This window comes from Lolliginicoccus lacisalsi (assembly GCF_014841105.1).
GTDB lineage: Bacteria > Actinomycetota > Actinomycetes > Mycobacteriales > Mycobacteriaceae > Lolliginicoccus > Lolliginicoccus lacisalsi.
The window spans coordinates 383,464-439,899 of record NZ_JACYWE010000001.1; the positions used below are offsets into that span (position 1 = coordinate 383,464).

Consider the following 56,436-nt stretch of genomic DNA (forward strand, 5'->3'; position numbering starts at 1 on the left):
CCATCCTGCTGATCACCGCTGTCGTCGCCTACACGGTCGCGCCCACCCCGTCCGTAGCCGAGATGCGCGACTGGGCCGAGGATCTCGGTCCCTGGTTCCTCGCGCTGTTCGCCGTCGTGAACCTCGTCGCGATCCTGTTCCCCATCCCCCGCACCATCTTCACGGTCACCGGCGGCGTGCTCTTTGGCGTGATCCCCGGCATCGTGCTGTCGATCGCGGTGGGCACGATCGCCGCGGTCCTCTCGCTGCTCGCCGTTCGCTCCATCGCCCGCGACTACATCCAGCAACGCATCTCGCTGCGCGAGTTCCACGAGGTCAACGACCGCCTCGCCCGCCGCGGCTGGCTCGCTGTGGCATCGCTGCGCCTGATCGCCCCGCTGCCGTTCTCGGTCGTCAACTACGCGTGCGGCCTGTCCTCGATCAGGATGACCCCGTTCGCCGTCGCCACGATGCTCGGCATGCTCCCGGGCACCACCGGCGTGATCCTGCTCGCCGACGCGATGACCGGTTCGACCAACCCCATCCTGCTCCTCGTCTCGCTCTGCCTCATCGGCCTCGGCGTTCTCGGCCTGCTCATCGACGCCCGCACCGCCACGCCCCGCGCCGCCACCACCTGAGGCCTCCCCACGCTCGAGCCCTGCCGCGTTCGCTGCGCGGTTGCCCCGACCGCGCCTCGCGCGCCAATCCGGGCACGCGGCGCCGCCGCATCACCGACACTGGAGTGCAGGCACCCACGCGCAGGGAAAGGCACCTATCGTGAGCACAACCAGCCCCGGCGGCGCACCGCTGCCACCGCACGCCACTGTTCTCATCGCCGGAGGCGGATTCTCCGGCCTCGGCGCCGCCATCAAGCTCATGCAGGACGGCACCACCGACATCGTCGTGCTCGAGAAGGCCAGCGACGTCGGCGGCACCTGGCAGGCAAACTCGTACCCCGGCTGCGCCTGCGACGTCCCGTCGGTGCTGTACTCCTACTCCTTCGCGCAGAACCCCGACTGGAGCAGCAGCTTCTCGCCCCAGCCCGAGATCTACGCCTACCTCCAGCGCGTCGCCCGCCAGTACGGCGTCATGGGCAAGGTCCGGCTCGGCACTAAGCTCCACGACGCCGCCTGGGATGACACGACGAAATGCTGGCGGTTCACCACCAGCGCAGGCTCGATGACCGCCGACATCTTCATCAACGCCACCGGCCCCCTCTCCGAGGTCGCCATCCCCGAGATTCCCGGTACCGAGGACTTCACCGGGGAGATGTTCCACTCCGCGCAGTGGAACCACGACTACGACCTGCGGGGCAAGCGCGTAGCCGTCATCGGCACCGGCGCCTCCGCGATCCAGTTCGTGCCTGAGATCCAGCCCGACGTCGAGAGCATGGTGCTGTTCCAGCGCACCGCCCCGTGGATCCTCCCCCGCCGCGACCGCACCTTCTCCTCGCTCGAGAAGACCCTGTTCAAGCGCGCGCCCATCTTCCAGAGGCTCGCCCGCTATACCACCTACTGGTACCGGGAGAGCTACGTCATCGGCTTCACACAGGTCCGCCCCGCGCTGCGCATCGCCGAGGCCCTCGGCCGGTGGAACATCCGCCGCCAGGTCCGCGACAAGAAGCTGCGCGAGAAGCTCACCCCGGACTTCCAGCTCGGCTGCAAGCGCGTCCTGATGTCCAACACCTACTACAAGGCCATCGACGCCGACAACAGCGACGTCAACACCAGCGGCATCATGCGCATCACCAAGGACTCCGTCATCGCCGGCGACGGCACCGAGCACCCTGTGGACTGCATCATCTGGGGCACCGGGTTCCACGTATCCGACACCGCTATCGCCGAGCACGTGCGCGGCCGCGACGGGCAAACCTTGGCGGACGCCTGGCACGGCAGCCCCGAGGCCTACCTCGGCATCACTGTCAACGGATTCCCCAACTACTTCCACATGGTCGGCCCCAACACCGGGCTCGGCCACAGCTCGATCGTGTTCATCATCGAGGCACAGCTGCGCTACATCCTCGACGCCATCAAGCAGCTCCGCGACAACAACCTCGCCACCCTCGAGCCCCTGCCCGAGGCGCAGGACGAGTGGATCGACCTCGTCCAGAAGAAGTCCCAGGGCACCGTGTGGCTCGAAGGCGGCTGCAATAGCTGGTACATCGACGACAAGGGTCGCAATTCGACCCTATGGCCCGGATACACCTTCACCTACCGCAAGCTCACCGCCAAGGCAGATCCAGAGAAGCATCTCGCGGAAGCACGGGTGTAGGTGCTGCGGCTGGGCTCGGCGGCTGGGCTCGGCGGCTGGGCTCGGTGGCTGGGCTCGGCGGCTTGGCTCCAGTCAAGATCTGCGAGCTAATGTCACGCTGGGGCGATCGTGTCGCGGCGTGGCGAGTGACATTAGCTAGCAGATTCTCGAACGCACCAAGCGCCGAGCCAGCTGGGCATCCTCGTGCGATGCGGACAGCTGGCTCGGCGTGCTCGTTATCGCGCCCCGGCTACTCCTTGGGCGGCACCGGCATTCCTGGGATTCCCCCACTGAGCTCGGTCAGGCTCCCGGCAACGGACTTCTGCGCCTCCGCCTCCGCGGCCCGCACCGCAGCCGTGATCTCCGGATCGGTCGTGGTGTCGAACCCCTCCTCGATGCCCTCGGCGTCGTCCTCGGGCCGCGGCAGGTCCTCCTCGACCGGGCTCGGCTCGAAGCGGAACACCCCGTCCTTGCCGGGCGCCCCGAGCTGCTTCGCGAACGCCTGCAGGGTTGCGTTGTAATCGCTCGGCACCACCCACACCTTGTTGGCGTCGCCCTTGGCCATCTCCGGAAGCGTCTGCAAGTAGCGGAACGCGAGCAGCTCCGGGGTGGGGCGCGCCTTCTTGATCGCCGCGAACGTCTTCTCGATCGCCTTCGCCTCGCCCTGCGCCCGCAGGTACGCGGCGGCACGATCACCCTGCGCGCGCAGGATCATCGACTGCCGCTCGCCCTCGGCATCGAGGATCGACGCCTGCTTCTGGCCCTCCGCCTGGAGGATCCGCGCCTGCTTGTCGCCCTCGGCGGTGCGGATCGCGGATTCCCGGTGGCCCTCGGCAGTGAGGATGGTCGCGCGCTTCTCGCGATCAGCCTTCATCTGCTTCTCCATCGACTCCTGCACGGAGGGCGGCGGATCGATCGAACGCAGCTCGACGCCGCCGACCTTCAGGCCCCAGCCAGAGGTCTTCTCGTCGAGCGCGCCGCTGAGCTGCTGGTTGATCACATCGCGGGAGGTGAGCGTCTCCTCCAGGGTCATGCCGCCGACGACATTGCGCAGCGTGGTGGTGGTGAGCTGCTCGACACCGCCGATGTAGTTGTTGATGCCATACACCGCAGCCGAGGGATCGGTGACCCGGAAGTACACGACGGTATCGATCATCAACCGCAGGTTGTCCTTGGTGATGGCGGACTGCGGCGGGAAGGACACCACCTGCTCGCGCGTATCCACCCGCGCTCGAATCGTGTCCGCGAACGGGATGAGGAAGTTCAGCCCCGAGATGGTTCGGGTGTACTTGCCGAAGCGCTCGACGACTGCTGCCTCGGCCTGCGGGATCAGTGCCACCGACTTCGCTAGCAGCACCACCGCGAACAGGACGAGGACAAGGACGACAGCAAGAAGGGTGGCTTCCATCAGAGTTGCCTCCAAACGATGGCGGTGGAGCCCGTGATCTGGGCAACGTGCACTTGCGTGCCGGGCGGATAGGACTCCGTCGGGTCCAGCGGGCGCGCGGTCCACAGGTCACCGGACAGCCGCACTTGCCCGCTGGTGGCCGTGATCTCCTGCGTGACAGTTGCCGAACGGCCCTCGAGCTCGGCCACGGTGCCCTCGACCGAGGGTTCCGAATGCAGCTTGCGCATCAGGATCGGGCGCACCACTCCCAGCAGCGCGACCGAGCTGCCCAGGAACACCGCTGCATCGACCCACAGCGGGAAATCCGTCACAGCGCTGAACCCAGCAGTGGCGAGAGCTCCACCCGCGAGCATCAGCAGGAAGAACTCACCAACGACAAGCTCGGCGAGCGCGAGGAGCGCTGCGCCGATGAACCAAAGAAGTGCGGTCACACTCTCCATCTAAGTGGTGGTGGACCATTCCAGCAACCGCTGGAGCCGTGCGGGCGGGCGGAGAATGCGGGAGTGTGCGAGAAACGACAGGTCCTGGCGGCATCCCTGTCGTTTTTCGCACGCGCGCGGGCAGGCGCCGTGGGCCTACTCTCCCGGATCGGTGACGAAGTCCACGAGCCGCTCCACGGCCCCGATCAGGTCTGACTCGAGATCGCGGAAGGAGCTGACCGACGATCGCACGTGGATCCATCCATCCTGCGGCGTGCCCCAACCGAGGGCATCGCAGATCCCGGTCTTCCAGTCCTGCCCCATCGGGATCACCGGCCACGCTGTGATGCCCACAGCGCGGGGGCGCACCGCCTGCCAGATGTCGACGAAGGGGTGACCGGTGACCATGACGTGCGGCCCGAGGTTCTGCGTGAGCCGCGCCTCCTTCGAGCCGGCGACGAGGTGATCGACGAGCACGCCGACCTTGCGCTCCGGGCCGGGGCCGAACTCCGCGAGCCGCTCGCCGAGATTGTCCAGCCCGCTCAACGGCTCGACGACGACTCCCTCGATGCGCAGGTCGTGGCCCCACACCTTCTCGACGAGCTCCGCATCGTGCACGCCCTCGACCCAGATGCGGCTCGCGCGCGCCGTCCGGGCACGGGCATCCTCCACCCGCACCGAGCCCGAAGCGGTGCGCCGCGGCCCCGGCGGGCTCGTCGCGACAGGCTTGGTGAGGGTGACGCGGCGGCCCTCGAACAGGAACCCGCCCTCGCGCATCCGGAACAGCCTCGTGCAGCGGGCCGCGTCCTCGAGCCGGACGAAATCCCCATCATAGGTGCGCTCGAACCCGACGATAGCGCCGCAGTATCCCGAGACGGGATCCTCGACGACCAAGCCCTTCTCGGCAGCCATCGACGGGTAGTCGGGCTTCCTCCGGCGCGCGTGGCCCGCCAGGATGTCTCCCGCGTATCTGTTGTCCACCACGACGCCACACGCTAGCGGCCCGGCAGGAAATGGTGGAGGCTGCCACGCCGATCTATGCTGGTTTGTCATGTCCTGCCCCAGCGCTTCCCTAGCCGTGTGGGCGTCGCACTGGCTTGCCGGTGGCGCCGCTCCCGATGATGTCGTGGACGCGCTGCACCTATGGGCGCCCCTGCACTTTGTCACCGCGGGCGAGCGCGTGGCGGGCGAGAGGCTCGCGGGAGCCCCGGTCGCCGAGGAATGGTTCGACGAGTCCGATGGCTCTGTCGTGCACCTCTTGCGGATGATGCGCACCGTCGGCGGGAGCTTCACCGTGGCGCTGCCGGTTCCTGGCGACGTACGGGGAATCCCTGCTGGTGGGGACCTCGCGGCCGCTGCCCTCGAAGCCGGGGAGGCCGTCCTCATCGACTCGGCAGCCGGCGCGGTCGGCCTGGTTCCTGCCGAGGCCGGGGACGAGGCGCTCACGTGGACGGTCTATCCCCTTGCCTCCGGGTTGCCCCATGCGGACGCGATGCCTCTCGGCGAGGCCGAGTACCTGCTGCGCCAGGCCACGCGTGATGCCGCGGCCGCGCTCGCCACGATGCAATTCACCGATCTCGCGGGCCCACGGGAGGTCCGCCCGCTCATCGTCGAGGCACTCGCGGACCTTTCGATGCATCGCTTCCCCGATGCCATCCCCCCGCGCGCGGCCCGGGTGCTCGATACCGCCAACGAGGTCGATGCGATCCTCCGCGTCGCCGGCGAGCATGGCGCCCTGCAATCACTGTCAGCGACGGGCATCTCGCATCGCGACGAGGTGCTGCGCCCCCTCCTCGATACCGTGCGCCAGGCCCGCGTCGCGGCTTTCACCGCGTGCGTGGCACCGCCGCGGGGATAGTTTTCGTCGCCCACACCGCCGCCACAAGTGTGCGGTTTTGCACCCCATTCCGCGCTTGGGAGGGTGCAAAACCGCACACAAGCGGTGGGGCGGGGCGGCAAAGAGGGCGGCACTAAGCCGGAGCGCAGTCCTACCCGCCAGAGCCAGAGCCAGCTCAATGCCCAGGCCGCCGAGGCATCTCGCAGCAGCCCACCGCGCAGGGTGCGCCGTTGGTGCTGGAGCCGCGCTGCGGGGCGCTGCCGGAGCGGGTTGGCTCGCGATCGCTCAGCGCCTCGTCGATGAGGTCGGCGATCATTGTGGTGAATCGCTCGTCCGTTCCAGGGGTGGCGGCGCGGGCGAAAGCGACGCCGAGCTTGTCGGCGGTCTCGCGGGCCTCGGTGTCGAGGTCCCACACCACCTCGAGGTGGTCGGAGACGAAGCCGACGGGGCAGACGATGACGGCGGTCTCGCCACGTGCGGCGAGGGCCTCGATGTGGTCGCAGATGTCGGGCTCGAGCCAGGGGATGCGGGCGGGTCCCGACCGGGATTGCCACACCACATCGAACTCGTTGCGGCCAACTGCCCCGGCGCACAGCGCGGCAGCCTCGTGGACCTGCCGGCTATAGAGGTGTCCGCCTTCCTCGGGAAGGCCCGCGGCCGCGTCGGCGCTCTCGGGAACGGAGTGGGCGGTGAAAACCAGCCGTGCTGTCTCGCGCAACGGCGCGGGGAGCTCGTCGCGGGCGGCGCGGATGGCGTCGGCGAATGCCTCGATGAGCAGGGGGTGATCGAAGTAGTGCCGCAGCTTGATCAGTTCGATCCCGGCATGAGCGGCCTCGATGGCCCGCGCGATGTCCTCGTGGTACTGCCGGCAGCCGGAGTACCCGCCCCATGCCGAGGTGGGGAAGACCAGCGCCCGCCGGATCCCATCCTCGAGCATTCGGGACACAGCGTCCTCGGCCATCGGGTGCCAGTTGCGGTTGCCGAAGTACACCGGCAGATCGTGGCCGCGCCGCTTGAGCTCGTGCTCCACCCTGGCGATGATGTCGCGGTTGAGGGCGTTGATCGGCGAGACGCCCCCGAAGTGCAGGTAGTGCTGCTCCACCTCGTCGAGGCGCTCGGGGGGCACATTGCGGCCGCGGGTCACGTTCTCGAGGAACGGTCGCACGTCCGCGGGCTGCTCGGGGCCGCCGAAGGAGAGGTAGAGCAAGGCATCGAAGTGGCCTGCGGAGGATTCTTCCATGCCCACCAGTATCAGAATGCCTGCGTGCTCGCGCCACCATCGACGTAGATCACGGTGCCGGTGGTCTTGGGCAGCCAGTCCGACAGCACGGCGCACACGGTCTGCGCGACGGGAGTGGGGTCGTCCGCGTCCCAGCCGAGCGGGGCGCGCTCGTCCCACTTCTCGTTGATCTGCCGGATCTCCTCCCCCACACCGGTGGCGGTCCCGGCGATCGCCTTCGCGGCGAGCGTGCGGACCGGGCCCGCAGCGACGAGGTTGGAGCGGATCCCCTGCGGACCGAGCTCGCGCGCGACGTAGCGGTTGATCGATTCGAGGGCAGCCTTGGCCACTCCCATCCAGTTGTAGAACGGCATCGCGTTGCGCGGGTCGAAGTCCATTCCCACGATGGAGCCACCGGCCGACATGAGGGGCTGCACGGCCTTGGCGAGCGCCGCGTAGGAGTAGGCGGATACCTCGGTGGCAACGGCGCCGTCCTTCCACGGGGCATCGAGGAAGGGGCTGCCCAGGCAGGACGGGGGCGCGAAGCCGATGGAATGCACCACGCCGTCGAGGCCATCGACGTGCTCGCGCACGCGGTCCGCGAGCGTGGCGAGGTGCTCCTCGTTCTGCACGTCGAGCTCGATGACTGGGGCGGGCTTGGGCAGGCGCTGCGCGATCCGCTCGATCAGCCGCATCCGCGCGAACCCGGTCAGGATCACCTCCGCGCCCTGCTCCTGCGCCGCCTTGGCGACGTGGAACGCGATCGATGAATCGGTGATCACACCGGTGATGAGTAGGCGCTTGCCTGCGAGCAGACCGCTCATGTGTTCCTCCAAGTAGGGAATGGGATGGTTGCCGAGCCAGGGGCCCGTGCGATCGGGCTGGCTCAGTGCCCCATGCCGAGGCCACCGTCAACGGGGATGACGGCGCCCGAGACGTAGCGCGCATCGTCGGAGGCGAGCCAGCTCACCACGCCCGCTACCTCCTCGGGCTGCCCGGCGCGCGCCAATGGCACCGCTCCCGTGATCATCTTCTTGTGGTCGTCGGCGAGGTCAGCGGTCATGTCGGTCTCGATGAAGCCCGGCGCCACGACGTTCGCGGTGATGCTGCGGGAGCCTAGCTCGCGGGTCAGTGACCGCGCCATGCCGATGACGCCAGCCTTGGATGCCGCGTAGTTGATCTGGCCGGGGCCGCCCGCGAGCCCCACCACGGAGCCGAGGAAGATGAACCGGCCGAACCGTGCCCGCAGCATCGCGCGCGTCGCGCGCTTCGCGACGCGGAACGCGCCCGTGAGATTTGCATCGATGACCCGCTCGAACTGCTCGTCGCTCATGCGCATCAGCAGGGTGTCGTCGGTAATGCCCGCATTGGCGACGAGTACCTCGACGGGCCCCTGGTGCTGCTCGACGTCGGTGAACGCGGCGTCCACCGACGCTGTGTCGGTCACGTCGCACTGCACCCCGAACAGGCCGTCGGGCACGCCCGAGCCGCGATGGGTCACCGCCACCTTGTGGCCATCCGCTTGCAGCCGGCGCGCGATCGCCAGCCCAATACCGCGGTTGCCCCCTGTCACGAGAACCGAGCGCGCGACGAACCCCGAAGACGAATCACTAGACATGCCTGCCAACCTATCGCCTCGCCCGCGGCGGCGTGCCGCCGGCGCGCGAATTGGCCGCTCCCGCTGCCCCGGATTCTTGTCAGTGCCGAGGTCGACAATGAGGTCATAGAGGGCGTGGGCTTGCAAGGAAGCTGGTGAGTCATGGAGCGGTCGAAGCGTTCCCCGGCTGCGGGACTGGCGCGCAGGGGCGAAGGAGCCATCGGCGCGATCGTGCTGCTGGTGCTGGCCGGCACGATCGTCGCGATGGGAGCGGGCGCGGCACGGGAGTGCGTGCTCGTCCGCGACCAGGACCTTCCTGGCTATGTGACGGTGTCGATGCGCGTGGAGACCAGCGCGGGGGTGGTCATGGATGCAAGCGGCGGTGGTGGCCCGGGGTCGCGCGTGCTGAGGGTCGATGGCATGACCTATGTGTTGGCGGACGAGCCATTGCGGGCCTGGACGCCGGACGGCACGCGGGGGCTGGCGCCCGGCGGACCCGCCAGCGCGGGGGATGTCCTGGACTTGCCGGGTGGGTCTAGCGGGACGCGGCCGGGGTTCGATCCGCACCGCATCGTCCGCGTGGTCGAGCAGGAGGTGCCCGAGCCAGCTGCTCGCGGCGGGGACTTCTGGGCTTATGAGGTCCGGCCTGTTCCCATGGACGAGGCATTCGACGAGTTCGCGGTGGCGGTCCGTCTCGATGCGGGCGCGGTGCGGGCGACCATGCCGATGCTGGATCGGGTCAACCCATTCCTCGACGGGTGCGTGACGGTTGTTGGATCCACTCCGGCAGTTTCCGGCGCATTCGATGGGGCCACGGTCTCGGTGAGCAGGCTCGATGCGCAGTTCGACCTGGTTCGCGGTGTCTCTCACGTCAACGCGCTAGTGAGCAGCGAGTGCTTGGCCTGCGGGGGGCTCAACGTTCCGCTGAACGGCGGTCCGGACGTGTCGTTACGGATACTGCCTGCTGGCAGTGGTGCGGACCGCGAACCGGGGCGCCAAGCGCGCTCAGGCGCCAAGCCACCGCTCGAGTGGTCGCGCGCTGCGGTGGAGGTCTCGATCGGGCGCCTGTTGACCGTCTCGTCCGGCCCTGGCGAGGTTGCATCTCCGGCTGGTCCGGCGAGAATCCTCGACGACGCCTAGCACTGTTGCCACCCTGCTTTGGTCCGAGCCACGCGTCTCGCGCCCCGCGAGCTGCCACCCTTGAGCCATAGCAACCACGGTTGGTGCCCAGCCGCCACGGATATTTCGGTGGCAGGAGCGCGCAATGGTGGCAACAGCCCGGTAAGGGTGGCAGCTGGCCGCCATAGCGCTCGCAGGTGCCCAGGCCAGCCAGGACCAGCCGCCAGCCAGGACCAGCCACCAGCCACCAGCCACCAGCCAGGACCACGCTAGCCCGGCCAGACGACGCGCCTAGTCCGCCCGCCCACAAGCTCAGGGGATGCGGCGACTCACGACGAGCGCGATGCCCCCAGCGATGGCGATGAAGAGCGTGCCGAGGATCAGCCAGGGCTGGCTGGCATCGCCCCGCCGGATCTCGTAGCCGATCTGCGACTCGAGGGTCTCGTAGACCGCTGCGAGCTCCTCCTGCGAGGCCGCGGCGTAGAACTCGCCGCCACTCATCGCGGCGATGTCCTGCATCGATGCCTCGTCGACGGGCACCGGGATGACCTGGTCCTCGATGACGACGGATCCGATCATGGTGCCGAAGGAGATGGTCGAGACGGGGATGTCGCGCTCGCCGGACAACCGTGCCGCGGTGAAGGCGCCGCGGGGCGCGTCGAGGTCGGCGGGGACGGTTTGCTTGCCGTCGGAGATCAGCACGATGTGCGCCGGGGGTGGCTCGTCCTCGCCGGGGATGATCGCGGCGATGCTCTCGATGGCCTGCAGCGAGGTGAAGATCGCCTCGCCGGTGGCGGTTCGCTCGGAGAGCTCGAGCCGATTGATCGCGCTGGCGACCGGCGCCCTGTCCGTGGTGGGCGGGACGAGCACGGACGCGGTCCCGGCGTAGCTGACGAGTCCGAGATTGAGCCCCTCGGGCAGGCCTTCCGCGAAGTCGATGGCGGCCTCCTGCGCAGCGACGAGCCGGGACGGCGTGACATCGGTGGCTTCCATCGACAGGGAGGTGTCGATCGCGAGGATGACGGTGGCGCGGTCGCGCGGGACGCGTTGCTCCTTGGTCGGGGAGGCGAGCGCGACGGTGAGCAGCGCGAGACCGACGAGCATGAGCACCGCGGGGATGTGCCGCTCGGCGTGGGGCCGCCGGGGAGCCACGGTATCGAGCAGCGCGAGGTTGGTGAACTTCATGATGTTGCGCTGGCGGGCCCGCAGCGCGATCAGGTAGCCAACAACGAGGCCTGCGATGACGAGCAGGAACAGCAGCCACCAGGGGCTGTTGAAACCGGTGAGGCTCATAGGGAACCTCCTGGTGGACGCCGGGCGGCACCGGCGGCGGGCGCGGAGAACTGGTGGCGGCGCGCGGCGACGAACCGGACGATGTCGGCGATCCAATCACTGTCGGTGCGCAGGGTCAGGCGCGGGCAGCCACAGCGACGCAGCGCGGTCTCGACGGCGGCGCGCTGTTGCTCGGCAGCAAGGGCGAAATCACGGCGGATGCGGCGCGAGGTGACGATCTCGCGGGTCTCGCCCGATTCGGGGTCCTGCAGCACGACGCGCCCGACGTCGGGCAGGGAGAGGTCACGGGGGTCGATGACCTCGATGGCGAGCAGGTCGTGCCGGTGCGATACGGCCCGCAGGGATCGCTCCCAGTCGATGGGTCCGAGGAAGTCGCTGATGATGACGGCGAGGCCGCGGCGGCGGGGCGGGCGGCGCAGCGCGTCGATGAGGCCATCGAGGCTGCCGCGGGTGCCGGAGGGAGCACGGGGGGTGGTGGCGATGCGTCGCAGCACGACCTGCCGGTGGTGCAGCCCCGACCTCGCCGGGATGCGCGTGGTGGCCGCGCCATTGGAGACGAGCGCACCGATGCGGTTGGCTCCCCCGCCGGTCAGGTAGGTGACGGCGGCGGACGCGGCGATCGCGAGGTCCCGCTTGTCGCTGCCGGCGGTGCCGAAGTCGAGGCTCGCGGAGAGGTCGAGGACGATCCACGTCTCGAGCTCGCGGTCGGCGACGGTCTGCCGGACATGGGGGTGGGTGGTACGGGCGGTGACGGACCAGTCCATCTGCCGCACGTCGTCGCCGGGCTCGTAGGGGCGCGCATCGCCGGGCTCGGATCCCGGCCCCGGGATGAGGCCGAGGTGCTCGCCATGGAGGATGCCGTCGAGCTTGCGCTTGACGGTGAGCTCGAGTGTGCGCAGGGCAGCGGCGAGCCGGGGGTCGCGGAGCTCGCCGCGGGCGAACGACGGGGGCGCGGGATGCTGGCCGTGCTGCTCGCCGGAGGAAGGCGTGTCCATCAAAGTCCTCGTGGCTGCCGGTTCACGGGCGGGCGGACGGTGGCTGTGCCGACTGTTGCTGCGGCATCGCGGGCTGGCCCGGGGCCTGCTGGGATGTCACCTGGGGCAGCCCCACGGTGTGCAGCACGCGCTCGATGATCGTCTCGGTGGTGATGTCGTCCGCGAGCGCATCGAAGCTGAGAACGAGCCTGTGGCGCAGCACGTCAGGGATGATCTCGACGACGTCCTGCGGGATGACGTAGTCGCGGCCGCGCAGGAGGGCGAGGGACCGGGCGGCCGCGATGATGCCGAGGGTGGCGCGGGGCGAGGCGCCGTAGGCGAGCCAGCTCGCGACATCGTCGAGCCCGAGCGAGCGCGGGTCGCGCGTCGCGGTGATGAGGCGGACGACGTAGTCGATGAGCGCGTGGTGGACGAAGACGTTGCTCGCCGAGCGCTGCAGCCGGATGACCTTCTCGGGATCGAGGATCTGCCGCGCCGTGGGAGTGGTGACGCCCATGCGGTAGACGATCTCCCGCTCCTCCTCGACCGTCGGGTAGTCGACGAGCACCTTGAACAGGAAGCGGTCCCGCTGCGCCTCGGGGAGCGGGTACGCGCCCTCGCTCTCGATGGGGTTCTGGGTGGCGAGCACGAGGAAGGGCTCGGGCACGGGGAATCGCTTGCCCCCGATGGATACGTGGTGCTCGGCCATGACCTCGAGCAGCGCCGACTGAACTTTGGCGGGGGCACGGTTGATCTCGTCGGCGAGGACGAAGTTCGCCACGACCGGGCCGAGCTCGGTGTCGAACTGCTCGCGCCCCTGGCGGTAGATGCGGGTACCGATCAGGTCGGTGGGCACGAGGTCAGGGGTGAACTGCACGCGGGAGAAGCTGCCTCCGATGACGGTCGAGAGGGTGGAGACCGCGAGGGTCTTGGCGACTCCGGGAACGCCTTCGAGGAGGACGTGTCCCTTGGACAGCATGCCGACGAGGAGCCGCTCGACGAGCCGGTCCTGGCCGACGATGACGCGCTTGATCTCGTGCGCGGCGCGCTCGAGGAGCTGCGCGTCCTCGCGCGCCGACGCCGCGCTGGGTCCTGCATCCGCCCCGGTCGGCGCGCGCCCGTCTTCCCGGTTGCCTGTCTGCTCGAACGTCACTGTCGCTGACCACCGTTGTCGCTCGTGCCGGGCTGAACCCGGCGTGTCCAGTACTCCGATCCACTATTGCAGGTTCGGCGGTGGAATGCCCGCGCCCTGGGCACGGGAACCTCAGATCATGCGGACAGCGAACGGCAGGAGCCCGGTGCGGTCGAGAGGGGCGATGCGGACGTGGCCGCCCGAGAACGGTGCCTCGAGCACGGTTTCCCCGCCGAGGTAGAGGGCGACATGGTCGCGCCCGCCCTCGCCCCAGAACAGCAGGTCGCCGCGCTGCGCCGCCGCGACCGGCACGCGCGGGCCGGCGTGGAGCATATGGCCGCTGTAGCGGGGCAGCCGTATCCCAGCGCTGGCGAACGAATACACCATCAGGCCCGAGCAGTCGAAGCCGACCTTCTCGTAGTCACGGTGCTCGTCGGCGATGCCTCCGTCGCGGATGCCAGGGCCGGGCCCCTGCGCGCCGCCACCGCCCCAGGCGTAGGGCGTACCGATTTGCGCGCGTGCCCGGTCGATCACGGCATCGATGCGCTGCATCCGGTCCGGCGCGGACCACGGATCCGAGATCTCGATCGCGGAGGCGACGGCGGGCGGGCCCGCCACAGCGGTTGCAGCCAGGGGCCCGGGGAGGAGGATCGCGGCCACGACGAGCGTTGACAATGCCCGCGAGCAGGCGTTAGGGCATTCTCGGGGCATCCGTTGGATCCATTCGTCATGACGTCAGGAATCGCGACGGATCCGGGCAGAGAGGGCCGATGGCGCGGCCGGGGTTCCGGGCGATGTCGCTGCTGACGCTAGGAGGCCACGGCCTGGCACGAACGGCGATTCATCCGCTCGTGCCCAAGCTGAAACATTGGCTTGCCAGATATCACGATCAGCCGGTGCTGATCGCAATTAATCTGTAACGTCGCGCTAGACGAACCGCACCGCGACGGGCTGGATTCCTGACCAGTTGATCGGTGCAATGCGCACGGTAGCGCCCGAGTGCGGCGATTCTACGACCATTCCGTTTCCGATGTAGAGAGCTGCGTGGTGCCTACCGCCAGGACCGTAGAACAGCACATCGCCGGGCTTGCGCTGCGCGAGCGGCACGTGGGTCCCGGCGCGGAAGATGTCACCACTGGTCCGGGGAAGGAATACCCCTGCGCCGGCAAATGCATAGACCAGCAGGCCGGAGCAGTCGAAGCCGATCTTGTTGTAGTCGCCGTGGCGGTCCGCGACGCCACCATCCCGGATTCCCCTGGTGGGGCCATGGATATTTCCTCCGCCCCAGGCGTATGTCACGCCGAGCTGGGAGCGCGCGCGGTCGATGACGATCTGGGCGCGCGTCTGCGCGACCGGTGACTCCTCGCCCACGGGGGGCGTCACTGGCCTCTCCGCGGCCGGCGTCTCTGGTGGCGCTAGCGGGACGGCGGGCGAAAGGGGGCTCGACGGGGCCGGCCCCGGACCGGTGATGCTGCCGAACAACGGGTTGGCGGCGGCGGCCGGAACGGCTGTCAGCAGCAGGGATGCGGTGGCCACGATGGGCCAGACTATTCGCGAAATGCGCACGCGCTCCTCCTCCTGGAACGTATAGGGCAAGCGCGCGGGAAGAATTGCCGCGCGTGCTTGCAGCGCTCGCGGCGTATCCGTTTTTTCTTTCCCATGGACGCCCCTGGGGTGTTCCGCAGCCTGGCGAAACCGGGGATGCGTCCACTGCGCACCACTTGGAAGGTACGTCACTTGAGGATTAAACGGACCATTTTCGAAAGATCACGAGCAGATAACCAAGATTTCGACAATGGATGCGCAAGCGCGCATGAAAGACCCATACCTGTACGCATTATGTTTGCGGCAATGGCCCGGTGCCGCGCCGGTTAATCCAGGAACGCGTTAGCGCTGGGAGAAGTACCCGCGGCGCGTCCACCACCGCAGGGCCGCGATGCCGACCACGAGGGAGAGCAGCAGCACCAGCGTCACCGTGGTCCAGGGGAAGCCCTGCTCGGTGATTCCATCGAGGAACGTCGACGAGGCCGCGACAGGGTCCCCGGGAACGACCTCATGCTGGGCACGCTCAAGAGTGAACCGGTCGACATCATCGCTATAGGTGCCCACGGCCCACGGGCTCAGCGCCAGGACCGTGCCACTGTCGGCGGCACCGATGTCGTTCGCGAGGTCGCGCAGGCCGCTGCCATACACGGGGTGGTACGGGATGGCGACGATCTTCAGGTCGATGCCCGATTCCGCCGCCTCGGCGACGATCCCCTGCAGCGCTTCGACGTCGGCCTCGGGGGCCCACACGTTGTCGTCGGACAGGCCGTCGAGCACCTCCGCGAGATCGAGCCCTGGTGGCACCTGCGCGTGCACTGCACCGATTCCCATGTGATGCCTGATCCTTCCAACCGTGCGAACCGTCCCCGTGAGAGTACTCGACAGCACCGCCGCGGTCCTGCCCGCAACGGCCTCCGGGCCTTCCCGAGCGAGGCCGGCATGCCGTCGCGGCACCCCGCCTGGTTCACAGTACGATCGTACTGTTAGACTATTTCCTGCCACCTCGCAGCGAACCGCACAACGGCCTGGCATCCTCTCAATTGGCGCGTTGTGCAGCAGCCCTGCAGATGGCGCGACCCGCCGGCTCAGCCCAGCTGGCGGAAGACTTATCGACGAGCGGAGCTGACGTGAGCACCAGCATTGATTCCTTTGGAGCGCGCGGAACACTGGAGGTTGGAGACAAGTCCTACGAGATCTTCCGCCTCAACAAGGTTCCCGGCACCGAAAAACTGCCCTACGCCCTCAAGGTCCTCGCGGAGAACCTCCTGCGTACCGAGGACGGGGCCAACATCACCAAGGAGCACATCGACGCGCTCGCTAGCTGGGACCCCAGCGCGCAGCCGAGCGTCGAGATCCAGTTCACCCCTGCCCGCGTGATCATGCAGGACTTCACCGGCGTGCCCTGCGTCGTTGACCTCGCCACCATGCGCGAGGCCGTGACCGCCCTCGGTGGCGATCCTGACAAGGTCAACCCGCTCTCCCCCGCCGAGATGGTCATCGACCACTCCGTCATCCTCGACGTCTTCGGCCGCGCCGACGCGTTCGAGCGCAACGTGGAGCTCGAGTATGAGCGCAACGGCGAGCGCTACCAGTTCCTGCGCTGGGGACAGGGCGCGTTCGACGACTTCAAGGTCGTCCCGCCCGGCACCGGCATCGTGCACCAGGTCAACATCGAGTACCTCGCCCGGACCGTGATGGTCCGCAACGGCCAGGCGTACCCCGACACCTGCGTCGGCACCGACTCGCACACCACCATGGTCAATGGCCTCGGCGTGCTCGGCTGGGGCGTCGGCGGCATCGAGGCCGAGGCGGCCATGCTCGGCCAGCCCGTCTCGATGCTCATCCCCCGCGTGGTCGGCTTCAAGCTGAGCGGCGAGATCCACCCCGGCGTCACCGCCACCGATGTCGTGCTTACCGTGACCGACATGCTGCGCCAGCACGGCGTGGTCGGCAAGTTCGTCGAGTTCTACGGCCAGGGCGTCGCCCAGGTGCCGCTCGCCAACCGCGCGACGCTGGGCAACATGAGCCCCGAGTTCGGCTCCACCGCGGCGATCTTCCCGATCGACGAGGAGACCATCAACTACCTGCGCATGACCGGTCGCGATGACGACCAGCTCGCTCTCGTCGAGGCCTACGCCAAGGAACAGGGCATGTGGCACGACGCGGACCGCGAGCCGGAGTACTCCGAGTACCTCGAGCTCGATCTCAGCACCGTCGTCCCGTCCATCGCCGGACCGAAGCGCCCGCAGGACCGCATCGCGCTCACCGACGCGAAGACCGCGTTCCGCAAGGACACCCACAACTACACCACCGACGGCGACCACGTGGCCGACGCCACCCCGCACACCGACCTCGACGAGGCAATCGAGGAGTCCTTCCCCGCCTCCGACCCGGCCGTCCTGTCCTACGCCGATGACGGCGCGGCGAGCGTTGACTCCGCCGCCAACGGGTCCCATGGCCGCCCGTCCAAGCCGGTGACCATCAAGTCCGACGAGCTCGGCGAGTTCGTGCTCGACCATGGGGCCGTCGCCGTAGCGGGCATCACCTCCTGCACCAACACCTCCAACCCGTCGGTGATGATCGGGGCGGCGCTGCTCGCCCGCAACGCCGTGGAGAAGGGCCTCACCTCGAAGCCCTGGGTGAAGACCAACATGGCCCCCGGCTCGCAGGTCGTTTCCGACTACTACGAGAAGGCCGGCCTGTGGCCGTACCTCGAGAAGCTCGGCTTCCACCTCGGCGGCTACGGCTGCACCACCTGCATCGGCAACACCGGCCCGCTGCCGGAGGAGATCTCGAAGGCGGTCAACGACAACGACCTCACCGTCACCGCGGTGCTGTCGGGCAACCGCAACTTCGAGGGCCGCATCTCGCCCGACGTGAAGATGAACTACCTGGCCTCGCCGCCGCTGGTCATCGCCTACGCCCTCGCCGGCACGATGGACTTCGACTTCGAGACCGATTCCCTCGGCAAGGACACCGACGGCAACGACGTCTTCCTGAAGGACATCTGGCCCGCCCCGCAGGAGATCGACGACACCATCAAGTTCGCGATCAACAAGGAGATGTTCGTCAACTCCTATGCTGACGTGTTCAAGGGCGACGAGCGCTGGCGCAACCTGCCCACCCCGGAGGGCAACACCTTCGAGTGGGGCGAGAACTCCACCTACGTGCGCAAGGCCCCGTACTTCGACGGCATGACGATGGAGACCACCCCGGTCTCCGACATCACCGGCGCCCGCGTGCTCGCCCTGCTCGGCGACTCGGTCACCACCGACCACATCTCCCCCGCTGGCCCGATCAAGCCGGGCACCCCGGCGGCGCAGTACCTCGACGGCCACGGCGTCGCGCGCAAGGACTACAACTCCCTCGGCTCGCGCCGTGGCAACCACGAGGTGATGATCCGCGGCACCTTCGCCAACATCCGCCTCAAGAACCAGCTCCTCGACGATGTCTCCGGTGGCTACACCCGCGACTTCACCCAGGAGGGCGGCCCGCAGGCGTTCATCTACGACGCGTCGATGAACTACCAGAAGGCTGGCGTTCCCCTCGTCGTCATCGGCGGCAAGGAGTACGGCTCGGGCTCCTCGCGCGACTGGGCGGCCAAGGGTACCCGCCTGCTGGGCGTCAAGGCGGTCATCGTCGAGTCGTTCGAGCGCATCCACCGCTCCAACCTCATCGGCATGGGTGTCATCCCGCTGCAGTTCCCCGAGGGCGAGAACGCCAAGTCCCTCGGCCTCGACGGCACCGAGACGTTCGACATCTCCGGCATCGAGGAGCTGAACAACGGCACCACCCCGCGGACCGTGCACGTCACCGCCACCAAGGAAAGCGGTGACAAGGTCGAGTTCGACGCGGTCGTGCGCATCGATACCCCCGGCGAGGCGGACTACTACCGCAACGGCGGCATCCTGCAGTACGTGCTGCGCAACATGATCAAGAACTAGCAGGTCCCGGTCCCCGCAGCAGCCAAGGGCCCGGGCAACCGATCAGCGCATCGGTTCGTCCCGGGCCCTTCGCGGCCCCACCGCGACGATCGAAGGGCTAGTAGTCGTGCCCAGAGTCAGTGAAGTCCACCTTGCTGCCCGGCGGGCCCAGATCCTCGACGGTGCCCGCCAGTGCTTCGCCAAGTTCGGCTACGAGGGCGCCACCGTCCGCAGGCTCGAGGAGACCACCGGGCTATCCCGTGGTGCGATATTCCATCACTTCCGCGACAAGGACGCCCTGTTCCTCGCGCTCGCGCACGAGGATTCCCAGCGCATGGCCGATACGGCCGCGGAGCAGGGGCTCGTGCAAGTAATGCGCAACCTGCTGACCCATCCGGAGGAGTTCGACTGGCTCGGCACGCGCCTCGAGATCACGCGCCGCCTGCGCACCGACCCCGATTTCCGCCTCGAGTGGTCCAAGCAGGCCGCCGAGCTCACCGAAGCGGCCACGCAGCGGCTCGAGCGGCAGCGCGCCAAGGGCCGCATCCGGGATGACATCCCGACGGCGGTCCTGCTGCACTATCTCGACCTCGTGCTCGATGGCCTCGTCGCGCATGTCGCCTCGGGCCAGGCGACCACGCATCTTGATGCGGTGCTCGATCTCGTCGAGGATTCCGTCCGCCGCAAGCCCTCGGGCGGCCAGGTGGTGGACTAGGCGGTGCGCTTGCGTCGGTTGGCGCCGCCGCGCCCGCGAAGCGGCACATCCGATTCCACGAGCATCTTGTGGACGAAGCCATAGCTGCGCCCCAGCGATTCCGCGAGCGACCGGATGCTCGCCCCGGACTCGTAGCGCTCACGGATCTCCGAACGGATCACATCCCGCGATTCCCCAGTAATCCGCGCCCCCTTGCTGATCCCCGCTGATGCTGCCATCTCCTCAACCGCCATTGAGCTCGGCACCGTGCGGTTCACCCGCATACACGCAGGTAAATCACTGATAAATCTCAGCGTAGACAATCGCGGGTCAACTATCCACAGGCATGATCACACCACCTGCCCGCCAGCACGATTGGCCACCGGCCACAGTGGCAGCGACCGGGCGGCCAGCCTCCCCAACGAGGTCAGGCCAGCCACGTCAGGCCAGCGAGATCAGCTCCAGGTACTCCTCGGACCAATGATCCTCCGCGCCATCCGGAAGCATGATCACCCGCTCGGGATTCAGCGCCTCCGCCGCGCCCGGATCATGTGTCACCAGCACCACCGCGCCCTCATAGGTGCGCAGTGCATCGAGAACCTGCTCGCGCGAGACAGGATCCAGGTTATTCGTGGGCTCATCGAGAAGCAGCACGTTCGCCGCCGAGGACACCAGCCCCGCCAGCGCCAGGCGCGTCTTCTCGCCACCGGACAACGTGCCCGCTGGCTGCTCGAGCTGCGGCCCGGTGAACATGAAGGCACCCAGCAGGCTGCGCAGCTCCTGCTCCCCCGCGTCCGGCGAGGCATGGCGGATGTTGTCCCACACCGAGGCAGCATCGTCGAGCGTGTCATGCTCCTGCGCGAAGTAGCCCCGCTTCAGGCCCCGCCCGGGCTCGATCACTCCGGTGTCCGGTGTCTCCACTCCAGCAAGAATGCGCAGCAAAGTGGTCTTGCCCGCGCCGTTGAGACCCAGGATCACCACGCGGCTGCCCTTGTCGATCGCGCAATCCACGCCCGTGAACACCTCGAGCGAGCCGTAGGACTTCGACACCCCCGTCGCGAGGAGCGGGGTGCGCCCGCACGACGCCGGCGACGGGAACTTGATGCGCGCCACCTTGTCGGCCACGCGCTCGTCGTCGAGCTCCGCCATCATCCGGTCCGCGCGGCGCATCATGTTCTTCGCCGCGGCCGCCTTCGTGGCCTTCGCGCCGAGCTTGTCCGCCTGGACCTTCAACGCGGCTACCTTCTTCTCCGCATTGGCCCGCTCCCGGCGACGCCGTGCCTCGTCGGTCGCGCGCGCGTCGAGGTAGCGCTTCCAGGTCATGTTGTACACATCAGCCTCGCCGCGCACCGCGTCGAGGAACCACACCTTGTTCACCACATCATCGAGCAGATCCACATCGTGGGAGATCACGATGAGCCCGCCATCATGGTTCTGCAGGAAGCCCCGTAGCCAGGTGATCGAGTCCGCATCGAGGTGGTTGGTCGGCTCATCGAGAAGCAACGTCGTGCCGGACTTGCCGCCCGCGCCATCCGAGGCGGAGAACAGGATCCGCGCGAGCTCCACGCGCCGCCGCTGGCCGCCCGACAACGTCCGCAAGGGCTGCTCGAGGATGCGATCCTCCAGGCCCAGCGCGTTGCAGATCCGCGCCGCCTCGCTCTCCGCCGCGTAGCCACCCAACGAGGAGAACCGATCCTCCAGGTTGCCGTACTTGCGGATGGCCTTGTCGCGCTCAGCGACGTCGCCCAGCTCCGCCATCTGCACCTGCAGCTTCTCCATCCTCGCAAGCAGCGCGTCGAGCCCCCGCGCGGAGAGAACCCGGTTCTTCGCCAGCACGTCGAGGTCGCCCTCGCGCGGATCCTGCGGCAGGTAGCCCACCTCGCTGGAGCGCGACACCGTCCCCGCGTACGGCTCGCCCTCACCGGCGAGGATCCGCAGCGTGGTCGTCTTGCCCGCGCCGTTGCGCCCCACGAGACCGATGCGATCACCCGGCTGGACCCGCAACGCCGGGCCAGGCGCGCTCAGCAAGGTGCGCACACCGGCCCGGACCTCCAGATCAGAAGCGGTAATCACATGAACTCCAAACAGCTCGACAACAAGACCACAGGCAGCGTGACCATCGCCAGGCCCCCGCGCCCGCGCGGCGCGCGATCAGCAAGTACCTGCCCCTCGGTGCAAGCGCGGATGGACCAGCATGGCCCGCAGGCCGCCATCGGACGCGCGGCACGCACCGTCTCCTCAGGGGCCGGGCCAGAGCGGCCAGCACCCTTCAGGGGCTCCGGCGGAACCGGGCCTGCATCGCGGAACACCACGCGGCAAGCCCGTGCGACATCAACCCATGACTCTACCGGTTCGCGCGTTCTCGCGCGATGTCACGATAACCACACGTCACGGCGACGAGCACGACTCGGGCAGGCCGCCGATTGCCAGGCAACGCGCCCGCACCGCTACGGTGGTGGGATGACCACTCTCGATCTCGCTGGCCGCACCGCACTCATCACGGGCGCGAGCCGGGGCATCGGCAAGGCCATCGCCGCCGAGCTGCTCCGCCGCGGCGCCAACGTCGCCATCACCGCGCGCAAGCCCGGGCCGCTCGAGGAAACCGCCCACGAGCTCGCCGAGCACGCTGGCCAGGCGGGGGTCGTCGCGTTCCCCAGCAACACCGGGGACCTCGAATCACGGCACGGCGTGGTCGCCGCCACCCTCGACCGCTTCGGCAGCCTCGACATCCTGGTCAACAACACCGGCATCAACCCGGTCTATGGCTCCCTCATCGATGCCGACCTCGCTGCGGTCTCGAAGATCTTCGACGTCAACGTCGTCGCGGCCCTCGGGTTCGTCCAGGAGGCCCACGCCGCATGGATGGGCGAGCACGGGGGGTCGATCCTGAACATCGCCAGCGTCGCGGGCCTGCGCTCCACAGGCGTCATCTCCGCGTACGGCGCGTCCAAGGCCGCGCTGATCCGCCTCACCGAGGAACTCGCCTGGCAGCTCGGCCCCTCGATCCGCGTCAACGCGATCGCGCCCGGAGTGGTCAAGACCCAGTTCGCCGAGGCCCTCTACGCGGCCGGGGAGGACAAGGCCGCCGCCGGCTACCCGCTCAAGAGGCTGGGCACCCCCGAGGACATCGCCCGCGCCGCCGCATTCCTGCTCTCCGATGACGCCTCCTGGATCACCGGCGAGACACTGCGCGTCGACGGTGGCCTCCTCGCCACCGGCGGGCTCTAGCACGCTGTCGCGCCGGTGAACCGCACGTGATCGCCGACCTCCTCGTCGCCGGGCTGGGCCCCGCCGGCCGAGCCCTCGCGCACCGCGCCACGATCGCTGGGCTGTCCGTGGTGGCCATCGATCGCAATCCTGATCGCATATGGACGGCGACGTACGGGGCATGGCTCGACGAGCTACCACCGTGGCTGCCGCGGGAGACGATCGCGGCGCGCGCGGTGCGGCCCGTCGCCTGGGGGCATCGGCAGCACACCATCGACCGGACCTACGCGGTGCTCGATACGCCCGCGATCCAGCGGCATTTTTCGCTCGACGCGGCCTCGGTCATCCCGGCGTCGATCCACCAGCTCGATCCCCGGGGGGCCAGGCTTGGAAGGGGCCAGCAGGTGCGCGCGCGGGTGGTGGTGGACGCGCGCGGCATCCCCCGCTCCCCCCTTTCCGCGGAGCAAACCGCCTACGGCGCAGTCGTTCCCGCCGCGACCGCCCGGCCCGTGCTCGACGGCGCGTCGGCGCTGTTCATGGATTGGCGCGCGCCCCGGCACGAAGCGACGAGGATTCCGTCGTTCCTCTATGCGGTGCCCCTGGGCAGCGATCGCTGGTTGCTCGAGGAGACGTGCTTGGCGGGGCGGCCCGCACTCGGCCTCGGGGAGCTGCGCCAGCGCCTCCACGACAGGCTCGCCGGGCATGGCATCGAACTCGACGGAACGGAACCCACCGAGAGGGTGCGGTTTCCCCTGCATCCGCCCCGCGGCCTCGTCCCGGCCGGGATTGTCGGCTTCGGCGCGCGCGGCGGCCTCGGTCACCCCGCGACCGGCTACAGCGTGGCAGAGAGCATGCGGGCGGCCGATGTGGTGGCCGCAGCGGTGCTCCAGGGAGCCGATCCCTCGCCAGCGCTGCATCCGTGGCGCGCCCGGGCCGTCTCGGCGTTGCGCTCGAAGGGGCTCGCCAGCCTTCTCGCGCTGCCCCCGAGCGAGGTGGCGGGGTTCTTCGACGCATTCTTCGAGCTGCCTGCCGCGCAGCAGCGCGCGTACCTCTCCGGCCGCGACGATCTCGCAGGGCTGACCACGGCCATGACGGCACTGTTCGCGCGAGTTCCGCGTAGCACGCGGGCCCGGCTCGCATCGTCGGTGCTGGGCCGCTAGGCGCGATGGGTTTGGTTGGTGCGCGATGGGTGGCGGGCGGTGCGCGGCGGGGTGGCGGGCGGTGCGCGGCGGCCGGGCGGGCGGTGCGCGGCGGCCAAGAGCACCGGATACTGTCAAATGCGATAGAAGCCGCGCTGGTTCTGCGGCCGCTTCTATCGCGTTTGCGGCTCCTTGGGTTCGAGGGCTGCGCCTCGACAGCTGAGTCTCAAAGGGGCCGACGCTCGGGCGGCGAGGCGACGCGAGTGGAAACTTCTCCCCTCAGGGCGGGAAAAGTTTCCACCACCGCGGCCGAGGGCGCACCACCAGCGCGGCCGGGCGCACCACCAGCGCAGCCGGGCGCACCACCACCGCGGCCGAGGGCGCGCGCAGGCTGGGCCGCGCTAGACGGTGAAGCCCAGCGCTAGACGGTGAAACCCAGCGCCCGCAGTTGCTCGCGGCCATCCTCGGTGATCTTCTCCGGCCCCCACGGCGGCATCCACACCCAGTTGATCTTGAGCTCCTCGACGAGTCCGCTCTTGATGAGCGCGGACCGGGATTGCTCCTCGATCACATCGGTGAGCGGGCAGGCCGCAGAGGTGAGGGTCATGTCGAGGGTCGCGACGTTCTCCTCGTCGACAGTGATGCCGTAGACGAGGCCGAGGTCGACGACGTTGATGCCCAGCTCGGGGTCCACGACATCGCGCATCGCCTCCTCGAGGTCGGCGAGGAATGCCTCGTCGGCGACGTTTTCCGGCGTCGCGGTGGCCGGAGCCTCATCGGTGGCTATCTCATCGGCGGTGGTGGGGGTGTCGTTCTCGCTCATGCGTGCTGTTCCTTGGTCGAAGCGGTGTCATCTATGCGAACAACGGCGTCCTTGAATGCCATCCATCCGAGCAACGCGCACTTCACGCGGGCCGGGTACTTGGCCACGCCGACGAAGGCGATGCCATCGCCGAGCAGGTCCTCGTCGCCTTCCACGGCGCCGCGGCTGCCGATCATCTCCTGGTAGGCATCGACGATGCGCATCGCTTCGCCGATCGGCTTGCCGATGAGCTGGTCGGTGAGCACGGACGTGGAGGCCTGGCTGATCGAGCAGCCCTGCCCGTCGTAGGAGATGTCAGCGACGATGCCGTCCTCGAGGTGGACGCGCAGGGTTATCTCGTCGCCGCAGGTGGGATTGACGTGGTGCACCTCGGCGCCGTAGGGCTCGCGAAGCCCGCGATGGTGCGGATGCTTGTAGTGGTCCAGGATGACTTCCTGGTACATCTGCTCGAGCCTCATGGTGTTGTCCCGAAGAAGTCCTGGGCCCGACGGATCGAGGCCGCGAGTGCCTGCACCTCGTCGAGCGTGTTGTACAGGTAGAAGGAGGCGCGGGCGGTCGCGGCGATGCCGTAGCGCTGGTGCAGCGGCCAGGCGCAGTGGTGACCGACCCGGACGGCGACACCATCGTCGTCAAGCACCTGGCCGAGGTCGTGGGCATGGATCCCGTCCACGAGGAAAGACACTGCCGCGCCGCGGCGCGTGGCCTCGAGCGGGCCCACGATCCGTACGCCATCGATGGCGCGGAGCGCGTCGAGTGCCGCGGCAGTGAGCTGGTGCTCGTGCGCGGAGATCGCGTCCATGCCGATCCGGTCGAGGTACTCGACCGCCGCGCCGAGGCCCACGACCTGCGAGGTCATCGGCACGCCTGCCTCGAAGCGCTGCGGTGGCGGAGCATAGGTGCTGGCCTCCATGCGGACCATCTCGATCATCGAGCCACCGGTGATGAAGGGAGGCATGATGTCGAGCAGCGCGGCCTTGCCATAGAGCACGCCCACGCCGGAGGGCCCGAGCATCTTGTGGCCGGAGAACGCGGCGAGGTCCACGTCGAGGCGGGGGAAGTCCACGGCCATGTGGGGCACCGATTGGCAGGCGTCGAGCACGACGAGCGCGCCCACCGAGCGTGCGCGGGCCACGAGCTCCTCCACCGGGCTGATCGCGCCGGTGACGTTCGACTGGTGCGTGAACGCCACGACCTTCGTGCGCTCGGTCAGCTCGAGCGAGTCGAGATCGATGCGCCCATCATCGGTGACGCCATACCAGCGCAGGGTCGCGCCCGTGCGGCGGCACAGCTCCTGCCACGGCACCAGGTTCGCGTGGTGCTCGAGCTCGGTGATGACGATCTCGTCGCCCTCGCCCACGGCATGCGGGAACCGATCATCCCCGCGCACATGCGTGACGAGGTTGAGCGCCTCGGTGGCGTTCTTGGTGAAGACGATCTCGTTGTCGCGCGCGCCGACGAATCCCGCGATGAGGGCGCGGGCCCGCTCGTAGGCGTCGGTGGCCTCCTCGGCTAGCTGGTGCGCGCCGCGATGCACCGCCGCGTTGGAGGTGGTGAGGAACTCACGCTCCGCGTCGAGCACCTGCAGCGGGCGCTGCGAGGTCGCCCCGGAATCGAGGTAGGCGAGCGGCTTCCCATCCCGCACCGTGCGGTGCAGGATGGGGAAGTCCGCGCGGATGGCGGCGACATCGAGCGCCGCGGATCGCACCGCCGATGCCGTCATGGTCAGACCGCCGCTCGAGTGAAGCGCTCGTATCCGTCCCGCTCGAGCTCGTCGGCGAGCTCGCCGCCGCCGGACTCCACGATCTTGCCGGCCGCGAAGACGTGCACGAAGTCCGGCTTCACGTAGCGGAGGATGCGCGAGTAGTGGGTGATCAGCAGGACGCCGCCATTCTCGCGCTCCTTGTAGCGGTTGACGCCCTCGGACACCACGCGCAGCGCGTCGACGTCGAGGCCGGAGTCCGTCTCGTCGAGGATGGCGATCTTGGGCTTGAGCAGGCCGAGCTGGAGGATCTCGTGGCGCTTCTTCTCGCCGCCGGAGAAGCCCTCGTTGACCGAGCGCTCCGCGAAGGCCTTGTCGATGTCGAGCTCGCTCATCGATTCCTTGACCTCTTTGACCCAGTGGCGCAGCTTGGGGGCCTCGCCGCGGATCGCGGTGGCGGCGGTGCGCAGGAAGTTCGACATGGAAACTCCCGGCACCTCCACGGGGTACTGCATCGCGAGGAAGAGCCCGGCGCGGGCCCGCTCGTCGACGCCCATCTCGAGGACATCCTGGCCATCGAGGGTGATGCTGCCTTGGGTGACGGTGTACTTGGGGTGCCCGGCGATCGCGTAGGACAGGGTGGACTTGCCCGAGCCGTTGGGTCCCATGATGGCGTGCGTCTCGCCCGACTTGATCGTCAGGTTCACGCCGTTGAGGATCTTGATGGGCTCGGCCTCGCCGGTGTTGATCTCTACGTGGAGATCACGGATTTCCAGAGTCGACATGTGTTTCCTTCTTGCGCTGAATGAGTTCTTGGGCGGGCGTCAGGCACCGACGGCCGCGAGCTCGGCCTCGATGGCGGCGTCGATGCGCTCGCGCAGCTCCGGGATGGTGATGCGGTTGATGAGCTCGTGGAAGAAGCCCCGAACGACGAGGCGCCGGGCCTGGTCCTCCGGGATCCCGCGGGAGAGCAGGTAGAACAGTTGCTCGTCGTCGAACCGCCCGGTGGCGCTGGCATGGCCGGCGCCCAGGATCTCGCCGGTCTCGATCTCGAGGTTCGGCACCGAGTCGGCGCGTGCGCCATCCGTGAGGATGAGGCTGCGGTTGAGCTCGAACGTGTCGGTCCCCTCGGCGGCGGCGCGGATGAGCACGTCGCCGATCCACACGGTGTGCGCATCGCCCTTGCCCAGTGCGGGATCGCCCTGCAGCGCGCCCTTGTACACGACGTTGGACTTGCAGTGCGGCACGGCGTGGTCCACGAGCAGGCGATGCTCGATGTGCTGGCCGGCATCGGCGAAGTACAGGCCGAGCAGCTCGGCATCGCCGCCGGGTCCGTCGTAGCGGATGTTGCTCGTCACGCGGGAGAGGTCGCCGCCGAGGCTCACCGCGAAGTGGCGCAGCTCGGCGTCGCGGCCGACGCGGAGGTGCTCGGTGCGGACATGCACGGCGTCCTCGGCCCAGTCCTGCACCGTCACGACGGACAGCTTGGCGCTCTCGGCGACGATGATCTCGACATTGTCGGCGATGACGCCGCTGCCATGATGGTCGAGCACGAGGGTGGCACGGGCGAACGGCTCGACGCGGATCTGGAAGTGCGCGAACGCGGTCTTGCCCGAGCCGGGACCATTGATGGTGATCGTCACGGGGTCAGGGAGCTCTTGCTCCTTGCCGACGGTGACGATCGTGGCCTCGGTGAACGACGAGTAGGCCTGCGCTGCGATCCGGTCGGCGGGCGTTCCAGCCTCGCCGAGCCGTGGATCATCGCGTCCCACCGTTTCCACGGTAATGCCCTCGATGCCGGTGACATCGACGCCGACGTGTCCGTCAGCGGTGGCCGCAGCGGATCCATCATGCAGGCCGCGGAGGCGGCGCAGCGGTGTGAAGCGCCAGATCTCGTCGCGGCCCGAGGGGATCTCGAAGGCGTTGACATCGAACGAGGCGAAGAGCTCGCCCTTGTTGACCGCGGGGGTCACGGGCGCGGCCTCGCGGTTCTCCCCAGCGATAGCGCCCCGGACCCCAGCGGCTCCGGCACCAGCGGGTGTACTGGCAGTCACTAGCCCACGGCCCCTTCCATTTGCAGTTCGATCAGTCGGTTGAGCTCGAGCGCGTACTCCATGGGGAGCTCCTTCGCGATGGGCTCGACGAAGCCGCGCACGATCAGCGCCATGGCCTCGTCCTCGTCCAGGCCGCGGCTCATGAGGTAGAACAGCTGGTCCTCGCTGACCTTCGACACCGTTGCCTCGTGGCCCATCGTGACGTCGTCCTCACGGATATCGACGTACGGATAGGTGTCCGAGCGGCTGATCGTATCGACGAGCAGCGCATCGCACTTGACCGTGGAGCGAGAGCCATAAGCGCCCTTGGCGACCTGCACAAGGCCGCGATAGGAGGCACGACCGCCACCACGCGCGACGGACTTGCTGATGATCGTCGACGACGTGTGCGGCGCGAGGTGCAGCATCTTCGCGCCCGTGTCCTGGTGCTGGCCCTCGCCCGCGAACGCGACCGAGAGGACCTCGCCCTTGGCGTGCTCGCCGGTCATCCACACGGCCGGGTACTTCATGGTGACCTTGGAGCCGATATTGCCATCGATCCACTCCATGGTCGCGCCCTCCTCGGCCTTGGCGCGCTTGGTGACGAGGTTGTAGACGTTGTTCGACCAGTTCTGGATGGTGGTGTAGCGGCAGCGGCCGCCCTTCTTCACCACGATCTCGACCACGGCGGAGTGCAGCGAGTCGGTCTTGTAGATCGGCGCGGTGCAGCCCTCGACGTAGTGCACGTAGGCACCCTCGTCAACGATGATCAGCGTCCGCTCGAACTGGCCCATGTTCTCGGTGTTGATGCGGAAGTAGGCCTGCAGCGGGATATCGACGTGCACGCCCGGCGGCACGTAGATGAACGAGCCGCCCGACCACACCGCGGAGTTCAGCGCGGAGAACTTGTTGTCACCGGCGGGGATCACCGAGCCGAAGTACTCGCGGAACAGCTCCGGGTGCTCGCGCAGGCCGGAGTCGGTGTCGAGGAAGATCACGCCCTGCTGCTCGAGGTCCTCGCGGATCTGGTGGTAGACCACCTCGGACTCGTACTGCGCGGCGACGCCGGAGACCAGGCGCTGCTTCTCCGCCTCGGGGATGCCGAGCCGGTCATAGGTGTTCTTGATGTCCTCGGGCAGGTCCTCCCACGAGGCAGCCTGCTGCTCGGTGGAGCGCACGAAGTACTTGATGTTGTCGAAGTGCACGCCGGAGACGTCAGCGCCCCAGCTCGGCATCGGCTTGCGCTCGAAGATCCGCAGCGCCTTCAGTCGCGAGTCGAGCATCCACGCGGGCTCGCTCTTCTTCGACGAGATATCGCGCACGACGTCCTCGGAGAGGCCACGCTTGGCGACGGAGCCTGCATCGTCGCTATCGGACCAACCGTAGTTGTAGTGGCCGAGCGAGGCGATGGTGTCCTCTTGGCTCATCGGTTCCTGGCCAGGCTTCTGCGCGATGGCAGCATCTGGCAGGGCCGACTCGGATGTGACGGTCATGCGTGCTCCTCCCGGAGTCGTTGGGGGCCTGCTGCGGGCTGTGCAGCAGGACTCGACTGGGTCTGGTGTTCTAGCTGGTCCTCGCTGGCCGCGGGCGCCCCGGGATCGGTGGCGCGGGCCGGCAAGGGCACGTGGGTCGTGCACGCGCAATCGCCGTTGGCGATCGTAGCGAGCCGCTGGACGTGTGTGCCCAGCACCTCCGCGAAAACGGCCTGCTCGGCCTCGCAGAGCTCGGGGAACTCTGCCGCGACGTGCGAGACGGGGCAATGGTGCTGGCAGATCTGCACGCCGGAGCCGACTCGTCGCGTCGATGCCGCGTAGCCAGCCGCCGTCAGCGCCTCGGCGATGCGCCCGGCCGTGTCCTCCACGGCTCCGGCGCCGCCGTCGTGGCTGATCGAGCCAATGATCGAGCGAACCCGATGATCGGCGAACCGCTCGATGACCTCATTGCCGCCGACCGCGCGAAGCTCGCGCATCGCGGCGGTGGCTAGATCATCGTAGGCGTGGGAGAGGCGTTCCCGGCCCGCGGCGGAGAGCATGTACTGCTTGGCGGGCCTGCCACGCCCGCGTTGCTGGTAGCGAGTAGTGGCAGCGACCTCGGCATCGCCGTTCTCGAGCAGCACGTCGAGGTGCCGACGGACTCCCGCGGCACTGAGGCCGAGGGTGCTGCCGATTGCTGGCGCCGCGATGGGCCCCTGCTCGAGCAGCAGCCTGACGACCTCGGCTCGGGTGCGGCTCTCGTGCGCGAAACCGCCGGAAGGCACCACGGCATTCGTGGCGCTGCCCGCGCCACGTTCCTGCCCTGGTACTGCTCCCATTGTTTTCACAACACTAGTGTGACGGAATTCGATCAAGCCGTCTACCCAGGGCACCCTTAGCATGCCGCGGCCGCCCACGGCCGGGGCGATGCCCAGTAGGCTGCCATACTGTGCCGGCGAAAACACCCGCGCCCCGCGACAACTCCACCACGCCGCCCGTGCCCCCGCCGCGGCGACCAGGCCGTGCGCGCCTCGCGGACCGTCTCGCCCACCTCCACGGCGACGAGGCGCCCCGGCCCTTGCTCGACGCCGCCGAGAACGCCCAGTTCCGTGCCGTCCGCCGCTTCGGCGCCGCGGGCGCGATCCTCATGGCCATCGCCGCCCTTGGCGCCGGGGCGCAGCCAGTCCTGCAGAACCCCATTACCGGCCTCCGAGTCCTCGGGCTGCCCGCCCGCATGCCTGCCGTGGCGCTGACCCTCGGCATCACCGGAACCGTCATGGTCATGCTGGCCTGGCTGATGCTCGGTCGGTTCGTCATCGGCAACTTCGTCACCCACGACGCACCCCGTCGGCTCTCCCGCCCCCAGCTCGACCACACCTTGCTGCTGTGGATCGCGCCACTGCTGGTCGCCCCGCCCATGTTCAGCCGGGACGTCTACTCCTATCTCGCGCAGAGCGAGATCGCCGCGCGCGGCCTCGACCCCTACGCGCTCGGCCCCGCCCAGGCGCTCGGCGTCGACCACGTGCTCGCCCGCACCGTGCCCAACATCTGGCGCGCGACCCCCGCCCCCTACGGCCCGCTCTTCCTATGGATGGGCGAGGGCATCGCCTCCATCACCGGCTACAACATCGTCGCTGGGATCCTGCTGCACCGCGCGCTCGCCGTCGCCGGGGTCCTCATGATCATCTGGGCCCTGCCCCGGCTCGCCCGCCGCTGCGGCGTCGATCCCGTGATCGCCCTCTGGCTCGGGGCCGCCAACCCCCTGCTGATCTTCCATCTCGTCGCCGGGGTCCATAACGAGGCCCTGATGATCGGCATGATGGTCGTCGGCGTCGAGGTCGCCCTCAAGGCGATCGAGGGCACGGCGCCACTGCGAGGCCGCGCGCTGCTCCTGCTGCTCGCTGGCTGCATGATCATCGTGCTGTCCGCCACCATCAAGATTCCCTCCATCCTCGCCCTCGGCTTCGTCGGCATGGCCCTCGCCCGGCGCTGGGGACGCGGGTTCATCTCCATGGCCGCGGCCGCGATGCTGCTCGCCGTCCTCGCGGCCGCAGGGATAGCGGCGGCCTCATTGGCGAGCGGGCTCGGTTTCGGCTGGGTCAATACGCTCGGCACCGCCAACGCCGTGCGCAGCTGGATGTCCATCCCCACCCTGCTGGGGCTAGGCACCGGCCAGGTTGGCGTTCTCCTCGGGCTCGGGGACCACACCACAGCCATCCTCAACGTCACCCGCCCGATCGCCGCGGTCGTCGCCGCGATCATCGTGATCCGGATGCTCTTCGCCACCCACGCGGGCCGCTTGCACCCTGTGGGCGCGCTCGGCGTCTCCCTCGCAGCGATGGTGTTCCTGTTCCCCGTCGTACAGCCGTGGTACCTGCTCTGGGCGCTCATCCCCCTCGCTGCCTGGGCAACGCGCCCGGTCTTCCGCATCCCAGCGATCGCCATATCCGCGATCATCAGCGTCATCCTGATGCCCAACGGCGGAGAGTACGAGCCGTGGGTGATCGTGCAGGCCGTGTTCGGCGTTTTCCTCATCCTCGGAGTGCTCGTCGCCGTGCTGCGCAGGCGCCCGGTCTGGCGCGAAGCGCTGCCCGTTTTCCACAAACCCGCCCCGAGCGCCTAACCTGAGACGTCGTGAGCCACCCCGCACCGGAACCCCCAGAACCCGCCGTGACCCTGCGCGGCGCGCGCAAGAGCTTCGGTGCCACCCACGCTGTCAACGATCTCGACCTCACCGTGCCGCGCGGCACCGTGCTCGCGCTGCTCGGGCCGAACGGAGCGGGCAAGACCACCACCGTGGAGATGTGCGAGGGCTTCCTCGCCCCCGATTCCGGCACCGTGCGCGTCCTCGGGCTCGATCCCGTCACCCAGCGAGCCGAGCTCGCGCCCCGCATCGGCGTCATGCTGCAAGGCGGCGGCGCCTACCCCGGTGCGAGGGCCGCCGAGATGCTGCAGCTAGTGGCCCACTACACCCGCAATCCGCTCGACCCGGACTGGTTGCTTGCCACGCTCGGGCTCACTGACGCGGCCCGCACGCCCTACCGCAGGCTCTCCGGCGGGCAGCAACAACGCCTCGCGCTCGCGTGCGCTCTCGTGGGCCGCCCCGAGCTCGTCTTCCTCGACGAGCCCACAGCGGGCCTCGACGCGCAGGCCCGCCGGCTCGTGTGGGAGCTGATCGAGGCCTTGCGCCGCGACGGCGTCACCGTCCTGCTCACCACCCACATGATGGACGAGGCCGAGCACCTCGCCGATCACATCGTCATCATCGACCACGGCCGTGTCATCGATCGCGGAACCCCCCGCGAGCTCACCAGCCGGGGAGCACACGGGCAGCTGCGCTTCACCGCGCCGCCCGGGCTCGACACGCTGCTCCTGCTCGCCGCCCTGCCCGAGGGATACCACTGCCACGAGCCATCCCCCGGCGTCTATCTCGTCGAGGGCGACATCACCCCGCCCATGCTCGCCACCGTCACCGCCTGGTGCGCGCGCATGAACGTGCTCGCGACCAATCTCAGGGTCGAGCAGCGCTCGCTCGAGGATGTCTTCCTCGAGCTCACCGGACGCGAACTGCGAGGCTGACCATGACATCGACCCCAGCACGATCCAACCCAGCAGCCTCGCCCCCGGGAGCCAGGTTCCCGGCGGGGACCTTCACCCCCGCGCCCCAGGCGAACCGGGCACTACCCATGCTCGCCGCCCAGGCCCGCCTCGAGCTGCTGCTCCTGCTGCGCAACGGCGAGCAACTCCTGCTCACCCTGCTGATCCCCATCACCCTGCTCATCGGGTTCACGATCCTGCCGGTCGGAACAGTCAGCGAGCCCCGGGCCGCCGCCATCATCCCCGGCATCCTCGCGCTCGCCATCATGTCCACCGCGTTCACCGGCCAAGCCATAGCCGTGGGGTTCGACAGGCGCTACGGGGCCCTCAAGCGGCTCGGCGCCACGCCGCTGCCCACCTGGGCAATCATCGGCGGCAAGTCCGCCGCGGTCATCATCGTCGTTGCGCTCCAGATGGTCGTGCTCGGCGCGATCGCCCTCGCGCTCGGCTGGCGGCCCGCTCCGCTCGACCTGCTCGCCAGCATTCCCGCCGTGGCCGTCGGCACAGTGGCGTTCGCGGCGCTCGGGCTGTTCCTCGGCGGCTGGCTGCGTGCCGAGATCGTCCTCGCGCTCGCCAACCTCCTGTGGTTCGTCCTCGCAGGCATCGGCAGCATCGTGCTCGCGTCCAGCATCACCCCCGGCACCGCACCTGCTAGCAGCGCTGCCACCATCGCGGAGCTCACGCCGTCCGGCGCGCTCGTCGCCGGCCTCCAGGAAGGGCTCGCCGGCCAGGCCGGTCCGCTGCCGTTGCTGGTCCTCGCGGCCTGGGCCGTCCTGTTCACCGTCGGCGCTGCCCGCACCTTCCGCTTCACCTGATCCGGCACAGGCGCGGGCACGAGGTCTGGGGCGAGGCGGCGATCACCCCGCCCGACCCTCTACCATCGTCACCGTGATACGTGCATACCTGAGCCTGGTCGAGCGACTGCCGCTCCCGTTGCTGCGCACCCAGCGGATCATCGCGATCCTCGTCATCCTCACGCAGGCGGGCATCGCCGTCACTGGTTCCATCGTGCGTGTCACCGCCCCCGGGCTCGGGTGCCCGACCTGGCCGCAATGCTTCCCTGGATCATTCACCCCCATGCCCGTCGAGGAGGTAGCCACCCTCCATCAGGTCGTGGAGTTCGGCAACCGGCTGCTCACCTTCATCGTTGTGGCCGTGGCGATCGCCATCGTGCTCGCGGTCACGCGCGCGCACCGCCGCCGCGAGATCGTTGCCTACGCCTGGGTGATGCCACTATCCACCGCGTTGCAGGCCGTCATCGGCGGCATCACCGTGCTCACGGGCCTGCTGTGGTGGACGGTAGCGATCCACCTGCTCGTCTCGATGGCAATGGTGTGGATCGCTGTGGTCCTCTACGGCAAGATCAGCGAGCCCGACGACGGGGAGACGCGAGCCGTGGTGCCCGGTCCCCTCCGCGCGCTCACGGCTCTCTCCGGCGCAGCGCTCATCGCGACGCTCATCGCCGGGACCATGGTCACGGCCGCGGGCCCCCACGCCGGGGACGATTCCGTGGCGCGCCTCAAGATCGAGATCGTCACCCTCGCGCACGCCCACTCGCAGTTCACCGTGGCCTACCTCGCCCTCGTCGTGGGCCTCGGCTTCGGCCTCGCCGCGATCCGGGCGCCCCGCAAAGTGCTGCGCGCGCTCGGCCTCCTCGTCATGGCGATCATCGCGCAGGCCATCCTTGGTGTCACCCAGTACGCGCTGCAGGTCCCTGCTCAGCTCATCCCGTTGCACATCGCGGGAGCAGCGCTCTGCACCGCCGCCACGGCCGCGCTCTGGAACACCATGACCACCCGCGAGGCACCCGTCCCGGCACGGCCCGGGCCCGGGGAGCGCATCGCGCAGCCCGCCTCGAGCTAGGAGTTCGCTACCCACCCAGCCATGCGCAATGCATGGCCAGGAGCCGGGGTCGCCACCGAAGTGAGCTCACGATCCCACTCGGCCTCCTCCAGGTTGTCTGTCTGCTCCACCAGCGCCCGCGCGGTGGCCAGGTCGGCCACGACCTGATCACCGAGGATCCCGTCCGCGCCCACCAGCGTCACGCGCACACCGATGCGCCCGAGCGGCTGCAGCACAGCCTTGGCGGAACCACCATGGGCACCGATGAACTCCTTCACCGCTGATGCCGCGCTACCGGGCACCACGGCCCCCTCCTGAATCTGGTTCTCACTCATAGCCACAGGTTACCGGCAGGCCTGCTCGCGTGGACATCCGGTAAGGGTGTAGAACACAGTTCATGCGTGCAATCCAGGTGAACCGACACGGCGGCCCCGACGTCCTCGAGCCCCGCGAGCTGCCCGACCCCACCCCAGGCACCGGGGAGCTCCTCGTGCGGACCGACGCGATCGGCGTCAACTTCATCGATGTCTACTTCCGCACCGGTGCCTACCCCACCGAGCTGCCCTACATTCCCGGCTCGGAGGCAACCGGCACCATCGTCGCGATCGCCGACGACGTGGCGAGATTCTCGCTCGGCGACCGGATCGCCTGGGCCGCGGCCCCCGGCAGCTACGCCGAGCTCGTCCGCGTCCCTGCCAGCGTCGCCGTGGCCGTCCCCGAGTCGGTGGAACCAGAAGTCGCCGCATCGATCCTGCTGCAAGGCATGACAGCGCACTACCTGATCAATTCCGTGCACTGCCTCGAGCCGGGCGAGACGATTCTCGTCCACGCGGGCGCCGGCGGCGTGGGCCTCCTGCTCACCCAGCTCGCGGTGGCACGAGGCGCGACCGTTATCACCACCGTCTCCACCGACGAGAAGGAACAGCTCACCCGGGAAGCCGGGGCTGCCCACGTGCTTCGCTACGGTCCCGATCTCGCCCAGCGCGTGCGCGACCTCACAGGCGGGCAAGGCGTCGACGCCGTGTTCGACGGAGTGGGTCGCGACACCTTCGACGCCAGCCTCGCCAGCGTGCGGGTGCGCGGGATGGTGGCGCTCTTCGGCGCCGCCAGCGGCCCGGTGCCCCCGCTTGATCCCCAGCGCCTCAACCAAGCCGGATCGGTGTTTCTCGCCCGCCCCTCGCTCGGCCACTTCCTGCGCACCCGCGAGGAGCTGCAATGGCGCGCCGGGGAGATCCTTGGCGCCATCGCGGACGGGACCCTCACACCCCGGGTGGGAGCGCGCTATCCCCTGGCAGAAGCAGCGCGGGCCCACCAGGACCTCGAGGGGCGCCGCACCACGGGGTCGATCGTCCTGCTGCCGTAGAGCCGCGCCTGGCGGCGGTGGCACGGGCGGCGCGGGCGGCGGTCCATCGGCGGCGCGGGCGGTAAAAGCACCGGAAACGGGCAAACGCGATAGAAAATACACTGGTCAATCCAGAGTTTCTATCGCGTTTGCGGCGTCGAGGTCCACCAGCGGCGGCGAGGTCCCCCAGCGGCGGCGAGGCCCACCAGCGGCGGCGGCGCGCGGTCGCTATCCGGCGAGGATCTCGCCGAGGGTAGCGAAGCCAAGCACGGAGTCCACGGCGAGGGCGAAGAACACGGCCGCGAGGTAGTTGTTCGACATCAGGAAGAGCTTGAGCGGCTTGACGGGCTCGCCGGCCTTGACGCCCGTGTAGAGGCGGTGCGCCATGACGAGGAACCAGATTCCCACCACGAGCGCTGCGGCCGCGTAGATCACGCCGGTCCACCACGCGAGCACCAATGTGGTCACGACGGTGGCCCAGGTGTAGATCACGATCCGCCTGGTCACCCCGGCCTCGTCCATGACGACGGGCAGCATGGGCACGCCAGCGACGCGGTAGTCCTCCTTGTAGCGCATCGCGAGCGCCCAGGTGTGCGGAGGCGTCCAGAAGAACACGATGAGGAACATGACGAGGGCGGGCCATTCGAGGGTGCCGGTGGTGGCTGCCCAGCCGATCATGACGGGCATGCATCCCGCGGCGCCGCCCCACACGATGTTCTGCGACGTACGGCGCTTGAGGATCATCGTGTAGATGAAGATGTAGAACAAGATCGTCGCCACGGCGAGGAGCCCAGCGAGCAGGTTGGTGGCCCACCAGAGCCAGGCGAAGGATCCCGCTCCGAGCAGCAGGCCGAAGACCAGCGCGTGGGATGTGGGAACCGCATCGCGTGCAAGGGGCCGCCGGGCGGTCCGCTTCATCACCTTGTCGATGTCGGCGTCGACAACACAGTTGAGGCTGTTGGCGCTCGCTGCCGCCATCGTCCCGCCGAACAGCGTGGCGAGGATCAGCAGCGGGTCAACGGTGCCTCGCGAGGCGAGCAGCATCGCGGGGATCGTCGTGACGAGGAGGAGCTCGATGACGCGCGGCTTGGTCAGCGCCACATAGGCCATGACCTTGCTGCGTGCCTGGCCGAGCATGCCGCGAGGCGTCCCGGGACGCTCGCCGCCCGCTTCCCCACGTGCCTCGTGCGCGCTCGGGGCGAAGCCATGCCCGTTGCCTGCTTGCGCCCTCATCCGCACTTTGTCTCCTAGCGATACCTGGACTCACTTTGCGTGATGGCGTGCCCGCGCGCAGGGGCCGCTCGCCAGGATCCTCGTTTCGTTCCGGTGCCTACAGACCATGATGGTAGTCGGAGCGGTCGAACCTGCCGAATCACGGTATCCCATGAGCTTGTCCCGCGACTCGCTGGCTCCAGATTCGCCGCCAGGGCGGCCGGGATGGCACCATTGAGCAGGGAGACCATCGGTCCACTACTGTTCCAGCATTCCAGGAGAAGCCAACCAGTGTCGGTTACAGACGAGATCCGCACCTTGACACCCCCTCACCTACCCGATGACTGGACGGAGCTCGACACTCGTGCCGTCGACACGATCCGGGTGCTGGCAGCCGATGCCGTTCAGCATTGCGGGAGCGGGCACCCAGGCACCGCGATGAGCCTCGCTCCGCTCGCCTATGTGCTCTACCAGCGGGTCATGCGCCACGACCCGACCGACCCGGAGTGGGTGGGCCGCGACCGCTTTGTCCTTTCCTGCGGTCACTCCAGCCTCACCCAGTACATCCAGCTCTATCTCTCCGGCTATGGCCTCGAGCTCGATGACCTGAAGCAGCTCCGCAAGTGGGGAAGCCTCACCCCCGGCCACCCCGAGTACGGGCACACTTCCGGTGTCGAGATCACCACCGGCCCCCTCGGCCAGGGCCTCGCGTCCGCCGTGGGCATGGCCATGGCGGCCCGCCGCGAGCGCGGCCTCCTCGACCCGTCCGCACCGGTCGGCCAGAGCCTGTTCGATCACAACATCTATGTGATCGCTTCCGATGGCGACATCGAGGAAGGCGTGACCTCCGAGGCATCCTCGATCGCGGGCGTGCAGCAGCTCGGCAACCTGGTGGTCTTCTACGATGCCAACGAGATCTCCATCGAGGATGACACCGCCATCGCGCTCGGCGAGGATGTGGCCAAGCGCTACGAGGCCTACGGCTGGCACGTGGAACAGGTGCAGGGCGGCGAGAACGTCACCGGCATCCTCGAGGCGATCGAGCGGGCCCAGCAGATCACCGACAAGCCTTCCATCATCATCCTGCGCACGATCATCGGCTACCCCGCGCCGAACAAGATGAACACCGGAGCCTCCCACGGCGCCGCGCTCGGCGCGGACGAGGTCGCTGCGGTGAAGTCCGCGCTCGGCTTCGATCCCGAGGCCAGCTTCGATGTCGATCCCGCCGTCATCGATCACGCCCGCGAGGTCGTCAAGCGCGGTCAGCAGGCGCACACCGAGTGGCAGCAGCAGTTCGACGAGTGGGCCAGCGCGAACAGTGAGGCCAAGGAACTGTTCGACCGCCTGTACGCGGGCCAGTTCCCGGACGGCTGGGCATCGCACTTGCCGACCTGGGAGCCCGACGAGGCCGGCGTGGCTACCCGCAAGGCCTCCGGCAAGACGCTCGCCGCGCTCGGACCGATCCTGCCGGAGCTGTGGGGCGGCTCCGCGGATCTCGCCGAGTCGAACAATACGACCATCCCCGGCTCGCCCTCGTTCGGCCCGGAGAGCATCTCCACCACCCACTGGAAGGCGCAGCCATTCGGCCGCACCCTTCACTTCGGGGTGCGCGAGCACGCGATGGGCTCGATCCTCAACGGCATCGTGCTGCACGGCCCCACTCGCGCCTATGGCGGCACGTTCCTCGTGTTCAGCGACTACATGCGCCCGGCGGTGCGCCTCGCGGCCCTGATGCAGATTCCGGCGCTGTACGTGTGGACTCATGATTCCATCGGTCTCGGCGAGGACGGCCCCACCCACCAGCCGATCGAGCATCTCGCGGCCCTGCGCGCCATCCCGAACATGTCGGTGGTGCGGCCCGGCGACGCGAACGAGACCAGCTTCGCCTGGAAGGCCGCGCTCGAGCACCGCACCGGCCCCACCGCGCTCGCCCTGACCCGCCAGAACGTGCCCGTCCTCGAGGGGACGCGCGAGAAGGCTGCCGAGGGCGTGGCACGCGGCGCGTACATCCTGAACGACGCCGAGGCCTCGGACCTCCAGGTGATCCTGCTGGCCACCGGTTCCGAGCTGCAGCTCGCGGTCGATGCCCGCGCCACGCTCGAGTCGGAGGGAATCGGCACCCGCGTGGTATCCGTTCCTTGCCTCGACTGGTTCGAGCAGCAGGATGCCGAGTACCAGGAAAGCGTGCTGCCCGCTGCGGTTCGCGCTAGGGTCACGGTAGAGGCGGGCATCGCGATGCCCTGGCATCGCCACCTCGGCTCGTATGGCAAGGCCGTGTCGCTCGAGCACTTCGGTGCCTCGGCCGACTACAAGACCTTGTTCCGCGAGTTCGGCATCACCACCGATGCTGTCATCGACGCGGCTCGCGCCACGCTTGCCGCCGCCCGATAACTCCACACCAGACTCCCCACCGCGGTGCCACGGTCTGCCTGCCCTCCGGCCGAGGCAGCACGTGGCACCGCTTGATTTCCAAGGTTGGCTACCGTGCCCGATACCCAGAACAGCAACCTGGCCCAGCTCAGCGCTGCCGGTGTCTCCGTATGGCTCGATGATCTCTCCCGCGAGCGGCTCGATTCCGGGAACCTCGCCGAGCTGATCGCCACCCGCAGCGTCGTGGGCGTCACCACCAACCCCACGATCTTCCAGGGCGCCCTCGCCCAGGGCGATGCCTACGAGGCACAGTTCACCGAGCTCGTCGAGCGGGGAGCCAACGTCGACGAGGTCATCCGTGTGCTGACCACCGATGACGTGCGGCGCGCCTGCGATGTGCTCGCTCCCGTCTACGAGGCCAGCGGCGGCATCGACGGCCGCGTCTCCATCGAGGTCGATCCACGGCTCGCCCATGACACCATCTCCACCGTCGCGCAGGCTCTGGAGCTGTGGAAGATCGTCGATCGGCCCAACGTGCTGATCAAGATCCCCGCCACTGAGGCCGGCCTGCCCGCCATCACCCGGGTCATCGGCGAGGGTGTCAGCGTGAACGTCACCCTGATCTTCTCCGTGCACCGCTACGAGGCGGTCATCGGTGCTTTCCTCGCCGGGCTCGAGAAGGCCCGCCATATCGGCCGTGACATCTCGCACGTGCACTCGGTGGCCTCGGTCTTCGTCTCCCGCGTCGACACCGAGATCGACAAGCGCCTCGAGCAGATCGGCACGGCCGAGGCGCTCGCGCTTCGGGGCAAGGCAGGACTGGCCAATGCGCGCCTCGCCTACGCGTTGTTCGAGCGGGTCTTCGGCGGCTCCAACGACCTGTGGAACACTCTCGCGCACTCGGGAGCGCACGCGCAGCGGCCCCTCTGGGCCTCAACGGGCGTGAAGAACCCCGAGTATCCCGACACCCTCTACGTCACCGAGCTCGTTGCGCCGCAGACGGTCAACACCATGCCGGAGAAGACCCTCGAGGCGACGGCCGACCATGGCTCGGTGCATGGTGACACGATCCGCGGCACCGCGGAGGAGTCGCAGCAGGTCTTCGACGCGCTCACTGCGGCCGGCATCGACCTCGATGACGTTTTCGCGCAGCTCGAGACGGAGGGCGTGGACAAGTTCGAGAAGTCCTGGGGCGAGCTGCTCGACGCGATCGACGCGCAGATCCGCGACGCGCGAGCGCAGGGCTGACCGGCCAGGGAACATGGCCACGCCCGACATCCTCGTCCACCCGGATGCCACCACGCTTGCCTGCGCTGCGGCACAGGACCTCGCTGACGCGATCGCGGCAGCGCAACGCCGCTACGGCAGTGCCAGCATCGTGGTCACTGGCGGGAGCACGGGCATCGCCGTGCTCGAGCAGCTTCGCGAGCATGAGGGCCTGGACTGGTCGCGGCTCGACCTCTTCTGGGGCGACGAGCGGTTCCTGCCCACCGGGCACCCGGATCGCAATGACACGCAGGCCGATGAGGCGATGATCGCTCATGTGCCGCTCGCCGCCGCCCGGATCCACAGGATGCCCGCAAGCGAGGGCAAGCTCGCCGACGATCCGGAGCAGGCCGCGCGGACCTACGAGGAGCACCTGCATCACCTGGGCAATGGCAAGCTGCCACGCTTCGATGTGCACTTGCTGGGGATGGGTCCGGACGGCCACATCAATTCCCTCTTCCCGCACGACCCCGCGCTCGGTCAGCAAGACCGCCACGTGGTGGGCGTGACAGCCTCCCCCAAGCCGCCCGCGCAACGCATCACGCTCACCCTCCCCGCGGTGCAGCACAGCACCGAGGTGTGGCTGCTGGTCTCCGGGGCGGCCAAGGCACCCGCTGTGGCTGCAGCGCTGCGCGGTGCCCCGGCCGGGGAATGCCCCGCCGCCGCCGCGAACGGGGTGCTGCGCACCGCCTGGTACCTCGACCGCGATGCAGCGAGCGAATTGCCGTGAAGCGCCATGAGATCGTCAACCTCGCCGCGTTCCTCGCGCTCGCTGGCGGGCTGTGCTTCCACGCCGCACTGCTCTGGCCCGAGGTGCCGGAAAGCTGGGGCGCATGGCGCCGGATCGGCGTGCTGGCGTGCGTGTTGCTCCTCGTCCCGGCCGCGGCCTGGGCGGCACGGAGCTACGCGGGCCGCTCGTCACGGTTCCTGGGCCGCTCCTATGCGGTGCTCGCCGGCGCGGGCATCGCTGTCGATCTGCTCGCCGGCCGCTTCTGGGAGGCACTCTCCAGCGCTTTGGGCGTGGCGGTGATACTCGCGGCAGTCCTGGTGCTCGGCATCGCCCCGTGGATCGATCGCATCACCCGATCCCCTGGCTCCACCTCCGAGGACGCTGCCGTGGCACGCACGGAGAGCGTTGCTTCCGCCCCCGCCATCGTTCCCGCGCGGCACTTGTCGCGACGGGAAATGATCAACGTGACCGCGAGCACGATCCTGACCGTCACCGCGGCCCTGATGACGGTCACTCGCTGGCTCGAGCTCGACCGCCCCGAAGGCGCATCGCTCGGCGCGTACTGGCAATCGTGGGTGCTGGTCCTGTGCATCGCCATGATCACCGCGGTCAGCGTCTGGTCAGCCCGCAACTACTGGCGCCTCACGGTGCCGTTCCTCGCGGTGCTCTACGCGAGCCTCGGCGTCGTCACCGTGCTCGGATACCTCATGACCGCCCGCTACGTGAACGCAGCGAGCATCGCGGTCGCCACGCCAATCCTCATTGCTCTCGTGCACCAGCGCGGGATCAGGGCCTGGATCGAGAGCCACACCGAATCCTCCCCCAGCCCCCCATCGCTCACCGCCTAGCATCCCCGCTGGCCCTAGCATCCCCGCTGGCCCTAGCATCCCTGCTGGCCCTAGCATCCCCGCTGTCTAGGGCACCATGAGGGCGTCAGGGCCGTCGTGGCCCGGCGCACGAATCAGCCGTAGCGGACCTGCATGCCCATGCCGACGATCGCCACTGCCCACACGATCGCCACGTACACGGTGATGCGGTTGAGGTTCTTCTCGGCAACGGTGGAGCCCGCCAGGCTCGACTGCATTCCGCCACCGAACAGCGATGACAGTCCGCCGCCCTTGGCGCGGTGCAGCAGCACGAGCAACACCATGATGAGGCTCGTGCTGACGAGCAGGATGTCCAGGAACAGTGACATGGAACTCTTTCTCGCAGGTGTGTGACGTCCTGACGCGCCCGGGGGCCGTCAGGGCGGTGCTGGCTCGTTGTCTGGCGTGAGCTTACCTGCCCGGCGATCCGGTTTCGAATCGCCAGACCGGCAAGCAGCACGATGGCGGGAGCGCTGGGCGGCGGAGCTGGCTAGAACGGGCCGCCCGCGGCGATGGCGCACAACTGGGCGAAGTCATCCGATTTCAGGGAGGCCCCGCCAACGAGGGCGCCATCGACATCGGATTCCGCGATGAGGGAGCGAACATTCTTCGCGCTGACCGAACCGCCATAGAGGATCCGCATGGAGCCTGCCGTCTCCGGCGAGGCGACGCGAGCGAGCTCGGACCGGATGGCCGCGCACACCTCCTGGGCGTCGGCCGCCGACGCGACCTTGCCAGTGCCGATCGCCCACACGGGCTCGTAGGCGATGACGACCTTGGGCAGATCCTTGCTGCTGATGCCTTCGAGGGAGCCGCGCAGCTGCCCGAGGTTGTGCTCGACGTGCTCGCCGGCCTCCCGGACGTCGAGGCCTTCGCCGATGCAGATGATGGGAATGATCCCGTGCTTGAGCGCGGCCTTGGCCTTGCTCGCCACGATCGCGTCATCCTCGTGGTGGTGGGTACGTCGCTCCGAGTGGCCGACCACCGCGTAGGTGCAGCCCAGCTTGGCGAGCATGGGCCCACTGATCTCGCCGGTGTAGGCGCCGGAATCATGCACCGAGATGTCCTGCGCACCGTAGCGGAGCTTGAGCTTGTCGCTGTCGATGATCTGCTGCACGCTGCGCAGGTCGGTGAACGGCGGCAGCACCGCGACATCGACCTTGCCGTAGTACTTGCTGGGGAGGGCGAACGAGATCTTCTGGACGAGCGCGATGGCCTCCAGGTGATTCATGTTCATCTTCCAGTTGCCCGCGATCAGCGGTGTCCGTGGCATCGATCAGACCCCCGTCGGCTTGCTGAGCACCGTGATGCCCGGCAGGTCCTTGCCCTCCAGGTATTCCAGCGAGGCGCCACCACCGGTGGAGATGTGCGAGAAGCCACTCTCGGGCAGGCCGAGCGCGCGCACCGCTGCAGCGGAATCACCACCGCCGACGACCGAGAACGCTCCCTTGCTGGTGGCCTCGATGATGGCCTCGGCGACTCCGCGCGTGCCGAGGGCGAACTTCTCCATCTCGAACACGCCCATGGGGCCGTTCCAGAAGATGGTGCGGGACTCGGCGAGCACGGCCGCGAACAGGCGCACCGATTCCGGTCCGATATCCAGGCCCATCCATTCATCCATCATGGCGGTGGCCGCGACCGTGTTCGAATCGGACTCCTCGTTGAACTCGGTGGCGACCTCGATGTCGGTGGGCAGGTGGATGACGTCGCTATAGCGCTCGAGCAGTTCCTTGCAGGTGTCGATCATTTCTTCCTGCAGGAGCGAGGTGCCGACCTGCAGGCCCTGCGCGGCGAGGAAGGTGAAGCACATGCCGCCGCCGATGATGAGGGAATCAACCTTGGGCGCGAGCGCCTCGATCACGGCGAGCTTGTCCGAGACCTTGGAGCCGCCGAGCACCACCGTGTAGGGGCGCTCGGGGGATTCTGTGAGGTTGGCGAGCACCTCGACCTCGGCGGCGACGAGGCCCCCGGCGTAGCTCGGCAGCAGCTCGGCGACGTCGAACACGGAGGCTTGCTTGCGGTGCACCACGCCGAAGCCGTCGGAGACGAACGCCCCGTCCGGCCCGGCGAGCGCAGCGAGGTCGCGGGCCATTGCTTGCCGCTCTCCATCGTCCTTGCTGGTCTCCCGCGGATCGAAGCGGACATTCTCCACGAGCAGCACGTCGCCCTCGGTCAGGCCGGCAGCGCGCTCCTGCGCATCCTGGCCCACCACGTCGCCGGCGAGCTGGATGTAGCGGTCGAGCTCGTCGCCGAGGCGCTGTGCCACCGGCGCGAGGGACAGGGCGGGGTCCGTGCTGCCCTTGGGGCGGCCGAGGTGGGCAGTGACGATCACGCGCGCCCCGGCGTCAGCGAGCGCGCCGATCGTGGGGGCCGAGGCGATGATGCGGCCGGCATCGGTGATCCTGCCGTCCTTGAGCGGCACGTTCAGGTCGGAACGGACCAGGATCGTTCGGCCGTCCACGCCAGCATCGAGCAATTCCTTCAGCGTCTTCACAGTCATACAGTATGTCCCCAGTCCCTCACAGCGATGCACCGACCATCCCAACGAGATCGGCGAGGCGGTTCGAGTAGCCCCACTCGTTGTCATACCAGCTGACCACTTTCACGTGGTCGCCGACCACCTTGGTCAGCGGTGCATCGAAGATCGACGAATGCGCATCGGTCACGATATCGCTTGACACTAGCGGGGCATCGCTGAACTTGAGAATTCCCCGCATCGGGCCCTCGGCCGCGGCCGCCCGATAGGCCTCGTTGATGTCCTCGATGCTCGCGCGGGAGCGCACCACGGCGGTCAGGTCGGTGATCGATCCCACCGGCACGGGCACGCGCAGCGCGTAGCCGTCGAGCTTGCCATCGAGGTGCGGGATCACCCGGCCGATGGCCTTTGCCGCGCCCGTGGAGGTGGGCACGATGTTCATCGCGGCCGCGCGCCCCCGCCGGAGGTCGCGGTGCGGGCCGTCCTGGAGGTTCTGGTCCTGGGTGTAGGCGTGGATGGTGGTCATCAGGCCATGCTCGACACCGAACTCGTCGTCGAGCACCTTGACGAGCGGGGCGAGGCAGTTGGTGGTGCAGGACGCGTTGGAGAGGATGTCCTGGCTGCCGTCATAGTGGTCGTCATTGACGCCCATGACGACCGTGAGGTCATCGCCCTTGGCCGGGGCGGAGATGATGACCTTGCGCGCGCCCGCCTCGAGGTGGCCCCGCGCCTTAGTGGCGTCGGTGAACCGGCCCGTGGCCTCGATCACCACGTCAACGCCGAGTTCGCCCCAGGGCAGCGCCGCGGGGCCCTCCTTAATCGACAGGGCACGGATGCGCCGACCATCGACGACCAGCGCGTCCTCCTCGACCACGACCTCGCCCGGGTACCTGCCCAGGATCGTGTCGAAGCGCAGCAGGTGCGCGAGCGTCTCGTTCTCGGTGAGGTCGTTGATCGCCACGATCTCGATGTCGTCGCCCCGGGACTCCCGGAGCTCATCGATGGCGCGGTACAGGTTCCGGCCGATCCTGCCGAAGCCATTGATGCCAACTCGGACTGTCACGGTGGGCTCCTTCACGTGGGACGTGCATGATCACCGACGAGGTTGCCCACCACAGTAGCCGCGTGAGGCGAGGATTTCCGCTGCCGAGCAGACCGTTCGCGCCGTCCTAACCGGGGAAACACCGATGTAACCCGCGCTGGCGGCTACGCGTCCTCGAGCAGCTCCGGGGTCACGGCGGACTCGGTATCGGGCATCCCCATCTCGCGGGCACGCCGGTCGGCCATCGACAGCAGGCGCCGGATGCGCCCTGCCACCGCGTCCTTCGTCAAGGCCGGATCAGCGAGCTGGCCGAGCTCCTCGAGGGAGGACTGCCGGTGCTGGATGCGCAGGCGTCCGGCCGCGGCGAGATGCTCGGGGGCCTCTTCGCCGAGGATCTCCAGCGCGCGCTCGACCTTGGCCGCGGCCGCGACCGCGGCCCGCGCGGACCGGCGCAGGTTCGCGTCATCGAAGTTCGCCAAGCGGTTCGCGGTAGCGCGGACCTCCCGGCGGATTCGCCGCTCCTCCCACACCAGCCGGACATCCTGCGCGCCCATCCGGGTCAGCAGCGCGCCTATGGCGTCGCCGTCCCGGACGACCACTCGGTCCGCGCCCCGCACCTCGCGCGCCTTGGCGGTGATGCCCATGCGCCGCGCCGCTCCGACGAGCGCCATGGCGGCCTCGGGCCCGGGGCACCCTATCTCGAGCGCGGCCGAGCGCCCTGGCTCGGTGAGGGAGCCATGCGCGAGGAACGCGCCCCGCCAGGCCGCCTCGGCGTCGGCGATGCCGCCACCCACCACGTGCGCGGGCAGGCCACGCACGGGGCGGCCACGCAGGTCGAGCAGGCCGGTCTGCCGCGCGAGCGCCTCGCCGTCCTTCGCGACACGCACCACGTAGCGAGTGTTCTTGCGAATTCCGGTTGCGCCGATGACATGGATCTCGGACGGGTAGCCATAGAGCTCATGGATGTCGCGCCGCAGGCGCCGGGCCACCGAACCGGTATCGACGTCCGCCTCGACGACCACGCGCCCTGCCACGATATGCAGCCCGCCGGAGAACCGCAGCAGCGAGGACACCTCCGCCTTGCGGGCGCTCACCTGGGTGATGGACAGCCGGCTCAGCTCATCCTTGACCTCCGCAGTCATTGCCACGGTGTCGTTTCCTTCCGATCGTTCCTCGGGTCACTTCCTGGGCGCGATCGCACGAGCCATCCCGCTGGGCGTCGAGCGCTGGCGTCATTCGGCGAGAACATCACCGAGAACCGCGCCGAGCTTGCCGACGTCATGCTTGCTGGTCCCATGCACGGATACATCGGCGTATCGCACCTCGGCACCTAGTTGGGCGGCCGCCCGGGCGAGATGAGCGCGCTCGCTGCCCGGGGGCACGGTGCCGCTATCCACGATGATCTGGTCGACGCGAAAACTAGGTGCGTGTTGCGAGAGTACGTGAAGATGCCGCTCAGCGGAGAATCCAGCGGTCTCCCCGGCCTGCGGGCCGAGGTTCAGCACGAGCGCCCGCCGGGCCCGGGTACGGATGAGCGACTCCCGCTGCTCCGGCACCAGCACGTGCGGGATGACGCTGCTGAACCACGAACCCGGGCCCAGCACAACAAGATCCGCGTTGTCGATCGCCTCGACGGCCTCCGTGCACGCCACCGGGCTACCGGGGAGCAGCCGCACCCGCCGCACCCTGCCGGGAGTCGTCGCGACCGCGACCTGCCCGCGGATCACGCGACTGATCCGGGGATCCTCCTCGAGACCGACGACATCAGCCTCTATCTGCAGCGGGATGGTCGCCATGGGGAGCACGCGCCCGTCGAGCTGAAGGATCCGGCCAAGCTCGTCGAGCGCGGCGATGATGTCGTTCTTGACCTCCGCCAGGCCGGCCAGGATGAGGTTGCCCACCGCGTGCCCGGCGAGCGCGCCGGTGCCCCGGAACCGATGCTGGACGACATCGCGCCACAGACGGGCGTGCTCGTCGTCCCCGGCGAGGGCAGCGAGCGCCATGCGCAGGTCCCCCGGCGGGACGAGGTTGAGCTCGGACCGCAGGCGGCCCGAGGATCCGCCATCGTCGGCGACAGTGACGACGGCGGTGATGTCCTTGGTGAGGGTGCGGGCAGCAGTGAGGGTGGCGTACAGACCGTGCCCGCCGCCGAGCGCGACGACGGCCGGGGTCATTCCTTCCCCAGATCCCGGTGGCGGGTGCGCACCGTCAGCTCGGTGTCCTCGGCGAGCATCGCGGCGAGCGCCTCGGTCATGGCGACGCTGCGATGCTTGCCGCCCGTGCAGCCCACGCCGATCGTCATGTAGCGCTTGCCCTCGACGCGATAGCCCCGCAGCACGGGCTCGAGCAGCTCGCGGAACGTGCCGAGGAACTGCTTGGCCCCGTCCTGGGCCAGCACGTAGTCCCGGACGCCCTCGTCCTGCCCGGTGTAGCTGCGCAGCTCCGGGATCCAGTGCGGGTTCGGCAGGAACCGCACATCGACGACCATGTCCACGTCGAGCGGCAGGCCGTACTTGAACCCGAACGACAGCACCGCGACGCGGATGCTGGCGCTATCGGGATCCTCGAACGCGGGCTCGAGCCGCGCGCGGAGATCGTGGACCGACAAGCTCGAGGTGTCGATGACGATATCGGCCATGCCGCGCACCGGCGCGACGAGCTTGCGCTCCGCGCCGATCCCCTCGAGCAGCGTCCCATCTCCTTGCAGGGGATGGCTGCGGCGCACCTGCTCGAAGCGCCGCACGAGCGCCGCATCGGAAGCCTCGAGGAACACGATCCGGGGGCGGATGCCCCGCTCCGCGAGCTCGCGGGCCACCGTCTCGAGGCCGCCGGCGAAGGCCCGGCTGCGCACATCGAGGACCACCGCCAGGCGCCGGATGGGGTTCTCGGCGGTACGCCCCAGGTCGACGATCTGCGGCACGAGCGCGGCCGGGACATTGTCGACGACATACCAATCAAGATCCTCGAGCACCTTCGCCGAGGTGCCCCGCCCCGCCCCGGAGAGCCCCGTCACCAGGGCGACGTCGATGTCGGGTGGACTGCTGTGCTCGCTCACGCCATGCCGTCCTTATCGTTGTTCGCTGTCGTGCACTGCTGCTGCCACATCGCTTGCTATGGCCGAGGTTATTCGACCGGCGCGGCCCGTGGGGAGTCCTGCGCGGGATTCTCCGCGTTGAGGGCCTCGTGGACCGCGCGGGCGATCGTCCCCCCGATGCCTGGGACCCCGGTGATCTCCTCGACGCTCGCGGCCCGCAGCCGCGCCACCGAGCCGAAGCGGGTGACGAGCGCGGTCTTGCGGGCGTTGCCGAGCCCGGGGATCGCATCGAGCGCGGAGGCGGTCATGCGGCGGGAGCGCTTGGACCGGTGGAAGGCGATGGCGAAGCGGTGCGCCTCGTCGCGCACGCGCTGCAGCAGGAACAGCGCATCGCTGCCCCGCGAGAGGATCGCCGGGTACGGGTCGTCCGGGAGCCACACCTCCTCGAGGCGCTTGGCCAGCCCGATGACCGCCACGTCGGTCACGCCCAGCTCGTCGAGGACCGTCGCGGCAGCGTTGACCTGCGGCGCGCCGCCATCAACGATGTAGAGGTTGGGTGGATAGGCGAACCGGCGCGGGCGTCCCGTCGCGGGATCGATGCCCGGAACCGCTCCCCCGTTGCCGCCGTCGTCGCCGTTCTCGCTGGTTTGCGCCGCGTCGCTCGGGGATTGGTCGGCGGCGTGGCGGGCGAACCGGCGGCGCGTCACCTCCGCGATGCTCGCCACATCATCGGAGCGCCCGTCCCCCGCGGCCTCCTTGATCGCGAAGTGGCGGGAATCGGACTTGCGGGGGATGCCGTCCTCGAACACCACCAGCGAGCCCACCACATCGGTGCCCTGGACGTGGCTGATGTCGACGCACTCGATGCGCAGCGGCGCGGAATCAAGATCGAGAACTTCTTGCAGCTCCTGCAGGGCCGCCGACCGGGCGGTGAGGTCGCCCGCGCGCTTGAGCTTGTGCTGCGCGAGGGATTCCGCGGCATTGCGCTGCACGGTTTCGGCGAGCGCGCGCTTGTCGCCGCGCTGGGGCACCCGCACGGTCACGCCGGATCCGCGCTGCTCGGCGAGCCAGTGCTCCATGCTCTCGGGGTCGGGCGGCATCGACGGCACGAGCACTAGCTTGGGTATCGCGCCCGCCGTCGCGGCCTGCGGGTCCGGGGCTGCCTGCGCCAGCGCCCGCTGCTCACCGTAGAACTGCGTGAGGAACTCCTCGACGATCTCCGGCTCGCTGGCGTCCTCGACGCGCTCATTGACCCAGCCGCGCTGGCCGCGCACCCTGCCGTCGCGCACGTGGAACACCTGCACCGCTATCTCGAGGTCATCATGGGCGAACGCGATGACATCGGCATCAGTGCCGTCGCCGAGCACTACCGCCTGCTTCTCCAGGGCACGGCGCAGCGCTCCGACATCGTCGCGCAGCCGCGCGGCCTTCTCGAAGTCCAGCTCCTCCGCCGCGGCGCGCATCTCCTGCTCGAGCTGGCGGACCAGCCGATCGGTGCGCCCGGCGAGGAAGTCGCAGAAGGCCTCAACGATGCGGCGATGCTCGTCAGCGGAGACCGCGCCGGTGCAGGGAGCGGAGCACTTGTCGATGTAGCCGAGCAGGCATGGGCGACCGAGCTGCTGGTGGCGGCGCAGCACACCGGTCGAGCAGGTGCGGGCCGGGAAGACCCGCAGCAGCAGGTCGAGCGTCTCGCGGATCGCCCAGGCGTGCGAGTAGGGCCCGAAGTAGCGGACGCCCTTGCGCCGGGGTCCCCGGTAGACGAACAAGCGAGGCAGTTCCTCGTTCAGCGTGACCGCGAGCACCGGGTAGGACTTGTCATCCCGGTAGCGCACGTTGAACGGCGGATCGAACTCCTTGATCCAGTTGTACTCGAGCTGCAGCGCCTCGACCTCGGTACCGACGACGGTCCATTCGACGCCGGTGGCCGTGGTGACCATGTTGCGGGTGCGTGGCTGCAATCCCGTGATGTCCGCGAAGTAGGAGTTGAGCCGATTGCGCAGGTTCTTCGCCTTGCCCACATAGAGAACGCGGCCCGTGCCATCGCGGAACCGGTACACCCCGGGATCGGTCGGGATCGTGCCGGGAGCGGGACGGTATGTCGAGGGATCAGCCACAGCAACCAGGCTAGCGATCAGCTCCGACAGCGGGATCGTCGTGGGCCGCGCGGAAGCGTGCCTCGAGCCGGTAGTACTCCTCCAGCGCGCGGATCGCGCGCTCGCCGTCGGTGGCCTGCACGGCGACAAGGGGGATGTACTCGTCGTCGGGAAGCTCGAGGCGGGCCCATCCACCACCAGGCCGCAGGCGCACGCTGCGCACCTCGCCCCACGGGATGACGCGCTCCGAGAAGAAGTTGCGCACCCCTACGCCGTCGCTCCCGACGCGCAGCCGGGGCCGGGTGAGCAACAGGAACACCGACGACAGCGCCGCGCCGATCACGATCATCGCGACCTTGTCCTCGGGGCGGAAGCTGATCCCGGTATCGGACGTGCCGAGGAGCACCGTCAGCACGACGAAGATGCTGAACACCAGGATCGCCACCGCGATGCCCATCCAGGGCATCTTGAGCGGCCGGTGCACCAGGTCCCAGCCCGGCTCGTTGATCGCGGCCATCACGACTCCCTCCGCAGGCGACGCAGGGTCACCGCCACATCGATGGCCGCACCGCAGGCTTGCGCGCCCTTGTCCTCGGCCGAACCGGGCAGGCCCGCGCGATCGCGCGCCTGGGCCTCCGTGTTGACCGTCAGCACGCCGTTGCCCACCGGAGTGCCCTCATCGAGGGAGACCCGGGTGAGCCCGTCGGTGACCGACTGGCAGACGTAGTCGAAGTGCGGGGTGTCGCCCCGGATGACCACACCGAGCGCCACCACGGCGTCATGGGTGCGGGCGAGCTGCTGCGCCACCACCGGAAGCTCCATCGAGCCCGCCACGCGCACGAGCGTCAGCTTGCGCACCGTGCTGCGCTCCGCCACGCGCTGCGCTCCGGCGATCAGCGCCTCGGCGATCTCGGAGTGCCACTGGCCCGCCACGATCGCTACGGCAACATCGCTGGCATCGTCGAGCTGCAGGTCCGGCTGCCCCTCGCCGCTCATGAGGGCGAACCCCCGCCGAGCGCGCCGAGATCGCCCAGATCATCGAGGCCATCGAGCTCGTGCCCCATGCGATCCCGCTTGGTCCGCAGGTAGCGGATGTTCTCCTTGTTCGCCCGGATCGGCATCGCCACCCGCTCGACGATCGACAGCCCATACCCATCGAGGCCCACCCGCTTGGCGGGGTTGTTCGTCAGCAGCCGCATCGTGGAGACTCCCAGATCAACGAGGATCTGCGCGCCCGTGCCGTAGTCCCGCGCATCCGCGGGCAGCCCGAGCTGCAGGTTCGCATCGACGGTGTCCGAGCCAGCATCCTGCAGCTGGTAGGCCTGCAGCTTGTGCATGAGCCCGATCCCCCGGCCCTCATGGCCCCGCATGTACAGCACGATGCCCCGGCCCTCCTCGGCGACCATGCGCAACGCGGCATCGAGCTGGGGGCCGCAATCGCAGCGCAGCGAGCCAAAGATATCTCCGGTCAGGCATTCCGAGTGGACGCGCACGAGCACATCGGTGCCCGCGCCATCGGGGCTCTGCACGTCGCCCATCACCAGCGCCACATGCTCGACATCGTCATAGATGCTGCGGTAGCCCACAGCACGGAACTCCCCGTACGGGGTCGGGATGCGCGCCTCGGCGATGCGCACCACATGCTTCTCGTTCTTGCGCCGCCAGGAGATCAGGTCCGCGATGGAGATCATCGAGAGCCCATGCTCATCGGCGAACACCCGCAGCTCATCGGTCTGGGCCATGTGGCCCTCGTCCTTCTGGCTCACGATCTCGCAGATCGCGCCAGCCGGGCGCAGGCCGGCGAGCCGAGCGAGATCCACCGCGGCCTCGGTATGCCCGGGGCGCCGCATCACGCCGCCCTCCTTGGCCCGCAGCGGCACCACATGGCCCGGACGGGTGAAGTCCTCCGGGCGCGAGGCCGGATCGGAGAGCAACTGCATCGTCGTGGCACGATCCGCCGCCGAGATCCCGGTGCCCACGCCCAGCCGCGCATCCACGGTGACGGTGTAGGCCGTCTGGTGCTTGTCCTGGTTGACCGCATACATCGGCAGCAGGCCAAGCCGGTCGCAATCCGCGCCGTCGAGAGGCACGCACAAGTATCCGGAGGTGTAGCGCACCATGAACGCGACGAGCTCGGGGGTCGCCTTCTCGGCCGCGAAGATCAGATCGCCCTCGTTCTCGCGATCCTCGTCGTCCACCACAACGACTGCCTTGCCCGCGGCGATATCAGCGATCGCCCTCTCGACACTGTCGAATCTGACCACAGCTACTGCTCCTCGGCCCGGTTGCCCAGGGCACCGGGTTCGTCGGCCGCGACATCCCGCGGCCCTTCCTGGGCGAACGCCGTGAGGCGCTCGACATACTTGGCGATCACATCGACCTCTAGGTTCACGACGGTGCCGACCGGGCTGCGCCCGCGGATCGTCAGGTCCAGTGTGGTCGGTATGAGGGAAACTTCAAAATAGCTACCGTGGACATCCATGCCCACCGCGGAGACCGTCAGCGACACCCCATCGACGGTGATCGAGCCCTTCTCCACGACGTAGCGGGCGATCCGGTCCGGCAGCGAGACGCGCACGACCTCCCACTTGTCCGCGCTGGTGCGGGTCAGCACCGTCCCCGTCGCATCGACATGGCCCTGCACGATGTGCCCACCGAGCCGCGCGCCCACCGCCATCGCGCGCTCGAGATTGACCGCGCTGCCCTCCTCGAGCTTGCCGAGGCTGGTCCGGTCGAGGGTCTCCCCCATCACATCCGCGGTGAAGGCACCCTCGGGAAGCACATCGACCACGGTCAGGCAGACGCCGTTGACCGCGATGGAGTCCCCGTGCCGGGCATCCGAGGCGACCAGCGGCCCGCGAACGGTAAGCCGGGCAAAATCACCCATGGTGTCGATCGTGGCGATCTCGCCACGTTCCTCCACGATTCCTGTGAACACTCGCGCTCCTGTCCGACGGTCAGCCTCCACGTTATCGCGGCACGAGGCTGATGAGCACATCCTCCCCGAGCATCTCGACGCTCTCACAGTCAAACCTGTGCGCCTGATCGATATTCCCGACGCCAGCGCCAACGACCGCCGGGGTGCCGGCGCCGAGGATCATCGGCGCCACGTAAGCAGTGATCCGGTCGATGTATCCGGCCTGGAAGAACGCGCCCGCGAGATGCGGACCGCCCTCGAGGACCACATCGGTGCGATCACCAAGCGCATCGAGGACCGCGCTGATCTCCCGCGAACGAACCAGGATCGTGGGGGCGGCATCATCGAGGACCCGGGCCGCCGGGGGCAGCTCGCGGGTGCCCACCACCACGCGCGCGGGCTGATGATCAGCGAGGCTGCCATCGGGCAGGCGCGCGGTCAGCCAGGGGTCGTCGGCAAGGACCGTGCCGGTGCCCACGATGATGGCGTCGATGCGGGAGCGCTCGAGCCGGTCCCTCGCCCGCGATGCCGAGCCGGATATCCATTGGCTCGAGCCGTCCTCGGCAGCGCAGCGGCCATCGAGGGAGGCGGCGTACTTATAAGTGATGTGCGGGCGCCCGGTGCGCTGGCGGTGCAGCCAGGAGCGCAGCGGGCCGCGCGCCACCGCGCTGGGGTCATGCCAGGTAGTGACCACCACGCCCGCCCGCCGCAGCGTACGCGCGCCACCACTGGCCAATGCCATCGGATCGTCCACCGCGTAGTGGACCTGCGCGATGCCCGCCTCGATCACGGCCTTGCTGCACGGCGGCGTCCGCCCCTGGTGATCGCACGGCTCGAGGGTGACCACCAGCGTGCCACCGAAGGCACGCTCCCCCGCTTCCCGCAGCGCCATTACCTCGGCGTGCGGTCCACCCGGCGGCTGCGTGGCACCGACGCCCGCGATCGTTCCCGCGACGTCGAGCACGACCGCGCCCACTGGTGGGTTCGGACTAGTCCGGCCGCGGGCCTGCTCGGATGCCTCGACGGCTCGGCGCATCGCCTCGTGCAGGTTCACGCGCATTGCGGGCCCTGGCTAGCTGGCGTAGCGCGGATCCGCGGCGCGGGCACGCTCGCGCAACTGGTCCACTGCCGCCGCTGGATCGGCCGAGCCATAGACCGCTGATCCGGCAACGTAGCAGTCCACCCCGGCCGCGGCGGCCTCATCGATCGTGTCCAGCGCGATTCCGCCGTCGATCTCGATCATCAGGTCGAGCTCGCCGGAATCAACGAGCCGACGGGCTGCGCGGACCTTGTCGAGCACCTCGGGCATGAAGCTCTGGCCACCGAAGCCCGGCTCCACGCTCATCACCAGCAGCACATCGAACTCCTTGAGGATGTCGATGTAGGGCTCGAGCGGAGTGCCCGGCTTGATGGACAGGCCCGCATTGGAGCCTGCCGCGCGCAGGGCTCGGGCGACCGAGACCGGATCATTGGTGGACTCGGCATGGAACGTCACGTTATAGGCACCCGCCTCGGCGTACGGCGGGGCCCACCGCTCCGGGTCCTCGATCATCAGGTGGCAATCGAACGGCTTGCTCGACGCCTTCATCAGGCTCTTGACCACGGGGAGGCCGAAGGTGAGGTTGGGCACGAAGTGGGCGTCCATGACGTCGATGTGCAGCCAGTCGGCATTGTCGACGGCACGAGCGTCGTCGGCGAGATGCGCGAAATCTGCCGACAGGATCGAGGGGGCGATGATGGGGGCGGTGGGGTGAGCAGCCATGATGCGAGTGTAAGAGGTGCGGGTGCTAAAGTCCGAACGCGATGAACACGCCCCTTGCCCTCACCATCACCGCGCTCGCGCTCGCGGGCATGGTGTGGACCTTCGTCAAGGTGATCGCGGACAGC

General features: G+C 68.8%; 55 protein-coding genes (1 of these 55 only partly in view). 18 read left to right on the forward strand and 37 right to left on the reverse strand.

Annotation, left to right across the window (positions count from 1 at the left end; genetic code table 11):
* The first annotated feature begins 2 nt into the window (after window positions 1-2).
* Both HT102_RS01750 and HT102_RS01755 read left to right on the forward strand, forming a co-directional pair.
* The gene (locus HT102_RS01750; protein ID WP_192037681.1) at window positions 3-617 is read left to right on the forward strand and encodes a TVP38/TMEM64 family protein; all 615 of its coding nucleotides are present in this window, start codon (window positions 3-5) and stop codon (window positions 615-617) included.
* Window positions 618-756: 139 nt separating this feature from the next.
* Window positions 757-2,250, forward strand: a complete 1,494-nt coding sequence (locus HT102_RS01755) for a flavin-containing monooxygenase (protein ID WP_333473231.1) — start codon at window positions 757-759, stop codon at window positions 2,248-2,250.
* 229 nt (window positions 2,251-2,479) lie between these two features.
* On the opposite strand, the gene HT102_RS01760 is transcribed toward HT102_RS01755, so the two are convergent.
* From HT102_RS01760 to HT102_RS01770, 3 genes are all read right to left on the reverse strand, one after another.
* Window positions 2,480-3,637 carry an SPFH domain-containing protein gene (locus HT102_RS01760; RefSeq protein WP_192037682.1) on the reverse strand — a complete coding sequence of 386 codons (1,158 nt, stop codon included), beginning with the start codon at window positions 3,635-3,637 and terminating at the stop codon, window positions 2,480-2,482.
* Complete coding sequence (locus tag HT102_RS01765) at window positions 3,637-4,068, reverse strand: NfeD family protein (protein ID WP_192037683.1); 432 nt, start codon at window positions 4,066-4,068, stop codon at window positions 3,637-3,639. The genes HT102_RS01760 and HT102_RS01765 overlap by 1 nt, the downstream gene beginning before the upstream one ends.
* A 144-nt stretch (window positions 4,069-4,212) precedes the next feature.
* The gene (locus tag HT102_RS01770; protein WP_232845155.1) at window positions 4,213-4,968 is read right to left on the reverse strand and encodes a DUF3097 domain-containing protein; all 756 of its coding nucleotides are present in this window, start codon (window positions 4,966-4,968) and stop codon (window positions 4,213-4,215) included.
* 139 nt (window positions 4,969-5,107) lie between these two features.
* Between HT102_RS01770 and HT102_RS01775 the strand changes: the two genes are divergently transcribed.
* Window positions 5,108-5,914, forward strand: a complete 807-nt coding sequence (locus HT102_RS01775; protein WP_192037685.1) for a hypothetical protein — start codon at window positions 5,108-5,110, stop codon at window positions 5,912-5,914.
* Between the two features lie 154 nt (window positions 5,915-6,068).
* On the opposite strand, the gene HT102_RS01780 is transcribed toward HT102_RS01775, so the two are convergent.
* The 3 genes from HT102_RS01780 to fabG1 form a co-directional block, all read right to left on the reverse strand.
* A complete protein-coding gene (locus tag HT102_RS01780) occupies window positions 6,069-7,133 on the reverse strand; it encodes a ferrochelatase (protein WP_192037686.1) in 1,065 nt (354 codons plus the stop codon).
* An 11-nt stretch (window positions 7,134-7,144) separates the two neighbouring features.
* Window positions 7,145-7,936, reverse strand: coding sequence for an NADH-dependent enoyl-ACP reductase InhA (inhA, locus tag HT102_RS01785; protein ID WP_192037687.1), 792 nt, complete (start codon window positions 7,934-7,936; stop codon window positions 7,145-7,147).
* Between the two features lie 62 nt (window positions 7,937-7,998).
* Window positions 7,999-8,730 carry a 3-oxoacyl-ACP reductase FabG1 gene (fabG1, locus tag HT102_RS01790; protein ID WP_192037688.1) on the reverse strand — a complete coding sequence of 244 codons (732 nt, stop codon included), beginning with the start codon at window positions 8,728-8,730 and terminating at the stop codon, window positions 7,999-8,001.
* Window positions 8,731-8,871: 141 nt separating this feature from the next.
* Between fabG1 and HT102_RS01795 the strand changes: the two genes are divergently transcribed.
* Entirely contained in the window at window positions 8,872-9,849 is a 978-nt protein-coding gene (locus HT102_RS01795; protein ID WP_192037689.1) for a hypothetical protein, read from the forward strand.
* A gap of 291 nt (window positions 9,850-10,140) precedes the next feature.
* On the opposite strand, the gene HT102_RS01800 is transcribed toward HT102_RS01795, so the two are convergent.
* The 6 genes from HT102_RS01800 to HT102_RS01825 all read right to left on the reverse strand — a co-directional run bounded on the left by HT102_RS01800 (window position 10,141) and on the right by HT102_RS01825 (window position 15,603).
* Entirely contained in the window at window positions 10,141-11,121 is a 981-nt protein-coding gene (locus tag HT102_RS01800) for a VWA domain-containing protein (protein WP_192037690.1), read from the reverse strand.
* Window positions 11,118-12,116, reverse strand: coding sequence for a DUF58 domain-containing protein (locus HT102_RS01805; RefSeq protein ID WP_192037691.1), 999 nt, complete (start codon window positions 12,114-12,116; stop codon window positions 11,118-11,120). Before HT102_RS01805 ends, HT102_RS01800 begins: the two co-directional genes overlap by 4 nt.
* Window positions 12,117-12,138: 22 nt before the next feature.
* Window positions 12,139-13,248 carry an AAA family ATPase gene (locus HT102_RS01810; RefSeq protein WP_192037692.1) on the reverse strand — a complete coding sequence of 370 codons (1,110 nt, stop codon included), beginning with the start codon at window positions 13,246-13,248 and terminating at the stop codon, window positions 12,139-12,141.
* 111 nt (window positions 13,249-13,359) lie between these two features.
* Window positions 13,360-13,938, reverse strand: coding sequence for a C40 family peptidase (locus tag HT102_RS01815; RefSeq protein WP_192037693.1), 579 nt, complete (start codon window positions 13,936-13,938; stop codon window positions 13,360-13,362).
* 216 nt (window positions 13,939-14,154) lie between these two features.
* A complete protein-coding gene (locus HT102_RS15775) occupies window positions 14,155-14,763 on the reverse strand; it encodes an NlpC/P60 family protein (protein WP_333473233.1) in 609 nt (202 codons plus the stop codon).
* Between the two features lie 351 nt (window positions 14,764-15,114).
* The gene (locus HT102_RS01825) at window positions 15,115-15,603 is read right to left on the reverse strand and encodes an Rv1476 family membrane protein (RefSeq protein WP_192037695.1); all 489 of its coding nucleotides are present in this window, start codon (window positions 15,601-15,603) and stop codon (window positions 15,115-15,117) included.
* Between the two features lie 296 nt (window positions 15,604-15,899).
* Between HT102_RS01825 and HT102_RS01830 the strand changes: the two genes are divergently transcribed.
* Window positions 15,900-18,716, forward strand: coding sequence for an aconitate hydratase (locus HT102_RS01830; RefSeq protein WP_192037696.1), 2,817 nt, complete (start codon window positions 15,900-15,902; stop codon window positions 18,714-18,716).
* Between the two features lie 106 nt (window positions 18,717-18,822).
* On the forward strand, window positions 18,823-19,410 hold the full coding sequence (locus HT102_RS01835) for a TetR/AcrR family transcriptional regulator (RefSeq protein ID WP_192037697.1): 588 nt from the start codon (window positions 18,823-18,825) through the stop codon (window positions 19,408-19,410).
* Here the strand turns inward: HT102_RS01835 and HT102_RS01840 are convergent.
* Together HT102_RS01840 and HT102_RS01845 are read right to left on the reverse strand one after the other, a co-directional pair.
* Entirely contained in the window at window positions 19,407-19,643 is a 237-nt protein-coding gene (locus tag HT102_RS01840) for a helix-turn-helix domain-containing protein (protein ID WP_225443055.1), read from the reverse strand. The genes HT102_RS01835 and HT102_RS01840 overlap by 4 nt on opposite strands.
* Window positions 19,644-19,830: 187 nt before the next feature.
* Window positions 19,831-21,462: an ABC-F family ATP-binding cassette domain-containing protein gene (locus HT102_RS01845; protein ID WP_192037698.1), complete on the reverse strand. Its 1,632-nt coding sequence runs from the start codon at window positions 21,460-21,462 to the stop codon at window positions 19,831-19,833.
* A gap of 387 nt (window positions 21,463-21,849) precedes the next feature.
* On the opposite strand from HT102_RS01845, the gene HT102_RS01850 reads away from it, so the two are divergent.
* Window positions 21,850-22,617: an SDR family oxidoreductase gene (locus HT102_RS01850; RefSeq protein WP_192037699.1), complete on the forward strand. Its 768-nt coding sequence runs from the start codon at window positions 21,850-21,852 to the stop codon at window positions 22,615-22,617.
* Between the two features lie 26 nt (window positions 22,618-22,643).
* Window positions 22,644-23,756, forward strand: coding sequence for a lycopene cyclase family protein (locus HT102_RS01855; protein ID WP_192037700.1), 1,113 nt, complete (start codon window positions 22,644-22,646; stop codon window positions 23,754-23,756).
* Window positions 23,757-24,156: 400 nt separating this feature from the next.
* On the opposite strand, the gene HT102_RS01860 is transcribed toward HT102_RS01855, so the two are convergent.
* The 7 genes from HT102_RS01860 to HT102_RS01890 form a co-directional block, all read right to left on the reverse strand.
* Window positions 24,157-24,558 (reverse strand): metal-sulfur cluster assembly factor, encoded by a 402-nt coding sequence (locus HT102_RS01860; RefSeq protein ID WP_192037701.1) that lies wholly within the window; start codon window positions 24,556-24,558, stop codon window positions 24,157-24,159.
* Window positions 24,555-25,016: a Fe-S cluster assembly sulfur transfer protein SufU gene (gene sufU, locus HT102_RS01865; protein WP_192037702.1), complete on the reverse strand. Its 462-nt coding sequence runs from the start codon at window positions 25,014-25,016 to the stop codon at window positions 24,555-24,557. Before sufU ends, HT102_RS01860 begins: the two co-directional genes overlap by 4 nt.
* Window positions 25,013-26,278, reverse strand: a complete 1,266-nt coding sequence (locus HT102_RS01870; RefSeq protein ID WP_192037703.1) for a cysteine desulfurase — start codon at window positions 26,276-26,278, stop codon at window positions 25,013-25,015. Before HT102_RS01870 ends, sufU begins: the two co-directional genes overlap by 4 nt.
* Window positions 26,279-26,280: 2 nt before the next feature.
* The gene (gene sufC / locus HT102_RS01875; protein ID WP_192037704.1) at window positions 26,281-27,042 is read right to left on the reverse strand and encodes a Fe-S cluster assembly ATPase SufC; all 762 of its coding nucleotides are present in this window, start codon (window positions 27,040-27,042) and stop codon (window positions 26,281-26,283) included.
* 39 nt (window positions 27,043-27,081) lie between these two features.
* Entirely contained in the window at window positions 27,082-28,311 is a 1,230-nt protein-coding gene (sufD, locus tag HT102_RS01880) for a Fe-S cluster assembly protein SufD (RefSeq protein WP_192037705.1), read from the reverse strand.
* Window positions 28,311-29,717: a Fe-S cluster assembly protein SufB gene (gene sufB / locus HT102_RS01885; protein ID WP_408611293.1), complete on the reverse strand. Its 1,407-nt coding sequence runs from the start codon at window positions 29,715-29,717 to the stop codon at window positions 28,311-28,313. Before sufB ends, sufD begins: the two co-directional genes overlap by 1 nt.
* A 62-nt stretch (window positions 29,718-29,779) precedes the next feature.
* Entirely contained in the window at window positions 29,780-30,601 is an 822-nt protein-coding gene (locus HT102_RS01890) for a helix-turn-helix transcriptional regulator (protein ID WP_192037707.1), read from the reverse strand.
* Between the two features lie 158 nt (window positions 30,602-30,759).
* On the opposite strand from HT102_RS01890, the gene mptB reads away from it, so the two are divergent.
* The 4 genes from mptB to HT102_RS01910 all read left to right on the forward strand — a co-directional run bounded on the left by mptB (window position 30,760) and on the right by HT102_RS01910 (window position 35,222).
* The gene (gene mptB, locus HT102_RS01895) at window positions 30,760-32,385 is read left to right on the forward strand and encodes a polyprenol phosphomannose-dependent alpha 1,6 mannosyltransferase MptB (protein WP_333473262.1); all 1,626 of its coding nucleotides are present in this window, start codon (window positions 30,760-30,762) and stop codon (window positions 32,383-32,385) included.
* A gap of 11 nt (window positions 32,386-32,396) precedes the next feature.
* Complete coding sequence (locus HT102_RS01900; protein ID WP_192037709.1) at window positions 32,397-33,341, forward strand: ABC transporter ATP-binding protein; 945 nt, start codon at window positions 32,397-32,399, stop codon at window positions 33,339-33,341.
* Window positions 33,342-33,343: 2 nt separating this feature from the next.
* Window positions 33,344-34,174: an ABC transporter permease gene (locus HT102_RS01905; protein WP_192037710.1), complete on the forward strand. Its 831-nt coding sequence runs from the start codon at window positions 33,344-33,346 to the stop codon at window positions 34,172-34,174.
* Between the two features lie 64 nt (window positions 34,175-34,238).
* Complete coding sequence (locus tag HT102_RS01910) at window positions 34,239-35,222, forward strand: COX15/CtaA family protein (protein ID WP_408611294.1); 984 nt, start codon at window positions 34,239-34,241, stop codon at window positions 35,220-35,222.
* Here the strand turns inward: HT102_RS01910 and HT102_RS01915 are convergent.
* Complete coding sequence (locus HT102_RS01915) at window positions 35,219-35,503, reverse strand: hypothetical protein (RefSeq protein WP_187774191.1); 285 nt, start codon at window positions 35,501-35,503, stop codon at window positions 35,219-35,221. The genes HT102_RS01910 and HT102_RS01915 overlap by 4 nt on opposite strands.
* A gap of 95 nt (window positions 35,504-35,598) precedes the next feature.
* On the opposite strand from HT102_RS01915, the gene HT102_RS01920 reads away from it, so the two are divergent.
* On the forward strand, window positions 35,599-36,564 hold the full coding sequence (locus HT102_RS01920) for a quinone oxidoreductase family protein (RefSeq protein WP_192037712.1): 966 nt from the start codon (window positions 35,599-35,601) through the stop codon (window positions 36,562-36,564).
* 207 nt (window positions 36,565-36,771) lie between these two features.
* Here HT102_RS01920 and HT102_RS01925 read toward each other — a convergent pair whose 3' ends face one another.
* The gene (locus HT102_RS01925; protein WP_225443130.1) at window positions 36,772-37,680 is read right to left on the reverse strand and encodes a heme o synthase; all 909 of its coding nucleotides are present in this window, start codon (window positions 37,678-37,680) and stop codon (window positions 36,772-36,774) included.
* Window positions 37,681-38,046: 366 nt separating this feature from the next.
* Between HT102_RS01925 and tkt the strand changes: the two genes are divergently transcribed.
* From tkt to HT102_RS01945, 4 genes are all read left to right on the forward strand, one after another.
* Window positions 38,047-40,146: a transketolase gene (tkt, locus tag HT102_RS01930; RefSeq protein WP_192037714.1), complete on the forward strand. Its 2,100-nt coding sequence runs from the start codon at window positions 38,047-38,049 to the stop codon at window positions 40,144-40,146.
* A 93-nt stretch (window positions 40,147-40,239) separates the two neighbouring features.
* Entirely contained in the window at window positions 40,240-41,373 is a 1,134-nt protein-coding gene (gene tal / locus HT102_RS01935; protein ID WP_192037715.1) for a transaldolase, read from the forward strand.
* 13 nt (window positions 41,374-41,386) lie between these two features.
* Window positions 41,387-42,121, forward strand: coding sequence for a 6-phosphogluconolactonase (pgl, locus tag HT102_RS01940; RefSeq protein WP_192037716.1), 735 nt, complete (start codon window positions 41,387-41,389; stop codon window positions 42,119-42,121).
* Window positions 42,118-42,969: a hypothetical protein gene (locus tag HT102_RS01945; RefSeq protein WP_192037717.1), complete on the forward strand. Its 852-nt coding sequence runs from the start codon at window positions 42,118-42,120 to the stop codon at window positions 42,967-42,969. The genes pgl and HT102_RS01945 overlap by 4 nt, the downstream gene beginning before the upstream one ends.
* 113 nt (window positions 42,970-43,082) lie before the next feature.
* Here HT102_RS01945 and secG read toward each other — a convergent pair whose 3' ends face one another.
* The 14 genes from secG to rpe form a co-directional block, all read right to left on the reverse strand.
* Complete coding sequence (gene secG / locus HT102_RS01950) at window positions 43,083-43,316, reverse strand: preprotein translocase subunit SecG (protein WP_192037718.1); 234 nt, start codon at window positions 43,314-43,316, stop codon at window positions 43,083-43,085.
* 161 nt (window positions 43,317-43,477) lie between these two features.
* Entirely contained in the window at window positions 43,478-44,260 is a 783-nt protein-coding gene (tpiA, locus tag HT102_RS01955; RefSeq protein WP_192037719.1) for a triose-phosphate isomerase, read from the reverse strand.
* A gap of 3 nt (window positions 44,261-44,263) precedes the next feature.
* Window positions 44,264-45,487, reverse strand: a complete 1,224-nt coding sequence (locus HT102_RS01960; protein ID WP_192037720.1) for a phosphoglycerate kinase — start codon at window positions 45,485-45,487, stop codon at window positions 44,264-44,266.
* Window positions 45,488-45,506: 19 nt separating this feature from the next.
* Window positions 45,507-46,526 carry a type I glyceraldehyde-3-phosphate dehydrogenase gene (gap, locus tag HT102_RS01965; RefSeq protein WP_192037721.1) on the reverse strand — a complete coding sequence of 340 codons (1,020 nt, stop codon included), beginning with the start codon at window positions 46,524-46,526 and terminating at the stop codon, window positions 45,507-45,509.
* A gap of 143 nt (window positions 46,527-46,669) precedes the next feature.
* Window positions 46,670-47,647 carry a DNA-binding protein WhiA gene (gene whiA, locus HT102_RS01970; RefSeq protein ID WP_192038006.1) on the reverse strand — a complete coding sequence of 326 codons (978 nt, stop codon included), beginning with the start codon at window positions 47,645-47,647 and terminating at the stop codon, window positions 46,670-46,672.
* A gap of 90 nt (window positions 47,648-47,737) precedes the next feature.
* The gene (locus tag HT102_RS01975) at window positions 47,738-48,679 is read right to left on the reverse strand and encodes a gluconeogenesis factor YvcK family protein (RefSeq protein WP_192037722.1); all 942 of its coding nucleotides are present in this window, start codon (window positions 48,677-48,679) and stop codon (window positions 47,738-47,740) included.
* Window positions 48,676-49,560, reverse strand: coding sequence for an RNase adapter RapZ (rapZ, locus tag HT102_RS01980; RefSeq protein WP_192037723.1), 885 nt, complete (start codon window positions 49,558-49,560; stop codon window positions 48,676-48,678). The genes HT102_RS01975 and rapZ overlap by 4 nt, the downstream gene beginning before the upstream one ends.
* A 68-nt stretch (window positions 49,561-49,628) precedes the next feature.
* Window positions 49,629-51,653, reverse strand: a complete 2,025-nt coding sequence (gene uvrC, locus HT102_RS01985) for an excinuclease ABC subunit UvrC (RefSeq protein WP_192037724.1) — start codon at window positions 51,651-51,653, stop codon at window positions 49,629-49,631.
* Window positions 51,654-51,663: 10 nt separating this feature from the next.
* The gene (locus HT102_RS01990) at window positions 51,664-52,149 is read right to left on the reverse strand and encodes a PH domain-containing protein (RefSeq protein ID WP_192037725.1); all 486 of its coding nucleotides are present in this window, start codon (window positions 52,147-52,149) and stop codon (window positions 51,664-51,666) included.
* A complete protein-coding gene (ribH, locus tag HT102_RS01995) occupies window positions 52,149-52,628 on the reverse strand; it encodes a 6,7-dimethyl-8-ribityllumazine synthase (protein ID WP_192037726.1) in 480 nt (159 codons plus the stop codon). Before ribH ends, HT102_RS01990 begins: the two co-directional genes overlap by 1 nt.
* On the reverse strand, window positions 52,625-53,896 hold the full coding sequence (locus HT102_RS02000) for a bifunctional 3,4-dihydroxy-2-butanone-4-phosphate synthase/GTP cyclohydrolase II (RefSeq protein WP_192037727.1): 1,272 nt from the start codon (window positions 53,894-53,896) through the stop codon (window positions 52,625-52,627). Before HT102_RS02000 ends, ribH begins: the two co-directional genes overlap by 4 nt.
* 2 nt (window positions 53,897-53,898) lie before the next feature.
* Window positions 53,899-54,570, reverse strand: a complete 672-nt coding sequence (locus HT102_RS02005; RefSeq protein ID WP_192037728.1) for a riboflavin synthase — start codon at window positions 54,568-54,570, stop codon at window positions 53,899-53,901.
* A gap of 31 nt (window positions 54,571-54,601) precedes the next feature.
* Window positions 54,602-55,609, reverse strand: coding sequence for a bifunctional diaminohydroxyphosphoribosylaminopyrimidine deaminase/5-amino-6-(5-phosphoribosylamino)uracil reductase RibD (gene ribD, locus HT102_RS02010; RefSeq protein ID WP_192037729.1), 1,008 nt, complete (start codon window positions 55,607-55,609; stop codon window positions 54,602-54,604).
* A 12-nt stretch (window positions 55,610-55,621) separates the two neighbouring features.
* The gene (gene rpe / locus HT102_RS02015) at window positions 55,622-56,311 is read right to left on the reverse strand and encodes a ribulose-phosphate 3-epimerase (protein WP_192037730.1); all 690 of its coding nucleotides are present in this window, start codon (window positions 56,309-56,311) and stop codon (window positions 55,622-55,624) included.
* Between the two features lie 41 nt (window positions 56,312-56,352).
* Here rpe and HT102_RS02020 point away from each other — a divergent pair, with 41 nt between their 5' ends.
* On the forward strand, window positions 56,353-56,436 hold the start of the coding sequence (locus HT102_RS02020; protein ID WP_192037731.1) for a hypothetical protein. Its footprint extends 303 nt past the window's final position; only the first 84 of its 387 coding nucleotides appear in the window; its start codon is at window positions 56,353-56,355; the stop codon falls past the right edge of the window.

What these genes read in the sequence shown, in the direction of transcription:
- whiA (WP_192038006.1), bottom strand. Translation starts at nt 47,647, where the DNA reads ATGACTGCGGAGGTCAAGGATGAGCTGAGCCGGCTGTCCATCACCCAG.
- HT102_RS01925 (WP_225443130.1), bottom strand. Translation starts at nt 37,680, where the DNA reads ATGCTCGGCCAGGCACGCAGCAAGGTCATGGCCTATGTGGCGCTGACC.
- HT102_RS01825 (WP_192037695.1), bottom strand. Translation starts at nt 15,603, where the DNA reads ATGGGAATCGGTGCAGTGCACGCGCAGGTGCCACCAGGGCTCGATCTC.
- ribD (WP_192037729.1), bottom strand. Translation starts at nt 55,609, where the DNA reads ATGCGCGTGAACCTGCACGAGGCGATGCGCCGAGCCGTCGAGGCATCC.
- HT102_RS01815 (WP_192037693.1), bottom strand. Translation starts at nt 13,938, where the DNA reads ATGCCCCGAGAATGCCCTAACGCCTGCTCGCGGGCATTGTCAACGCTC.
- HT102_RS01890 (WP_192037707.1), bottom strand. Translation starts at nt 30,601, where the DNA reads ATGGGAGCAGTACCAGGGCAGGAACGTGGCGCGGGCAGCGCCACGAAT.
- rpe (WP_192037730.1), bottom strand. Translation starts at nt 56,311, where the DNA reads ATGGCTGCTCACCCCACCGCCCCCATCATCGCCCCCTCGATCCTGTCG.
- sufB (WP_408611293.1), bottom strand. Translation starts at nt 29,717, where the DNA reads ATGAGCCAAGAGGACACCATCGCCTCGCTCGGCCACTACAACTACGGT.
- secG (WP_192037718.1), bottom strand. Translation starts at nt 43,316, where the DNA reads ATGTCACTGTTCCTGGACATCCTGCTCGTCAGCACGAGCCTCATCATG.
- fabG1 (WP_192037688.1), bottom strand. Translation starts at nt 8,730, where the DNA reads ATGTCTAGTGATTCGTCTTCGGGGTTCGTCGCGCGCTCGGTTCTCGTG.
- tpiA (WP_192037719.1), bottom strand. Translation starts at nt 44,260, where the DNA reads ATGCCACGGACACCGCTGATCGCGGGCAACTGGAAGATGAACATGAAT.
- HT102_RS01805 (WP_192037691.1), bottom strand. Translation starts at nt 12,116, where the DNA reads ATGGACACGCCTTCCTCCGGCGAGCAGCACGGCCAGCATCCCGCGCCC.
- inhA (WP_192037687.1), bottom strand. Translation starts at nt 7,936, where the DNA reads ATGAGCGGTCTGCTCGCAGGCAAGCGCCTACTCATCACCGGTGTGATC.
- HT102_RS01990 (WP_192037725.1), bottom strand. Translation starts at nt 52,149, where the DNA reads ATGGCCGCGATCAACGAGCCGGGCTGGGACCTGGTGCACCGGCCGCTC.
- sufC (WP_192037704.1), bottom strand. Translation starts at nt 27,042, where the DNA reads ATGTCGACTCTGGAAATCCGTGATCTCCACGTAGAGATCAACACCGGC.
- pgl (WP_192037716.1), top strand. Translation starts at nt 41,387, where the DNA reads ATGGCCACGCCCGACATCCTCGTCCACCCGGATGCCACCACGCTTGCC.
- HT102_RS01775 (WP_192037685.1), top strand. Translation starts at nt 5,108, where the DNA reads ATGTCCTGCCCCAGCGCTTCCCTAGCCGTGTGGGCGTCGCACTGGCTT.
- HT102_RS01770 (WP_232845155.1), bottom strand. Translation starts at nt 4,968, where the DNA reads ATGGCTGCCGAGAAGGGCTTGGTCGTCGAGGATCCCGTCTCGGGATAC.
- HT102_RS01860 (WP_192037701.1), bottom strand. Translation starts at nt 24,558, where the DNA reads ATGAGCGAGAACGACACCCCCACCACCGCCGATGAGATAGCCACCGAT.
- HT102_RS01840 (WP_225443055.1), bottom strand. Translation starts at nt 19,643, where the DNA reads ATGGCGGTTGAGGAGATGGCAGCATCAGCGGGGATCAGCAAGGGGGCG.
- HT102_RS01870 (WP_192037703.1), bottom strand. Translation starts at nt 26,278, where the DNA reads ATGACGGCATCGGCGGTGCGATCCGCGGCGCTCGATGTCGCCGCCATC.
- sufU (WP_192037702.1), bottom strand. Translation starts at nt 25,016, where the DNA reads ATGAGGCTCGAGCAGATGTACCAGGAAGTCATCCTGGACCACTACAAG.
- HT102_RS01850 (WP_192037699.1), top strand. Translation starts at nt 21,850, where the DNA reads ATGACCACTCTCGATCTCGCTGGCCGCACCGCACTCATCACGGGCGCG.
- HT102_RS01800 (WP_192037690.1), bottom strand. Translation starts at nt 11,121, where the DNA reads ATGAGCCTCACCGGTTTCAACAGCCCCTGGTGGCTGCTGTTCCTGCTC.
- ribH (WP_192037726.1), bottom strand. Translation starts at nt 52,628, where the DNA reads ATGAGCGGCGAGGGGCAGCCGGACCTGCAGCTCGACGATGCCAGCGAT.
- HT102_RS01975 (WP_192037722.1), bottom strand. Translation starts at nt 48,679, where the DNA reads ATGACCCCGGCCGTCGTCGCGCTCGGCGGCGGGCACGGTCTGTACGCC.
- HT102_RS01905 (WP_192037710.1), top strand. Translation starts at nt 33,344, where the DNA reads ATGACATCGACCCCAGCACGATCCAACCCAGCAGCCTCGCCCCCGGGA.
- HT102_RS01960 (WP_192037720.1), bottom strand. Translation starts at nt 45,487, where the DNA reads ATGACTGTGAAGACGCTGAAGGAATTGCTCGATGCTGGCGTGGACGGC.
- HT102_RS01795 (WP_192037689.1), top strand. Translation starts at nt 8,872, where the DNA reads ATGGAGCGGTCGAAGCGTTCCCCGGCTGCGGGACTGGCGCGCAGGGGC.
- HT102_RS01920 (WP_192037712.1), top strand. Translation starts at nt 35,599, where the DNA reads ATGCGTGCAATCCAGGTGAACCGACACGGCGGCCCCGACGTCCTCGAG.
- HT102_RS01760 (WP_192037682.1), bottom strand. Translation starts at nt 3,637, where the DNA reads ATGGAAGCCACCCTTCTTGCTGTCGTCCTTGTCCTCGTCCTGTTCGCG.
- HT102_RS01780 (WP_192037686.1), bottom strand. Translation starts at nt 7,133, where the DNA reads ATGGAAGAATCCTCCGCAGGCCACTTCGATGCCTTGCTCTACCTCTCC.